This window comes from Streptomyces sp. NPDC088707, from assembly GCF_044752725.1.
GTDB lineage: Bacteria > Actinomycetota > Actinomycetes > Streptomycetales > Streptomycetaceae > Streptomyces.
Window position 1 is genome coordinate 342,686 of the sequence record NZ_JBIVLV010000008.1, and the last position, 55,136, is coordinate 397,821.

Annotated in this window: 54 protein-coding genes, 2 tRNA genes and 1 riboswitch (1 of these 57 cut by a window edge); of the genes, 31 read left to right on the forward strand and 25 right to left on the reverse strand. The window is 72.4% G+C overall.

Features of this window, described 5'->3' with window-relative positions; genetic code table 11:
• The 19 genes from ACIP84_RS25090 to ACIP84_RS25180 all read left to right on the forward strand — a co-directional run.
• Window positions 1–253, forward strand: partial view of a GntR family transcriptional regulator gene (locus tag ACIP84_RS25090; RefSeq protein WP_030320859.1) — the 3' portion only. It extends 512 nt beyond the left edge of the window; 253 of the gene's 765 nt are visible here — the last part of the coding sequence; its start codon lies beyond the left edge, outside the window; its stop codon occupies window positions 251–253.
• A 426-nt stretch (window positions 254–679) separates the two neighbouring features.
• Complete coding sequence (locus ACIP84_RS25095; RefSeq protein ID WP_401800430.1) at window positions 680–925, forward strand: hypothetical protein; 246 nt, start codon at window positions 680–682, stop codon at window positions 923–925.
• Between the two features lie 26 nt (window positions 926–951).
• Window positions 952–1,230 carry a hypothetical protein gene (locus ACIP84_RS25100; RefSeq protein WP_030320857.1) on the forward strand — a complete coding sequence of 93 codons (279 nt, stop codon included), beginning with the start codon at window positions 952–954 and terminating at the stop codon, window positions 1,228–1,230.
• A gap of 48 nt (window positions 1,231–1,278) precedes the next feature.
• Window positions 1,279–2,364, forward strand: a complete 1,086-nt coding sequence (locus ACIP84_RS25105) for a glycosyltransferase family 2 protein (protein WP_401800432.1) — start codon at window positions 1,279–1,281, stop codon at window positions 2,362–2,364.
• A gap of 43 nt (window positions 2,365–2,407) precedes the next feature.
• Window positions 2,408–3,370, forward strand: a complete 963-nt coding sequence (locus ACIP84_RS25110; RefSeq protein WP_355962547.1) for a UbiA prenyltransferase family protein — start codon at window positions 2,408–2,410, stop codon at window positions 3,368–3,370.
• Window positions 3,371–3,378: 8 nt separating this feature from the next.
• Window positions 3,379–4,374: a lysylphosphatidylglycerol synthase domain-containing protein gene (locus ACIP84_RS25115; RefSeq protein WP_401800435.1), complete on the forward strand. Its 996-nt coding sequence runs from the start codon at window positions 3,379–3,381 to the stop codon at window positions 4,372–4,374.
• 2 nt (window positions 4,375–4,376) lie between these two features.
• Window positions 4,377–5,807: an aspartate aminotransferase family protein gene (locus tag ACIP84_RS25120; protein ID WP_401800438.1), complete on the forward strand. Its 1,431-nt coding sequence runs from the start codon at window positions 4,377–4,379 to the stop codon at window positions 5,805–5,807.
• Complete coding sequence (locus ACIP84_RS25125) at window positions 5,801–6,868, forward strand: NAD-dependent epimerase/dehydratase family protein (protein WP_401800441.1); 1,068 nt, start codon at window positions 5,801–5,803, stop codon at window positions 6,866–6,868. The genes ACIP84_RS25120 and ACIP84_RS25125 overlap by 7 nt, the downstream gene beginning before the upstream one ends.
• A gap of 12 nt (window positions 6,869–6,880) precedes the next feature.
• Window positions 6,881–7,936, forward strand: a complete 1,056-nt coding sequence (locus ACIP84_RS25130) for a glycosyltransferase family 2 protein (protein WP_401800444.1) — start codon at window positions 6,881–6,883, stop codon at window positions 7,934–7,936.
• Window positions 7,929–9,065, forward strand: a complete 1,137-nt coding sequence (locus tag ACIP84_RS25135; protein ID WP_355962535.1) for an endonuclease/exonuclease/phosphatase family protein — start codon at window positions 7,929–7,931, stop codon at window positions 9,063–9,065. The genes ACIP84_RS25130 and ACIP84_RS25135 overlap by 8 nt, the downstream gene beginning before the upstream one ends.
• A complete protein-coding gene (locus ACIP84_RS25140) occupies window positions 9,062–10,042 on the forward strand; it encodes an endonuclease/exonuclease/phosphatase family protein (RefSeq protein ID WP_401800446.1) in 981 nt (326 codons plus the stop codon). The genes ACIP84_RS25135 and ACIP84_RS25140 overlap by 4 nt, the downstream gene beginning before the upstream one ends.
• A 17-nt stretch (window positions 10,043–10,059) precedes the next feature.
• Window positions 10,060–11,025, forward strand: coding sequence for an aldo/keto reductase (locus tag ACIP84_RS25145; RefSeq protein WP_355962531.1), 966 nt, complete (start codon window positions 10,060–10,062; stop codon window positions 11,023–11,025).
• Between the two features lie 25 nt (window positions 11,026–11,050).
• Window positions 11,051–13,024, forward strand: a complete 1,974-nt coding sequence (locus ACIP84_RS25150) for an MMPL family transporter (RefSeq protein WP_401800449.1) — start codon at window positions 11,051–11,053, stop codon at window positions 13,022–13,024.
• 91 nt (window positions 13,025–13,115) lie between these two features.
• Complete coding sequence (locus tag ACIP84_RS25155) at window positions 13,116–14,099, forward strand: LuxR C-terminal-related transcriptional regulator (protein ID WP_401800452.1); 984 nt, start codon at window positions 13,116–13,118, stop codon at window positions 14,097–14,099.
• A 140-nt stretch (window positions 14,100–14,239) separates the two neighbouring features.
• A complete protein-coding gene (locus ACIP84_RS25160; RefSeq protein WP_401800454.1) occupies window positions 14,240–14,494 on the forward strand; it encodes a DUF3311 domain-containing protein in 255 nt (84 codons plus the stop codon).
• Window positions 14,491–16,116, forward strand: coding sequence for a monocarboxylate uptake permease MctP (mctP, locus tag ACIP84_RS25165; protein WP_355962525.1), 1,626 nt, complete (start codon window positions 14,491–14,493; stop codon window positions 16,114–16,116). The genes ACIP84_RS25160 and mctP overlap by 4 nt, the downstream gene beginning before the upstream one ends.
• A 113-nt stretch (window positions 16,117–16,229) precedes the next feature.
• Window positions 16,230–16,730: a GNAT family N-acetyltransferase gene (locus tag ACIP84_RS25170; protein ID WP_401800457.1), complete on the forward strand. Its 501-nt coding sequence runs from the start codon at window positions 16,230–16,232 to the stop codon at window positions 16,728–16,730.
• Between the two features lie 79 nt (window positions 16,731–16,809).
• Window positions 16,810–16,895: riboswitch (cobalamin riboswitch) on the forward strand.
• Window positions 16,896–17,049: 154 nt separating this feature from the next.
• Complete coding sequence (locus ACIP84_RS25175) at window positions 17,050–19,428, forward strand: ribonucleoside-diphosphate reductase subunit alpha (protein ID WP_401800460.1); 2,379 nt, start codon at window positions 17,050–17,052, stop codon at window positions 19,426–19,428.
• Window positions 19,428–20,444, forward strand: coding sequence for a ribonucleotide-diphosphate reductase subunit beta (locus ACIP84_RS25180; RefSeq protein ID WP_319309946.1), 1,017 nt, complete (start codon window positions 19,428–19,430; stop codon window positions 20,442–20,444). The genes ACIP84_RS25175 and ACIP84_RS25180 overlap by 1 nt, the downstream gene beginning before the upstream one ends.
• Window positions 20,445–20,513: 69 nt before the next feature.
• On the opposite strand, the gene def is transcribed toward ACIP84_RS25180, so the two are convergent.
• From def to ACIP84_RS25220, 8 genes are all read right to left on the reverse strand, one after another.
• On the reverse strand, window positions 20,514–21,146 hold the full coding sequence (gene def, locus ACIP84_RS25185) for a peptide deformylase (RefSeq protein WP_319309947.1): 633 nt from the start codon (window positions 21,144–21,146) through the stop codon (window positions 20,514–20,516).
• 67 nt (window positions 21,147–21,213) lie between these two features.
• Entirely contained in the window at window positions 21,214–22,194 is a 981-nt protein-coding gene (locus ACIP84_RS25190) for a hypothetical protein (protein ID WP_055600922.1), read from the reverse strand.
• Between the two features lie 79 nt (window positions 22,195–22,273).
• On the reverse strand, window positions 22,274–23,566 hold the full coding sequence (locus ACIP84_RS25195) for an HD domain-containing protein (protein ID WP_355962518.1): 1,293 nt from the start codon (window positions 23,564–23,566) through the stop codon (window positions 22,274–22,276).
• A complete protein-coding gene (locus ACIP84_RS25200) occupies window positions 23,563–24,969 on the reverse strand; it encodes an HD-GYP domain-containing protein (protein WP_401800541.1) in 1,407 nt (468 codons plus the stop codon). Before ACIP84_RS25200 ends, ACIP84_RS25195 begins: the two co-directional genes overlap by 4 nt.
• Window positions 24,970–25,118: 149 nt before the next feature.
• Complete coding sequence (gene rsrA, locus ACIP84_RS25205; protein ID WP_030320825.1) at window positions 25,119–25,436, reverse strand: mycothiol system anti-sigma-R factor; 318 nt, start codon at window positions 25,434–25,436, stop codon at window positions 25,119–25,121.
• Complete coding sequence (locus ACIP84_RS25210) at window positions 25,433–26,089, reverse strand: sigma-70 family RNA polymerase sigma factor (protein WP_030207302.1); 657 nt, start codon at window positions 26,087–26,089, stop codon at window positions 25,433–25,435. The genes rsrA and ACIP84_RS25210 overlap by 4 nt, the downstream gene beginning before the upstream one ends.
• A gap of 241 nt (window positions 26,090–26,330) precedes the next feature.
• A complete protein-coding gene (locus ACIP84_RS25215) occupies window positions 26,331–26,972 on the reverse strand; it encodes an alpha/beta family hydrolase (protein ID WP_401800545.1) in 642 nt (213 codons plus the stop codon).
• Between the two features lie 77 nt (window positions 26,973–27,049).
• Window positions 27,050–27,865, reverse strand: coding sequence for an SOS response-associated peptidase (locus ACIP84_RS25220; RefSeq protein WP_401800466.1), 816 nt, complete (start codon window positions 27,863–27,865; stop codon window positions 27,050–27,052).
• 50 nt (window positions 27,866–27,915) lie between these two features.
• On the opposite strand from ACIP84_RS25220, the gene ACIP84_RS25225 reads away from it, so the two are divergent.
• The 4 genes from ACIP84_RS25225 (at window position 27,916) to ACIP84_RS25240 (ending at window position 31,477) form a co-directional block, all read left to right on the forward strand.
• A complete protein-coding gene (locus tag ACIP84_RS25225; protein ID WP_401800469.1) occupies window positions 27,916–28,602 on the forward strand; it encodes a M50 family metallopeptidase in 687 nt (228 codons plus the stop codon).
• Between the two features lie 20 nt (window positions 28,603–28,622).
• Window positions 28,623–29,954, forward strand: a complete 1,332-nt coding sequence (gene aroA / locus ACIP84_RS25230) for a 3-phosphoshikimate 1-carboxyvinyltransferase (RefSeq protein WP_355962506.1) — start codon at window positions 28,623–28,625, stop codon at window positions 29,952–29,954.
• A gap of 3 nt (window positions 29,955–29,957) precedes the next feature.
• A complete protein-coding gene (rsgA, locus tag ACIP84_RS25235; protein WP_355962504.1) occupies window positions 29,958–30,971 on the forward strand; it encodes a ribosome small subunit-dependent GTPase A in 1,014 nt (337 codons plus the stop codon).
• 182 nt (window positions 30,972–31,153) lie between these two features.
• Window positions 31,154–31,477, forward strand: a complete 324-nt coding sequence (locus ACIP84_RS25240) for a multidrug efflux SMR transporter (protein WP_209496723.1) — start codon at window positions 31,154–31,156, stop codon at window positions 31,475–31,477.
• Here the strand turns inward: ACIP84_RS25240 and ACIP84_RS25245 are convergent.
• Window positions 31,369–32,022 carry a TetR/AcrR family transcriptional regulator gene (locus ACIP84_RS25245; RefSeq protein ID WP_401800473.1) on the reverse strand — a complete coding sequence of 218 codons (654 nt, stop codon included), beginning with the start codon at window positions 32,020–32,022 and terminating at the stop codon, window positions 31,369–31,371. The genes ACIP84_RS25240 and ACIP84_RS25245 overlap by 109 nt on opposite strands.
• A 121-nt stretch (window positions 32,023–32,143) precedes the next feature.
• On the opposite strand from ACIP84_RS25245, the gene hisN reads away from it, so the two are divergent.
• Both hisN and ACIP84_RS25255 read left to right on the forward strand, forming a co-directional pair.
• Window positions 32,144–32,953, forward strand: a complete 810-nt coding sequence (gene hisN, locus ACIP84_RS25250; RefSeq protein WP_030320808.1) for a histidinol-phosphatase — start codon at window positions 32,144–32,146, stop codon at window positions 32,951–32,953.
• 183 nt (window positions 32,954–33,136) lie between these two features.
• Window positions 33,137–33,523, forward strand: coding sequence for a CBS domain-containing protein (locus ACIP84_RS25255; protein WP_355962496.1), 387 nt, complete (start codon window positions 33,137–33,139; stop codon window positions 33,521–33,523).
• Window positions 33,524–33,584: 61 nt separating this feature from the next.
• Here ACIP84_RS25255 and ACIP84_RS25260 read toward each other — a convergent pair whose 3' ends face one another.
• Window positions 33,585–35,051, reverse strand: a complete 1,467-nt coding sequence (locus ACIP84_RS25260) for a catalase (protein ID WP_401800476.1) — start codon at window positions 35,049–35,051, stop codon at window positions 33,585–33,587.
• A gap of 111 nt (window positions 35,052–35,162) precedes the next feature.
• Here ACIP84_RS25260 and ACIP84_RS25265 point away from each other — a divergent pair, with 111 nt between their 5' ends.
• Window positions 35,163–35,582: a Fur family transcriptional regulator gene (locus ACIP84_RS25265; protein ID WP_073912157.1), complete on the forward strand. Its 420-nt coding sequence runs from the start codon at window positions 35,163–35,165 to the stop codon at window positions 35,580–35,582.
• A gap of 105 nt (window positions 35,583–35,687) precedes the next feature.
• Here the strand turns inward: ACIP84_RS25265 and ACIP84_RS25270 are convergent.
• From ACIP84_RS25270 to ACIP84_RS25285, 4 genes are all read right to left on the reverse strand, one after another.
• Window positions 35,688–35,761: transfer RNA gene (locus ACIP84_RS25270), tRNA-Met, on the reverse strand.
• A gap of 72 nt (window positions 35,762–35,833) precedes the next feature.
• Window positions 35,834–37,813 (reverse strand): tetratricopeptide repeat protein, encoded by a 1,980-nt coding sequence (locus ACIP84_RS25275; RefSeq protein ID WP_401800479.1) that lies wholly within the window; start codon window positions 37,811–37,813, stop codon window positions 35,834–35,836.
• Window positions 37,814–38,017: 204 nt separating this feature from the next.
• A tRNA-Met gene (locus ACIP84_RS25280) sits at window positions 38,018–38,091 on the reverse strand.
• Window positions 38,092–38,136: 45 nt separating this feature from the next.
• The gene (locus tag ACIP84_RS25285) at window positions 38,137–41,040 is read right to left on the reverse strand and encodes a UPF0182 family protein (protein ID WP_401800547.1); all 2,904 of its coding nucleotides are present in this window, start codon (window positions 41,038–41,040) and stop codon (window positions 38,137–38,139) included.
• 135 nt (window positions 41,041–41,175) lie between these two features.
• Here ACIP84_RS25285 and ACIP84_RS25290 point away from each other — a divergent pair, with 135 nt between their 5' ends.
• A complete protein-coding gene (locus ACIP84_RS25290) occupies window positions 41,176–41,727 on the forward strand; it encodes a PPA1309 family protein (protein ID WP_030320796.1) in 552 nt (183 codons plus the stop codon).
• Window positions 41,728–41,844: 117 nt separating this feature from the next.
• Here ACIP84_RS25290 and ACIP84_RS25295 read toward each other — a convergent pair whose 3' ends face one another.
• The 4 genes from ACIP84_RS25295 to ACIP84_RS25310 all read right to left on the reverse strand — a co-directional run bounded on the left by ACIP84_RS25295 (window position 41,845) and on the right by ACIP84_RS25310 (window position 45,104).
• Window positions 41,845–42,933 (reverse strand): PDZ domain-containing protein, encoded by a 1,089-nt coding sequence (locus tag ACIP84_RS25295; RefSeq protein WP_355962486.1) that lies wholly within the window; start codon window positions 42,931–42,933, stop codon window positions 41,845–41,847.
• A gap of 66 nt (window positions 42,934–42,999) precedes the next feature.
• Window positions 43,000–43,230 carry a hypothetical protein gene (locus tag ACIP84_RS25300; protein WP_355962484.1) on the reverse strand — a complete coding sequence of 77 codons (231 nt, stop codon included), beginning with the start codon at window positions 43,228–43,230 and terminating at the stop codon, window positions 43,000–43,002.
• A 195-nt stretch (window positions 43,231–43,425) separates the two neighbouring features.
• Entirely contained in the window at window positions 43,426–43,890 is a 465-nt protein-coding gene (locus ACIP84_RS25305) for a molybdenum cofactor biosynthesis protein MoaE (protein WP_401800481.1), read from the reverse strand.
• 104 nt (window positions 43,891–43,994) lie between these two features.
• Window positions 43,995–45,104, reverse strand: coding sequence for an SDR family oxidoreductase (locus tag ACIP84_RS25310; protein WP_355962479.1), 1,110 nt, complete (start codon window positions 45,102–45,104; stop codon window positions 43,995–43,997).
• 214 nt (window positions 45,105–45,318) lie between these two features.
• Here ACIP84_RS25310 and ACIP84_RS25315 point away from each other — a divergent pair, with 214 nt between their 5' ends.
• Both ACIP84_RS25315 and ACIP84_RS25320 read left to right on the forward strand, forming a co-directional pair.
• Entirely contained in the window at window positions 45,319–46,761 is a 1,443-nt protein-coding gene (locus ACIP84_RS25315; protein ID WP_355962478.1) for a zinc-dependent metalloprotease, read from the forward strand.
• Window positions 46,758–47,282, forward strand: a complete 525-nt coding sequence (locus ACIP84_RS25320) for an NUDIX hydrolase (protein ID WP_355962476.1) — start codon at window positions 46,758–46,760, stop codon at window positions 47,280–47,282. The genes ACIP84_RS25315 and ACIP84_RS25320 overlap by 4 nt, the downstream gene beginning before the upstream one ends.
• Window positions 47,283–47,340: 58 nt before the next feature.
• Here ACIP84_RS25320 and ACIP84_RS25325 read toward each other — a convergent pair whose 3' ends face one another.
• The 4 genes from ACIP84_RS25325 to ACIP84_RS25340 form a co-directional block, all read right to left on the reverse strand.
• Window positions 47,341–48,096, reverse strand: coding sequence for an AIM24 family protein (locus ACIP84_RS25325; RefSeq protein WP_355962473.1), 756 nt, complete (start codon window positions 48,094–48,096; stop codon window positions 47,341–47,343).
• Window positions 48,097–48,115: 19 nt separating this feature from the next.
• Window positions 48,116–48,796: an AIM24 family protein gene (locus tag ACIP84_RS25330; RefSeq protein WP_355962471.1), complete on the reverse strand. Its 681-nt coding sequence runs from the start codon at window positions 48,794–48,796 to the stop codon at window positions 48,116–48,118.
• 14 nt (window positions 48,797–48,810) lie between these two features.
• Window positions 48,811–50,478, reverse strand: coding sequence for a TerD family protein (locus tag ACIP84_RS25335; RefSeq protein WP_401800485.1), 1,668 nt, complete (start codon window positions 50,476–50,478; stop codon window positions 48,811–48,813).
• Between the two features lie 179 nt (window positions 50,479–50,657).
• On the reverse strand, window positions 50,658–51,233 hold the full coding sequence (locus ACIP84_RS25340) for a M48 family metallopeptidase (RefSeq protein ID WP_187622408.1): 576 nt from the start codon (window positions 51,231–51,233) through the stop codon (window positions 50,658–50,660).
• 213 nt (window positions 51,234–51,446) lie between these two features.
• Between ACIP84_RS25340 and ACIP84_RS25345 the strand changes: the two genes are divergently transcribed.
• Window positions 51,447–52,586, forward strand: a complete 1,140-nt coding sequence (locus ACIP84_RS25345; RefSeq protein WP_355962466.1) for a TOMM precursor leader peptide-binding protein — start codon at window positions 51,447–51,449, stop codon at window positions 52,584–52,586.
• 68 nt (window positions 52,587–52,654) lie between these two features.
• Complete coding sequence (locus ACIP84_RS25350) at window positions 52,655–54,004, forward strand: ABC1 kinase family protein (RefSeq protein ID WP_401800488.1); 1,350 nt, start codon at window positions 52,655–52,657, stop codon at window positions 54,002–54,004.
• A gap of 5 nt (window positions 54,005–54,009) precedes the next feature.
• Here ACIP84_RS25350 and ACIP84_RS25355 read toward each other — a convergent pair whose 3' ends face one another.
• The 3 genes from ACIP84_RS25355 to ACIP84_RS25365 form a co-directional block, all read right to left on the reverse strand.
• Complete coding sequence (locus ACIP84_RS25355) at window positions 54,010–54,192, reverse strand: hypothetical protein (RefSeq protein WP_055600984.1); 183 nt, start codon at window positions 54,190–54,192, stop codon at window positions 54,010–54,012.
• A 123-nt stretch (window positions 54,193–54,315) separates the two neighbouring features.
• The gene (locus tag ACIP84_RS25360; RefSeq protein WP_355962459.1) at window positions 54,316–54,639 is read right to left on the reverse strand and encodes a hypothetical protein; all 324 of its coding nucleotides are present in this window, start codon (window positions 54,637–54,639) and stop codon (window positions 54,316–54,318) included.
• Window positions 54,636–55,007, reverse strand: coding sequence for a WhiB family transcriptional regulator (locus tag ACIP84_RS25365; protein WP_030320770.1), 372 nt, complete (start codon window positions 55,005–55,007; stop codon window positions 54,636–54,638). The genes ACIP84_RS25360 and ACIP84_RS25365 overlap by 4 nt, the downstream gene beginning before the upstream one ends.
• Window positions 55,008–55,136 lie beyond the last annotated feature (129 nt).

The following is a 55,136-nucleotide window of genomic DNA, read 5'->3' on the forward strand; positions in this document are numbered from 1 at the left end:
GAAGTACACCTCCTTGTACACCGCCCTCGCCGAGGTGTACGACGTGCACCTCGCGGAGGCCGAGGAGACCATCGAGACCTCCCTCGCCACCCCGCGCGAGGCCGGCCTGCTCGGTACGGACGTGGGCCTGCCGATGCTGATGCTCTCCCGGCACTCGCTGGACGCCGAGGGCGAGCCGGTCGAGTGGGTGCGGTCGGTCTACCGCGGCGACCGGTACAAGTTCGTGGCGCGCCTCAAGCGCCCCAACGGCTGAGCGACGACGCCACCTCCGCACGCACGGACGGCCGCACCCCACCGGGGTGCGGCCGTCCGGCGTTTCCGGGGCCGCACGAAGGGATTCCGAGGCCCGTACGAAGGGATTCCGGGGCCGTACGAGGAGATTCCGGGGGCGTACGAAGGGATTCCGGGGCCGTACGAGGAGATGACGGCCGCCCGGCACCTTCCGCCTGGCAGGAACGTGACGCCTCCCGGAAACCCCCAGATCAGCGGCGTGCGGCGGCCGTGCGCACGGGCTGGCTCCTAACGGCCACGCACTTGGCGCCAGCCGTTCTCCGGTGACAGGGCGCCCCCCGGCGGGCCAGTCTTGGACCTGTCGGAGCCGCCCGGAAGAGCCCGGGAGCGGCGCCGGGAGACCCGCCCCGACATTCCTCGTCCGCACCGCAAGGAAGGCAGTACCACCATGCCCAGCAGCGCCCGTTTCGCCGCTTTCGCCCGTGTTCAGGTCCGGCCCGCCCTCGCCCTGCTCGTCCCCGCCGCGGCCGCGCTGACCCTCGTCCTCGCGGCGACGGAGCCGGCGTCCGCGGGAGCTCCGGCGGTCGCCGACGGCGTACCGGCCGCGACCGCCACCACCACCACCGCGACCACCGCCACCGCCACCGCCACCGCTCAGACGAACGACAGCGACGACGGCTTCTCCTGGGGCTGATCGTCATCTACCTCGTCGGCATCTCGATGAGGGCATCGGACGACGACCCCGCCCCGGACACCGACCCCCCACCGGCCCCGTCCGCCGCACTCCTCGTCGAGACGCTGCACCGCGTCGCCCGTCCGCAGGACCGTTTCGAGTCCGCACGGGCGCTGGTTCTCGACCGGACGATCCGCCTGGCCCTCTACATCCGGGGCCCCGACGAGATCGAAGCCGTCGGCCACGCGCTGCTGCTCTGCCGGCGCCTCCTCGGCCACTCCCCCGAGCTCTCCCACCACCGCATCGCGGACTTCCGGCTGCTCTGAAGCCCCCCACACGCCGCCATCCCCCGACCGCCCTCCCGAGGAACCCCCATGTCCAGGGCTCGTCCCAGCGTGTCCGTCGTCATCCCCAACTACAACTACGAGAAGACCCTCCACGCCTGTCTGACCTCGGTCTTCGCCCAGACCCACGCCCCGCTCGACGTCATCGTCGTCGACGACGCCAGCACCGACAGGTCCCGGGACATCGCCCGGGAGTTCGACGTCGTCCTGATCGCCAACCCCCACAACAGCGGGGTGTCCGCCGCCCGGAACCTCGGGGCCGCCGCCGCCCGCGGCGAGATCCTGTTCTTCCTCGACTCGGACACCGCCCTCCACCCGGAGGCCCTCGCCAACGCCGCCGACCTGCTCCGAGACGATCCCGGTCTCGGCTGTGTCCACGGAGTGCTCGACCCCGAACCGCTCTTCGACGACGGGCCCGTGGAGCGCTACCACGCCCTGCACGCCCACTTCTGGCGCCGCCGCGCCGTCGGCGAGGTCCGCACCGCGTTCTTCGCCCTCGGCGCGATCCGCAAGGAGGTCTTCCAGGCCACCGGGCCCTTCGACGAGAACCTCCGGGACTCGGAGGACGTCGAGTACAGCGGCCGGCTCGTCCGCACCCACCGGATCGTGATGACGGAGGCGATCCGCGGCCGGCACGACGACGTCGACCGGCTCGGGGCGATGCTCCGGGAGCAGTACCGGCGTTCACAGCTGCTCATCGCGGCGCTCGGGCAGTTGCGGGAGGGCGGTCTCACCGCCAACCGGCCGCTCGGTGTCCTCGCCGCCGCGCTCACCCTCCCCACGCTCCTCCTCGGTCTGCTCACCCCGTGGCTGCTGCTCGTCCCCGCCCTGTGCGCGCTGGTCTTCGCCTGCGCCGATCCGGGCCTGAGCAGGTTCGCGCTGCGGACCCGCGGTCCCGGCTTCCTCCTCTACTTCACCGCCGTCCACTTCGTGCTGCACCAGGCGATCGTGCTCGGCGCGGCCCGGGGCGCCGTCCGCTGGCTCACCGAGCCGGACTTCGGGCCCAGCGTGCGCCGCCGCGGAAAGGCCCTCCCGGCGGACCGCCCCGAAGCCACCGCCACGGCCACCACCGCCGCCGCCACCGCCGCCACCACCGCCTCCCCCTTCACCGGATGACCGCCGCCCCTCCCCGTACGCCCCTCCCCCCAGGAGTCCGTTCATGGCCACGCCCACGCTCACCGGCCGAGAGGCGCCGACGGCCCGCCCGCCGGCCTCCCGCCCTCCCAGTCGGCTCGCCGACCTCGCCTCCCTCGTCCGGCCCCACCAGTGGACGAAGAACCTGGTCGTCGTCCCCCTCGGTCTGCTCGGCGCGCCCCACCTCGACGGTGCCGCGCTCGGCGGAGCCCTCGCCGCGATCGGTGTCTTCACCCTCGCGTCCGCTCTGATCTACCTGGTCAACGACCTCGGGGACCGGGACAGGGACCGCCGCCACCCGGAGAAGCGGCACCGGCCGATCGCCGCCGGCCGGATCGGCGTCGCGACCGCCGTCTCCTTCGCCGCCGCCCTCGCCTTCCTCCTCGCGGCGACCGTCGGTCTCACGGTGTTCACCGGGACGGCCTCGCTCCTCGACTGGTGGCCGGTCGCCGCGTACGTGGTCCTGAACGCCGCGTACAGCAAGGGGCTCAAGCACGTCCCGCTGCTCGACGTCTTCATCGTCGCCCTCGGCTTCGTGCTGCGGCTCGCCCAGGGCTGCCTGGCCTCGGGCAACCCCGTGCCGAGCTGGCTCACCCTCTGTGTCTTCTCCCTCTGCCTGCTGCTGATCCTGGGCAAGCGACGCCACGAGATGGCGGTCGGCGGGGTGCTGCACCGGCCCGCGCTGCGCGGCTACACCCTCGGCTTCCTCGACCAGCTGCTCGCCTTCACCGCGGTGCTCACGGCGGTCAGCTACGTCCTGCAGGTGCAGGGCAGCCCGGTCTTCGGCCCGCACGGACCGCTGGTCGCGGTGGTCACGGCCCCGTTCGCGCTCTTCGGCCTGGCCCGCTACCTGCAGCTGCTCGTGGTCGACGCGGGTGGCGGCAATCCCTCGCGGGCGCTGTTCAGCGACCGGATGACCGTCTCCAACGCGCTGCTCTGGTCGGCGCTGCTGGCCGGCGCGTGGCCGCTGAGCCACCTCGGGTCCTGAGGCCGGGCATGACCACCACCGCACCTGACGCCCCACCGCTCACGGGGCCCGACACCGAGCCCGAGCGCCCGCGCGGCCGCCTCCGCCGCGCTCTCCCCGTCCTCTTCCCGGTCGCCGTCGTCACCGGCATCGGCTTCGCGCTGTACGGCCGGGCCGGCGAGCTCGCCGCCCTCGTCCTGCGCCCCGACTCCGTGCCATACCTCCTCGCGGCCCTGGCCGCCAACGCCCTCGCCGTCCTCCTCTCCATGGCCACCTGGCGGACCCTCCTCGCCGACCTGGGCCCCGGGGTGCCTGGCAGTACCGCGACCCGCATCTACTTCACCTCGTACCTCGGCAAGTACGTGCCGGGGGCCGTCTGGGGCGTCCTCGCCCAGCTGCGGATGGGCGGTGCGGCGGGGGTGCCCGCGCCGGTCGTGCTCGCCGTCTTCCTGTTGAACCTGATCGTGGCCGTCCTCACCGGCCTCGCCGTCGGCCCGATCGCCGCTCCCTGGACGATCGGCGCCGAGGCCTGGTGGCTGGTCCTGCCGGGCGCGGTCACCGTCGCCTGGGCGGTACGGCCCGGGCTGTTGCACCGCCTGGCGGCGTTCGCCGCCCGGCTCGCCCGCCGGCCGGCGCCCGCCACGCGGGCGAGCGACCGGGGCATGCGGCGGGCCCTCGCCTCGGCCACCGCCTCCTGGGCGGTCGGCGGGCTGCACCTGTGGGCCCTCGCCGTGATGCTCGGCGCCCCGCCGCTGACCGCGCTGCCGGTCTGCGTGGGCGGCTTCGCCCTGGCCACCGCCGCCGCAAGCCTCGTGGTGGTGCTGCCGGACGGCTGGGGTGCCCGGGAGGCCCTGCTGCTCCTGGCACTGACCGCCGTACTGCCCTGGCAGGAGGCGACCGCCGTCGCCGTCGCCAGCCGGGTGGTCTGCACCCTCAGCGAGGTCCTCGTCGGAGGCGCCGCCCTCCTCCTGACCCTCCCCCGTCGTTCCGCTCCCCCCACCCATCCGATCCCCGCGAAGGACTGACCATGCCCCCGCTGTACTCCGTCGACGACTGCGAGTCGCTGACGACGAAGCAGGTCCACGGCCTGTACAAGGACCACGTCAACAAGAGCCAGGTCTCCCTGATGACCTCCTTCGGCTTCGGCCAGGAGCTCGTCGAGAGCGCCGAGGGCGTCTGGATCACCCAGCGCGACGGCCGCCGCGTGCTCGACTTCACCGGTGGCGTCGGCGTCCTCAACCACGGCCACAACCACCCCCGGATCCTCGCCGCCCGGCAGCGCTTCCAGGAGCGGAAGAGCATGGAGGTCCACAAGACCTACTTCTCGCCTTACGTCGCGGCCCTGGGCCACAACCTCGCGGAGCTGCTGCCCGGCGACCTCGACATGTCGTTCTTCCCCAACTCCGGTGCGGAGGCGGTCGAGGGCGCGGTCAAGCTGGCGTACAAGTACCACGGCGGCCGCCGCTCCCGGGTGCTGCGGGCCGACATCTCCTTCCACGGCAAGCTGCTCGGCTCGGGCAGCCTGACCGGCCAGAACCAGTCCGGGTTCCAGTTCCCCGGCATCCCCGGCGTGGGGATCTTCCGGTACGGGGACCTGGACTCGGTCCGGAAGCTCGTCGCCGAACTCCGCACCGACCAGGGCGAGTCGGACGTGTACGCGATCCTCATCGAGCCGCTGTCGGCGTCGACGATGAACGAGTGCTCGGAGGATTTCCTGCGCGGTCTGCGGGAGTTGTGCACGGCCGAGAACATCGTGCTGCTCTTCGACGAGATCTACACCGGGTGGGGCAAGACGGGCACCCTCTTCCACTTCATGCGGTACGAGGGTCTGGTCCCGGACATCCTCACCACCTCGAAGTCCTTCGGCGGGGGCAAGTCCTCCATCTCCGCCTTCGTGGCCCGCGAGCCGGTCTTCCGCAAGGCCTACGACAACCTCACGGACGCCCTCCTCCAGTCGACGTCCACCACCTACTACGGCTTCGGCGAGGAGGCGGTCACCGCCATCGAGGCCGTCAACGTGGCCGTCGAGGACGACTATCCGGCGCGCGCCCGGGACATCGAGCGCATCCTCGCCCCCGGTCTCGCGCGGATCGCCAAGGAGTACCCGGACGTGGTGGCCGAGGTCCGCGGCCACGGCGCGCTCCACGGGGTGTTCCTGCACAAGGGGCCGAAGATCCTGGAGCTGGTCACGAAGCTGGTGCCCGGCGCGATGACGAAGGACCCGCGCTTCCGCACCAAGCTCATCACCTCGTCGGTGGTCAACGCCCTCTACCGGGACCACGGCATCTACACGTACTACACGCTCAACGGCGAGAACCCGCTGATGGTCGCCCCCTCGCTGGTCGCCGAGCCGCACGAGGTCGAGTTCTTCCTGGACTGCCTCGACAAGACCCTCGCCCAGGGTCTGCCCCGTCTGCTCACCCGTTTCGTCAAGGAGAAGGTGTCGTCGCTGTGGTAGAGCGCATTGTGGTGACCGGCGGTGCCGGCATGCTCGGTTCGACCCTGATCGACCGGCTGCTCGGCGACGGCCGCCAGGTGCACTGCGTGGACCTGCGGGGCCCGCGCACGGAGCACGAGAACCTGACGCACACCGTCTCGGACGTCCGGGACGCGGTGACGATGAAGCGGGTCACGGCGGACGCGGACGTGGTGGTGCACTGCGCCGCCGCCCTGCCCAGCTACCCGGCCGACATGATCCGCTCGGTGATCGTCGGCGGGACCGAGGCGGTCCTGACGGCCGCCGAGGCGAACGCCGTGCCCCGGGTCGTGCACATCTCCTCGACCGCCGTGTACGGCCTGCCGAAGGTGGTGCCCACGCCGGAGGAGTACCCGCGCGAGCCCGTCGACACGTACAGCGCCGCCAAGGCGGAGGCGGAGGAGGTCGCCGAGCGGTTCCGCGGCCGGGAGATGTGCGTACCGATCCTGCGGCCCAAGACCTTCCTCGGGCCGGGCCGGATGGGGCTGTTCGCGATGCTCTTCGAGTGGGCCGAGGAGGGCCGGAACTTCCCGGTCCTGGGCCGGGGCGACGTCCGCATCCAGATGTTCGACGTGGACGACCTCGTCGACGCGGTCGTGACCGCGATGGACGCGCCGGCCGCGACGGCCGACGACACGTTCAACCTGGGCGCGACCTCGTTCGGCACGATCCGCGAGGACTTCCAGGCCGTCCTGGACGCCGCCGGGCACGGCAAGCGGGTCCGGTCCATGCCCGCGAAGCCGGCGCTCGCCGCGCTCAGCCTGCTCCAGCGCTCCGGGCTCTCCCCGGTCTACGGACGCCTGCTGCACAAGCTCCTCGACGACAGCTTCGTCTCCACCGACAAGGCCCGGGACGTCCTCGGCTTCCGGCCGAAGCACTCCAACCGGGACGCGATCCTGCGCACCTTCGCCTGGTGGCGCGAGCAGCGGCTGACCACCGCCGCGCTCCCCGCCGGCACCCGCCCCGCGAAGAAGGGCGAGGGCGTCACCAGTGTCGAACCGTGGCGGCAGGGAGCCCTCTCCCTCGCCAAGGTCCTTTTCTAGGAGAACCCGATCATGTCCGTTCCGCTGGTCTCCGTCATCGTCCCCAACTACAACTACGGCCGCTCGATCGGCCTGTGCGTCGAGGCCGCCCTCGCGCAGACGTACCCGAACGTCGAGGTCCTCGTCGTCGACGACTGCTCCACCGACGACTCGGCCGCGATCGCCGCCGCGGCCGGCGCCCGGGTGGTCTCCACCGGGGTGAACAGCGGGGTCGCGGTCGCCCGCAACCTCGGCGCCGAACTGTCCTCGGGCGAGATCCTGGTCTTCCTCGACTCCGACGTCGCCATGCACCCCGACGCCGTCGCCAAGTCCGTCGAACTGCTCGGCTCCGGACAGGGGTACGGGGCGATCTGCGGCACCTACGAGCCGGAGCCGCTCATCCGCGACAGCCTGATCGAGGAGTACCGCTCGCTCCAGCAGTACTACCTGCTGCTGAGGTCCGAGGGGGTCATCGACACCGTCCACACCGCGATCCTGGCGATCCCCAGGCGGGTCTTCGACGAGGTGGGACCGTTCAACCCGATCCTGCGGCACACCGAGGACCAGGACTACGGGCGCCGCATCTCGGAGCGGTACACGGTGCTCAGCTCGCTGGAGGTGCGCGGCCGGCACGACCACGACGACACCGTGCGGATCGTCCTCGACAAGGTCTTCGCGCGGGCCCGGCTCGCCGTCCCGCTCATCCTCGGCCGACGGCACCTCCAGGGCGGCTTCGTCACCGGCCCGCGCGCCGGGGCCAGCCTCGCCGCGCCCCTGACGGTGGCCGCGCTCGCCGCGCCGGCGCTGTGGGGAGCGGTGTGGGCGCTGCTGCCGCTCGCCCTGTTCGTGCTCGGCGTGTGGGGCGATCTGGACATGTACCGGGAGGTCCGGCGGCATCGGGGGCGGCTGTTCCTCGGGTACTTCGTGGCCGTCAACTTCCTGGTGAACCTGACGGTGTTCGCGGCGATCGGGGTCGCGGGCGTGCAGTGGCTGTGCTCGAAGCGGTTCCGGCACCTGTACGACCCGCAGCCCCGGCCGGACCTCCCGGCGGCGTCGGCAGGGGCGGCCGCGGGGGCCTCCCGTGGCTGACACGCTCGCGCCGACGAAGGCCCCGGCGGGCGGGCCGGGGGCGGCCGTACGGGTCGCTCCGGCCCGGCGGCGTCTGAACCGGCTCGTCCTCGGCGCGGCCCTCGCCTGGCTCGTCCTCCTCCTCGTCGAGTGGGCGGCGGACGGCCGGATCTGGCTCGGGCATCTGGTGGGCATCGTCCCGCCGGCCGCCTTCGCCCTGGTCCCGCTGCTGCTCGCCGTGCTCGCCCCGCTCGCCCGGGGCGCCGCACGGTGGCGGAGCCTCGCGGCCGCCGCGCTGGCCCTGGTCGTGGGCTTCGGGCAGTCGGGCTTCGACCCGGCGGCGCTGTGGCGGTCGGAGCCGGGGCCCGGGCCGGACTCCGTGCGGGTCTTCGCCTGGAACACCAACTCGTGGAACCAGCTCCTCGGCACCCAGGACCACTTCTACGCCTTCCTGAAGGCGAAGGACGCGGACGTCTATCTGCTGCACGAGTACCAGCACGTGACCGCCGACCGTAAGGGCAGGCTGCCCGTCGACGACCTGGCGCGGCTGCGCCGGGAGTTCCCCGGCTACGAGGTCGCGGTCCGGGGCGAGCTGGTGACGCTCTCCCGCTTCCCGATCCTGCGGCAGCCGGCCGTGGGCCCGGCCGGCGACCTGCCGCCGGGCGCGGACTGGCAGGCGCAGTACCGGGAGAACAAGGTGCTGCGGACGGACGTGCGGGTCAGGGGCCGGACGGTGTCGTTCTACAACGTGCACATGCCGGTGTGGAACAGCATGCCGGACGGGCTGCTGTCCGCCGCGTTCTACCGCCACATGCGGGAACGGTTCACCCCGCGCCGGGCGCAGTACGCGGGCCTGGAGGCCGATCTCGCGGCCAACCGCAACCCGGTCGTGGTGGCCGGTGACTTCAACGCGACGGCGGCGATGTCGGACCTCGACCCGCTGCGGGACCGCCTCGACGACGCGGCGGACGTGAGCACTGACCCGTACCCGACGAGCTGGGAGGAGGGCGGCTGGAAGCCCTTCTGGCGGACCGACTGGGCGTTCACGGGCAACGGGGCGAAGGCCGAGCGTTACGAGTTCAACGAGCCCGAGAAGCTCTCCGACCACGCGGTGCAGGACCTGTGGGTGTCCCTGCCGGGGAACGGGTGACCGACGTGCTGCTGTGCTGCGCCCTGGTCTGGGCGGTGTTCCTCGCCCTGCACCTCGCGCTGGCCGGGCGCTGGTGGCCCTGGCTCGCGGTCTCCCTGCTGCCGCCGCTCGCCTTCGCCGCCGTCCCGCTCGCCCTGCTCGCGGCCGCCGCGGTCACCGGCGGGCGGGCGGCGGGGGCGCTCGCCGCGGGCTGCCTGCTCGCGGGCTGGACGCAGAGCGGCGTCAACCTGCGGGCGCTGAGCCGTCGTTCGGAGAGCGCGGAGGGGCTGCGGCTCGTCTCCTGGAACACTCAGCACTGGAACCAGGGCGGCGACCCCGAGCGCTTCTACGCCTTCCTGCGCTCCCTCTCGGCGGACGTCTACGTCCTCCAGGAGTACCTGAACGGCTTCGAGGGCGGCGAGGTCTGGGACATCGACGACGAGGAGCGGATCCGGGCCGCGTTCCCCGAGCACCACCTGGCCGTCGACAACAACTCCGTGACGCTGTCGCGGTTCCCGCCCGCCGGGCCGCCGGTGCCGGTCGGCGCCTGCTCGCTCCGGGTGGACCTGCGGGTCGGGGAGGGTGTCCTGTCGACGTACAACGTGCACATCCCGGTGCAGCTCACGGTGATGAACCCGCTGCGGCCCGCCTTCCTCCGGGACATGCGGCGCCGGGCCGCCGCCCGCGACCGGGAGTACGCGGCGCTCGTCGCAGACCTTCGGGGCAACCCGCACCCGGTCCTGGTGACCGGGGACTTCAACACGAGCGCCGCCATCGGCGACATCCGCCGGCTGCCGCGCTCGCTGCGCGACGCGATCGGTGCCTGCCGTTCGGTCCTCCCGGCCAGCTGGAACGCCCGCTCGCGGCTGCGGCTGTGGCGGATCGACTGGGCGTTCACCGGCGGCGGCGCCCGGGTCGGCTCGTACCGCTTCCGCGCCGCGGAGGGCCTCTCGGACCACCTGGTCCAGGAGCTGACCGTCACCACCCCCCACAGATGAGAGAGAGGGAAGAACCGATGGAGTACACCCACCTGGGCGGCCCCGAGGGCCCCCGTGTGAGCACCCTGTGCCTGGGCACCCTGCCGTTCGGCACCCGGATCGACGAGGCCGCCGCCTTCGCCGTCCTCGACCGCTTCCACGAGGCCGGCGGCACCTTCATCGACACCGCCAACACCTACGCCTTCTGGGAGCCGGGCGCGACCGGCGCCGAGAGCGAGCTGCTGATCGGCCGCTGGCTGCGCAGCCGGGGCGTCCGGGACGAGATGGTGCTGGCCACCAAGGTCGGCGCGCTGCCGGACCCCCCCGGTTCGGCCTGGCCCGAGTGCGCGGAGGGGCTCTCGGCCCCGGTGCTGCGCCGGCAGGTGGAGGAGAGCCTGCGGAACCTGGGCACGGACCGGATCGATCTCTACTACGCGCACATCGACGACCGGCGGACGCCGGTCGCCGAGACCATGGGCGCCTTCGGCGAGCTGGAGGACACGGGGAAGATCGGCCGGGCCGGCTGCTCGAACTTCGCGGCCTGGCGGATCGAGGAGTCGCGGGGCGCGGCGGTGGCCGCCGGGGTGCCGGACTACGCGGCCGTGCAGCAGCGGTACACCTATCTGCGGCCGCGTCCCGGCGCGGAGTTCGGGGTGAACCCGCACGCCTCGGAGGAGCTGCTCGACTATCTGGGGACCCGTCCGGAGCTGACGTTCACGGCGTACACGACCCAGCTGACGGGGGCGTACACCGACGCGGGCAAGGAGGTGCCGGAGCAGTACCGGCACGAGGGTTCGGAGCGGCGCCTCAAGGTGCTGGCGGAGGTCGCGGCGGAGCTGGGCGTGACCGCCAACCAGGTGGTCCTGGCCTGGGCGTTGGGCGGTGAGCTGCCCGTACTCCCGGTGATCGGGGCGAGTTCGACGGCGCAGCTGGACGAGACCCTGGGCGCGGTGGGGCTCCGCCTGGACGACGAGCTGAGGAAGCGGCTCGACGATGTCGACTGAACAGGCCGTAAGGACAGGGGATCTCGTGCTCCGACACCGGGTGTCCTTCGGCGTGGCGTGGCTGCTGGTGCTGCTGCTCGGCGGCGCGGCGGCGGTGGCCGGGCTCGGCCGCCTGGACCAGTCGTTCACCGCCTCCGGCGGGCCGGGTCACCGCGCGAACCAGGCGATCCAGGAGCGGTACGGGAACGGGGCGGCCGTCGCCCCGCTGGTCGCGGTCGCGAGCTGGCCGGCGGCCACCGACGTACGGACGGCTGAGACGGCCGGGCGGTTCGCGGACGCCGTCCGGCGGGCGGCGGGCCCGGGCGCGCGGACGGTCTCGTTCGCGGGGACGGGCGACGAGGGGTTCCTCGGCGCGGACGGCCGCACGGTGTACGCGCTGGTGTACCCGGCTGCCGGAAAGCCGGACCTCGCGGGGCTCGCGGCCGTCGAGGCGGCGGCGGGCACCCTGCGTGCGGGGCTGCGGTCGGCGCTGCCGGCGGCCCGGGTCGAGGTGACGGGCGTGCTCCCGCTCCAGCACGACAGCGCGGTGGCGGGGCCGGGCCCTGCGATCCTCGCCATGAAGGCGGGGTGTGCGCTCGGGCTGCTCGTGCTGCTGGTCCTGGCGTTCCGCTCGCCGCTCGGGGTCCTGGCACCGCTGCTGCTCGCCGGGGTGACCTCGGTGGGGGCGCTGGTCCTGGTGGAGGCGGTGGCCGCGTTCACCGAGATCAGCTTCATCGTGGTCTACCTAGTGCCGGTCACGGCTCTGGTGCTCGCGGTGCACCGCTGGGCGCAGCCGCCGGAGACCGCCGCCCGGTCCGCGGTGGCGGCCGGTGCGGCGGGGGCGGCGGCCTGCGCGGTCCTCGCGCTCTTCCCGGCGGCGTTCCTCCGCTCGGTCGGGGTCGCGGGTCTTGCGGTGGCGGCGGTGGGCACGGCGGCGACCCTGACCCTGGCACCGGTGCTCCGCTCGGCGGCGACGCGGACGACGCGGAGGACGCCGACGACGCGGACGAAGCGGGCGACCCCGGCGACGCGGACGTCGCGGGCGCCAGGGACGACTCGGGCCGCACGTACGCCACGCACGGCGCGTACGGCGCCCTTGCGCGCCGGGCGGTGGCCCCGCTCGGTCCCGGCGGCGGTCGGTCTCGCCCTCCTCGTGCTGCTCGCCGGCGCGGCCACGCAGCTCCGGGTGGGCAATCCGGAGGCGCACGCCCTGGTGGCCGCCGGCCCGGCCCGCGACGGTCTCGACCGGCTCACGGCGGCCGGGGTGCCGTCGGGCGCCCTGAACCCGCTGGAGGTGCTGGTCCCCTCGGGCGCGGACGCGGAGGCCGTGGCGGCGCGTGCGGCCCGGGTCCCGGGGGTGCGGCTCGCGGCGGCACCGGCCGCGGCCGAGTGGCGCCGCGACGGTTCGGCCGTGGTCGTGGTCGTACCGGAGGAGGAACCGATGACGGCGGCGGGCGCGGCGACGGTGACGGCCCTGCGGTCGGCGCTTTCGGGCGGGGCGCCCGCCACGCAGGTCGGCGGCTCGGGCGTGGTCGACCGCGATCTCGTGGACGGCGTCTACCGGCTCCTGCCCTACGCGGTCCCGGCGGCCGCCCTCGCCGCCTTCCTCGCTCTCGCCGCCCTCACCTCGGCGGGCACGGCGACCCGCGCCGTGTCCGGTGCCCTCCTCGCCTCCGCCGCCTCGGCGGGTGCGCTCACCGTCCTGTGGCAGTGGGGTCCGGCCGGCACCGGGGCGGTCACCGGCTGGGTCCCCCTCGTCGTCGGCGCCTTCGCCTTCTGCGTGTCACTCGACCGCTCGGTGGCATCGGCGGCGGGCGGGCCCTCGTGGGCGGGGCCCGTGGCGGCCGGGGCGGGCGCGCTCGCGGTGCTCGCGGTCGGGATCGGCCCGCAGGTCGAACTGGCCATGCTCGTCTCGGGGTTCGCGATGGCGGTGCTGTCCGACGCGCTGGCCGGCCGGCACCGCACCCCGCCCGTGTCCCCCGCGCGTCCCACATACCGGAGTTCATTCCAATTGGTCTAGACCTAGAGGGCTCCTCCCACTTAGCATCGACGACCGCGATCACGATTGCGGGGCGGTCGCGGTACGGAACGTGACGAGGGGGAGTCAGGGGATGTTGGAGGCGCTCGGCATAAAGGAGTCGACGGAGGCCGTCTACCGTTTGCTCCTGGAGCGGCCCGAGTTCGACGTGACGGAGATGGCGGCCCATCTGGGCCGCCCCGAGTCCGAGGTCCGCGAGGCGCTCGCCTGTCTCGCGGACCTCAAGCTCGTGCTGATGGACGACTCCTCGGGCGAGGTCGAGACCTTCAACCCGGATGTCGGCTTCTCCTTCCTGCTCTCCCGCGCCGAGGCCGAGCTGAGCAAGCGGAAACGCCAGGTCGAGCGGGCGGGGCGGGCCGTGGCCGGCATCCTCGCCTCGTACGCGGACCACTCCGAACCCGGCGTCCGGCACGACCTGGTGGACCGCATCACCGGCCTCGACAACGTCCGGGAACGCCTGGAGGACCTGGCCGCGAACGCCCGCACCGAGTGCCTCTCGCTGCTCCCGGGCGGCGCGCAGCTCCCCGACACCATGGACGCGAGCCAGCCGCTCGACCAACTCGCCCTGGAACGCGGCGTGAAGATCCGGTCGATCTACCAGGAGAGCTTCCGCAACGACCCGCCGACCGTCGAATACGTGCGCTGGTACTGCGACCTCGGCGGCGAGGCGCGGACCGTGCCCGTGGTGCCGATGCTCATGGTGATCGTCGACCGGGAGGCCGCGCTCGTCCCCGTCGACCCGGAGGACGGCCGCGCCGGCGCCCTGGAGGTCCGCAGCCCCGGTCTGGTGCACGCGCTCGTGGTGCTCTTCGACCGGTTGTGGGAGGCGGGCACCCCGTTCGGCGAGAGCCCGCGCCGCGACGAGCACGATCTCTCCCCGCAGGAGCGGGAGTTGCTCATGCTGCTCGGCATCGGCTGCACGGACGACATCGCCGCCAGGCGGCTCGGGATCTCGCTGCGGACCGTGCGCCGGATGAGCTCGGAGCTGATGAACCGGCTGGGCGCGCGCAGCCGGTTCGAGGCGGGGGTGCGGGCCGCGAAGGAGGGCTGGCTCTGAGCGCCACGCCGAGGGACCGCTCCCACGACCGCAGCTGACGTAGTCCCATCCGTTATGCGGACAGGGGTTCCATGGAGCGGAACAGTCCCCTAGATTTCCCCAGCATTACCGAGGTGATCAGTGAGGGGACCGGAATCGCCATGCCAGAAGCGACACAAGGGAAACAACCCACCATCACGCCGCTGAGAGTGGTGATCGCGCTCTGTCTGTTCGCTCCGTTCGTGGCGATGCTCTGGGTGAGCTCGTACGCGAAGGTCGAACCGCTCTTCGCGGGCATCCCGTTCTTCTACTGGTACCAGATGCTCTGGGTGCTGGTCTCCACCGCGCTCACCATGGCCGCGTACAAGCTGTGGCAGCTGGACCAGCGTGCCCGCAAGGGGGGTGACGAGCGATGAAGGACGGCGTGAACGGCGTCGCACTCGCCGTCTTCATCTTCTTCTTCCTGGCCGTCACGGTCATGGGCTTCCTCGCCTCGCGCTGGCGCAGGGCAGAGAACGAGAACAGCCTCGACGAATGGGGTCTGGGCGGCCGGTCGTTCGGCACCTGGGTGACCTGGTTCCTGCTCGGCGGCGACCTCTACACCGCGTACACCTTCGTCGCCGTCCCGGCGGCCATCTACGCGGCCGGCGCGGCCGGCTTCTTCGCCGTGCCGTACACGATCCTGGTCTACCCGCTGATCTTCACCTTCCTGCCGCGCCTCTGGTCGGTCTCGCACAAGCACGGGTACGTCACCACCTCGGACTTCGTGCGCGGCCGCTGGGACTCCAAGGGCCTCTCCCTCGCGGTGGCGGTCACCGGCATCCTCGCCACCATGCCGTACATCGCGCTCCAGCTCGTCGGCATCCAGGCCGTCCTGGACGTGATGGGCGTCGGCGGCGGCGAGACCACCCACTGGTTCATCAAGGACCTGCCGCTGCTCATCGCCTTCGGTGTCCTCGCGGCGTACACGTACTCCTCGGGTCTGCGCGCCCCCGCGCTCATCGCCTTCGTCAAGGACACCCTGATCTACATCGTCATCGCGGTGGCGATCATCTACATCCCGATCAAGCTGGGCGGCTTCGACGAGATCTTCGCCAAGGCGGGCGAGGCGTACGCGCAGACCAACCCGGCGACCGGCAAGCCGCGCGGCGCGCTCGTCCCCGGCGACGCGGGCCAGTGGACGTACGCGACGCTGGCGCTCGGCTCGGCCCTCGCGCTCTTCATGTACCCGCACTCCATCACGGCGACCCTGTCGTCCCGGAGCCGTGAGGTCATCCGCCGCAACACGACGATCCTGCCGCTGTACTCGCTGATGCTGGGCCTGCTCGCGCTGCTCGGCTTCATGGCGATCGCCGCCGGGATCCAGGTGAAGAACGGCCAGCTCGCCATCCCGCAGCTCTTCGAGACGATGTTCCCGGACTGGTTCGCGGGCGTCGCGTTCGCCGCGATCGGCATCGGAGCGCTCGTGCCGGCCGCGATCATGTCGATCGCCGCGGCCAACCTCTTCACCCGCAACATCTACAAGGACTTCATCAAACCGGACGCCACCCCGGCCCAGGAGACCAAGGTCTCCAAGCTGGTCTCGCTGCTCGTGAAGGTCGGCGCGCTCGCCTTCGTCCTCACCATGGACAAGACGGTCGCGATCAACTTCCAGCTGCTCGGTGGCATCTGGATCCTGCAGACCTTCCCGGCCCTCGTCGGCGGTCTCTTCACCCGCTGGTTCCACCGCTGGGCGCTGCTCGCCGGCTGGGCCGTCGGCATGATCTACGGCACGGTCGCCGCGTACGGGGTGGCCAGCCCGACCCAGAAGCACTTCGGCGGCTCCTCCGCGGAGATCCCGGGCATCGGCGAGATCGGCTACATCGGTCTCACCGCCTTCCTCCTCAACGTCCTCGTCACGGTCGTCCTGACCTTCGTCCTCAAGGCCGTCAAGGCCCCCGAGGGCACCGACGAGACCTCTCCCGAGGACTACACGGCCGACGCGGGCGACCGCGGGGTCGACCCGAAGCTCCCGAAGGTCGGCGCCGAGACCCACTGATCCACCGGACCCGACGCGGGCCGCCCCGCCTCCCACCGGAGGCAGGGCGGCCTTCGCCGTCCCCGGGCGGAACCCGCTGGGGTCCTCAGGGCTGCCGCAGGCACACTGCCCTCATGGACTTCACGATCAGGGCGGTACGGCCCGAGGACTACGAGGCGCTCGGTGAGCTCACCGCGGGGACCTATCTGAGCGACGGGCTGCTGAAGTACGGGGCGGAGGACTCGTATCTGCACGTGCTCCGGGACACGGCCCGGCGGGCGCGCGAGAGCGAGGTGCTCGTCGCCGAGGACGGCGACGGACGGCTGCTCGGCGGGGTGACCTTCGCCACCGGCTCCACCCCGTGGGCGGACATCGCGATCGAGGGCGAGGCGGAGTTCCGGATGCTCGTGGTCTCCCGGGAGGCCCGTGGCCGGGGCGTCGGAGAGGCCCTCGTACGGGCCTGCATCGATCGCGCACGGGCCCTCCCCGGGTGCCGCCGCATCGTGCTCTCCACGGACGCCACGATGGTCTCCGCGCACCGGATCTACGGGCGTCTGGGCTTCCTCCGCACCCCGGACCGGGACTGGGAGCCGATCCCCGACCACCGCCTGCGCACCTACTCCTTGGAGTTCTGAGCCGGGGGGCGACACAACATGTGGGGGGTGCCGCACGGGGCGCCCCCCACATGTATGCTCATCCTCGCTGTCGACGCAGGGGAATCCGGCGCGAATCCGGAACTGTCCCGCAACGGTGTGCTTCGTACGGATACGACATATTCGGGCGAGGTGAGTCCGAAGGCCTGCCCACAGCGCATCCGGTCCGTCCGTTCCGGGTGCCAATGACGTCCGGGCCTCGCGGAGTGGGCCGGTGGAAGCGTCGCGTCCGGAGTTACGGATGCCCGTCTGCCCGCCTTCCCCCGCCGCGGCCCCGAGCCGAGCGAGGGAGAGCCCCCACGTGACCATCGCGCCCGCCGATCCGGCATCCGCCGAGGCTTCCGCGGTCGAGAGCGACGGCCCCGGGACCGTGCTGCTGCGGACCCTGACCGACCTCACCGCCGATCTCCCCGACACCGACCCCGGCAAGGTCGCCGCCGCCGCGCTCCGCGGCCGCAGCGCCGTGGCGGACGAGGCGGAACTGCGCGAGCTGGCCACCGAGTCGGCCGCCGGTCTGATCGCCGAGGACCCGGCGTACTCCCGGCTCGCCGCCCGGCTCCTGACGATCACGATCGCCGACGAGGCGGCCGGCCAGGGCTCGTTCTCCTTCTCGGCCTCCGTCGCCGTCGGTCACCGCGAGGGTCTGATCGCCGACCGCACCGCCGAGTTCGTGGCGCTGCACGCGGACCGGCTCGACGCGACGATCGACGCGGCCGCGGACGACCGCTTCGGCTACTTCGGCCTGCGCACCCTCTACTCGCGCTACCTGCTGCGCCACCCGATCACCCGCAAGGTCATCGAGACCCCGCAGCACTTCATGCTCCGCGTGGCCTGCGGCCTCGCCGAGGACGACAGCGTCCGCGCGCTCGACGAGGTCGCCGCCCTCTACCGCCTGATGAGCCGGCTCGACTACCTGCCGTCCTCCCCCACGCTCTTCAACTCCGGCACCCGCCACCCGCAGATGTCCTCCTGCTACCTCCTGGACTCCCCCCAGGACGAGCTGGACTCCATCTACGACCGCTACCACCAGGTGGCGCGCCTCTCGAAGCACGCGGGCGGCATCGGCCTCTCCTACTCCCGCATCCGCGCCCGCGGTTCGCTGATCCGCGGCACCAACGGGCACTCCAACGGCATCGTGCCGTTCCTGAAGACCCTCGACGCCTCCGTCGCCGCGGTGAACCAGGGCGGCCGCCGCAAGGGCGCCGCCGCCGTCTACCTGGAGACCTGGCACGCGGACATCGAGGAGTTCCTGGAGCTCCGCGACAACACGGGCGAGGACCAGCGCCGTACGCACAACCTGAACCTGGCGCACTGGATCCCGGACGAGTTCATGCGCCGGGTCAACGCCGACGCCGACTGGTCGCTGTTCTCCCCGGCGGACGTGCCCGAGCTGGTCGACCTGTGGGGCGAGGAGTTCGACGCCGCCTACCGCAAGGCCGAGGCGGCGGGCCTGGCCCGCAAGACGATGCCGGCCCGCGACCTGTACGGCCGGATGATGCGGACCCTGGCCCAGACCGGCAACGGCTGGATGACCTTCAAGGACGCCTCGAACCGGACGGCCAACCAGACCGCCGAGCCCGGCCACACCGTCCACTCCTCCAACCTCTGCACGGAGATCCTGGAGGTCACCGACGACGGTGAGACCGCGGTCTGCAACCTGGGCTCGGTCAACCTCGGCGCCTTCGTCGTCGACGGCGACATCGACTGGGAGCGCCTCGACTCCACCGTCCGCACGGCCGTCACCTTCCTCGACCGGGTCGTCGACATCAACTTCTACCCGACCGAGCAGGCGGGCCGCTCCAACGCCCGCTGGCGGCCGGTCGGCCTGGGCGCGATGGGCCTCCAGGACGTCTTCTTCCAGCTGAAGATGCCGTTCGACTCCGCCGAGGCGCGCGCGCTGTCCACCCGTATCGCCGAGCGCATCATGCTCGCCGCGTACGAGGCCTCCACCGACCTCGCCGAGCGCAGCGGTCCGGTCCCCGCCTGGGACAAGACCCGCGCGGCCCGCGGTGTGCTGCACCCGGATCACTACGACGTCGAGCTGAACTGGCCGGAGCGCTGGGCCGCGCTGCGCGAGCGGATCGCCGCCGTCGGCATGCGCAACAGCCTCCTCCTCGCCATCGCGCCGACCGCGACGATCGCCTCGATCGCGGGCGTCTACGAGTGCATCGAGCCGCAGGTCTCCAACCTGTTCAAGCGCGAGACGCTCTCCGGCGAGTTCCTCCAGGTCAACTCGTACCTGGTCGACGAGCTGAAGGCGCTCGGCGTGTGGGACGCGCAGACCCGTGAGGCGCTGCGCGAGTCCAACGGCTCGGTGGCCGGCTTCACCTGGGTCCCGGCCGAGGTGCGCGAGCTGTACCGCACGGCGTGGGAGATCCCGCAGCGCGGGCTGATCGACATGGCCGCCGCCCGGACGCCGTTCCTGGACCAGTCGCAGTCGCTGAACCTGTTCCTGGAGACGCCGACGATCGGCAAGCTGTCGTCGATGTACGCGTACGCCTGGAAGCAGGGGCTGAAGACCACGTACTACCTGCGCTCCCGTCCGGCGACCCGGATCGCCCGCGCCGCCCAGGCCGCGGCGCCCACCGCCGCCACCATCCCCGTCCAGCAGGCGGCCCCCGACGCGGACGCCCTCGCCTGCTCCCTTGAGAACCCCGAGTCCTGCGAGGCCTGCCAGTAATGAGCACCAACGAGAAGAAGAACCTCCTCGACCCGGGCTTCGAGCTGACCCTCCGTCCGATGCGCTACCCGGACTTCTACGAGCGCTACCGGGACGCGATCAAGAACACCTGGACCGTGGAGGAGGTCGACCTCCACTCGGACGTCGCCGACCTCGCCAAGCTGACGCCGGCCGAGCAGCACATGATCGGCCGTCTGGTCGCGTTCTTCGCGACGGGCGACTCGATCGTCTCCAACAACCTGGTGCTGACGCTCTACAAGCACATCAACTCCCCGGAGGCGCGCCTGTACCTGTCGCGCCAGCTGTTCGAGGAGGCCGTGCACGTCCAGTTCTATCTGACGCTGCTCGACACCTACCTGCCCGACCCGGACGACCGCGCCGCCGCGTTCGACGCGGTCGAGGAGATCCCCTCCATCCGCGAGAAGGCGCAGTTCTGCTTCAAGTGGATGGACTCGGTCGAGAAGATCGAGCGCCTGGAGACGGCCGCCGACCGCCGCCGCTTCCTGCTGAACCTGATCTGCTTCGCCGCGTGCATCGAGGGCCTGTTCTTCTACGGCGCCTTCGCGTACGTGTACTGGTTCCGGTCCCGCGGTCTGCTGCACGGCCTCGCGACCGGCACCAACTGGGTGTTCCGTGACGAGACGATGCACATGAACTTCGCCTTCGAGGTCGTGGACACCGTCCGCAAGGAGGAGCCGGAGCTCTTCGACGACGCGCTCCAGCAGCAGGTCACGGACATGCTGAGGGAGGCCGTCGAGGCGGAGCTGCAGTTCGGCCGCGACCTGTGCGGCGACGGTCTGCCGGGCATGAACACCGAGTCGATGCGCGAGTACCTCCAGTGCGTCGCCGACCAGCGCCTCCAGCGCCTCGGCTTCGCCCCGGTGTACGGCTCCGAGAACCCGTTCTCGTTCATGGAGCTCCAGGGCGTGCAGGAGCTCACGAACTTCTTCGAGCGCCGTCCGTCCGCCTACCAGGTGGCGGTCGAGGGCTCGGTGGACCTGGACGAGGACTTCTAGGACCCCGCCGTACGAGAGGGGCCCCGCACTCGGCCGAGTGCGGGGCCCCTCTTCTGCGCGTACCGGCGATCAGGCGTTCGGCACCGTCTCGTAGCGCGGGGTGCCCTCCTCCATCTGGCGCAGGGCGTCCTTGCGGTCCCGCTTGGAGAGGCGGTCGATGTACAGGTAGCCGTACAGGTGGTCCGTCTCGTGCTGGAGGCAGCGGGCGAAGTAGCCGGTGCCGCGCACCTTGATCGGGTTGCCCTGGGCGTCCTGGCCGTGGACCTCGGCGTAGTCGGGGCGGGCCAGCTCGGCGTAGGCGGTCGGCACGGAGAGGCAGCCCTCGTTGGACTCGTCGAGGACGCGCAGCTCGGCCGGGAGCTCTTGGAGGACCGGGTTGATCACGACACCGGTGTGCCGGACGCCCTCGTCGTCGGGGCAGTCGTAGACGAAGACCTTGAGGTCCACACCGATCTGGTTCGCGGCGAGGCCGACACCCTCGGCGGCCTTCTGGCTCGCGAACATGTCGTCGATGAGCGCCGCGAGCGAGTCGTCGAACTCGGTGACGTCCTTGCACTCCTTGTGGAGCACCGGGTTGCCGACCACCGTGATCGGGCGGGCCGTGCCGCGCTCACGGTGGGCGAGCTCGCGTGCCTCGCAGTCCTCCGTGTCCACGACGAACCCGTCGTTGATGGCCTGCTCGTCCGTCTCCTGCTGCGCCATGTCCGGCCGCGCCTTCCTGAAAACCCGATTCCGTCGGAGGACAGCCTACGGGCCCGCGCGTGAAGCCTCAGCAGACCTCTTCGAGATCGCGCCACTCACGGCTGTCGGGGCTGTCCGCCACCCAGCCGTCGAGGAGCCCGCGCACCAGGCCCGCCGGGGCCGCGATGCCGCACTCCCGCTCCGGGACCCACAGCTCGCCCGGCGAGCGGTGCCCGAGCGGCCCGGGGTGCCCCGGCTCGCTGTGGTCGTGCGGGTCGGAATGCTCGCCCTCGCCCTCGGCGCTCGGCATGGTCGACTCGGAGCAGGCACGACAGAGCAGCCGCACGGAGGACGACCAGTCCTCGGCGGCGAAACCCGCTTCCGCTGCGAGCTGCTCCAGGGCGTCCCGGTCGGCCTCGGTGGCCGCCTCCAGGAGGACCACCCAGGTGGGGACGGGCGAGGGGGCCCACAGCTCGATCTCGTCGAAGACCGGGTAGGAGGGGCCCGCGGTGGTGGTGCGTTCGCCGTTCGGCACGCCGTCGTGGAGGACGACCTCGCCCCAGCGGCGCCCGGAGGACGGCAGCGGAATGGAGAGGACCTCGATCCGGGCCGGGTCGAGCCGGCGGCCCCACACGACCTCGGCCTCGCCCTCGGGCGACAGCCGGACGGCGGCGCTGCCCAGCTCCATCCCGGCGGGCTCGCCGGTGCCCGCGGCGGCGCCGGGGACCTTCAGCCCGTAGGCCTGCCAGGCGCGGCGGGCCAGCGGCCAGTCCTGGAGCGCGGTCGCGGCGATGCCCACGTTCCACCAGTCGGGGGCGCCGCTCTCCTTGTCGAGCAGCGCGACGGCGCGGAGCCCGGCGGCACGCGCCTGCTCCCAGTCGTGCCGGAACTTGTGCAGCAGCGCCAGGTTGAACCAGGACTCCGAGAGCCAGGGCTCCAGATCCGCCGCACGCGTCAGGAGTGCCCCCGCGTCCTCGTACCGGCCGTCGCCGATCAGCGTGAACGCGCGGTCGGTGGCCTGCCGCCATGAGGCGGAGGGCCGATGCCGTACCTTCCCGAAGATCTTCACGATTCCCGCCTGCCGGTCGCTTCACCCTCTTGTTCGCATCCAACCATGCCCGGTCGGACGCGCGCTCATTACCCATGGGTTACCCAGTCGCGACGGAGGTCACCCCAGCCGCTCCGCCCCGCGCCAGGACCCTGGCCAGGCATTCGACGACATCCGGGTGATGATCGCGGGCGGTGCCGAGCCTGAGCCGCTCCAGGGCGTCGAGGGCGGCGCCCGCGCCCTCGCCTCCTGCGAGGTCGTCGTAGGCGTTCACGGTCCGGACGATCCGGGCCGGCAGGGGCTGCTCGCGGTACGGGTCCGCCTGGCGCTCCACGACGACGGCGACGGCCTCGGGGACACCGGTCATGCGGACGACCTCGCCGCCGAGGAGGGCGATCCGGCGCTGCTCCTCGGCGGGCAGCAGGGCGGTGGCGCCGCCGGCGACGGGGTCGACGAGGGAGAGCTGACCGATGTCGTGCATGAGCGCCGCGTGCTCCAGGACGGCCAGTTCGGCGCCGGAGAGGCCCAGCTCCCGTCCGACGGCGGCGCTGAGGGCGGCGACCCGGCGGGTGTGGCCGGGCGGGGTGCAGCCGGCGATCTCGGTGGCGCGGGCGAGGGAGGCGATGGTCTGCCGGTTGACCGTGCGGACGGCGGCGTACCGCCGGAAGGAGACCTGGGTGAGCAGCAGCGGCACGGCGAGCACGGGCAGTGCCCAGAGTCCGGCGGCGGCCACGCCGAGCGCCATGACGGTGCCGGTGGCGCCGACGGCGGAGCCGATGCCGAGGAGGGCGCGCAGTTCGTCGCGGAGGAGGGGGCCGTACGGGAATCCGGTGCGGGCGCGGAGCACGAGGGCGGCGAGGACCGCGTCGCACAGGGCGGTCAGGACGAGCAGCAGGACGAGGAAGAGGGCGTACGCCGGGCCCTGCCCGAGGTGCTCGACGAGGGCCCCCGAGTTGTAGAGGGGCTGGAAGCAGAGCGCGGCGAAGCCGACGGTGAGGACACGGCGGGCGAGGTGGTCGAGGCCCGACCCGTGGCCCCGGGCGATGTGGGGGACGATCCCGGCGAGGCCGGCGGCGACGACGACGGCGACGATCTGGAGGACGCCGTGGGTGGTGGCGGTCCCGGCGCTCGCCCCGAGCAGGGCGTAGGCGAGGGCTCCGGCGGCGGCGAGCGGCGCGGGCTCCCTTCCGCCCGGCGCTTCGTGGACGGGAGGTGCGCCCGTGCCGGGTGCGGCGCCCCAGCGGGCGAGCTCGCCGAGGACGATGAGGGCGCCGAAGGCGAGGGCGTTGCCGGGTTCGTCGACGCCGTACCAGAGGGTGGAGGCGAATCCGGCGAGGCCGAGCAGGAGCGCGGCCCCGTGCACGGCGCCGACGGTGACGGCGCCGGGCCTCATGCGCGCTCCTTGGGCCTGGTCCCGGGTGCCTCCGGTCGCCGTGCGGCCCCGGCCTCGCGGGGCGGCGGTACGTTCCCGCCGGTCGGGCCCGCGGGTGCGCTCTCGTCGGCGGTGACGGCGGGCTGCCAGCCGTGCCGGTCCAGGGCGCGGACGAGGGCGGCGACCATCCGGGCGTCGAACTGGCTTCCGGCGCACCGCTCCAGTTCGGCGACGGCGGTCGGCACCGGGCGGGCCCGGCTGTAGGACCGGGTGGAGGTCATGGCGTCGAAGGCGTCGGCGACGGCCACCACCCGGGCGAACTCGGGGATCTCGTCGCCGTGCAGCCCGTACGGGTAGCCGCTGCCGTCCATGCGTTCGTGGTGGTGGAGGATCGCGGCCCGCGCCTCGCCGAGGAAGCCGATGCCGCGGACCATCTCGTGTCCGTACTCCGGGTGCAGTTCGATGACCCGGCGCTCCTCGGGGGTGAGGGGGCCGTCCTTGCGGAGGACCCGGGTGGGCACGCCCAGTTTGCCGACGTCGTGGAGGATGCCGGCGAACCGTACGACGTCGAGCCGCTCCTCGGCCATGCCCAGCTCGCGGGCGATGAGGACGGAGGCGTGGCCGACGCGTTCGCTGTGGCCCCGGGTGTAGCGGTCCTTGATGTCGACGGCCTGGACGAGGGCGCGGATGGTGGCCTGGTGGGCGGCGCGCTCGCGGTGGTACTGGGCGAAGACCCAGCAGGAGATGTACATCGGGAGGAGCACGAAGAGGGCCGACACGGGTCCGTAGGTGCTGCGCCAGAGGACGGCCATCATCAGTCCGGCGAGGCCGTGGACCGCGTGCGGGGCGAGTGCCCGGCCGAGGAGGCCGCGCCAGGCGGCCCGCGGGGGGACTCCGTCGGCCGTCGCCCGGATGCCGCCGTCGAGGGCGGTCAGGACCAGGCAGAAGGTGAGCGCCGCGGCGCCCGCCGGCAGGAGCGCGTAGGGGAAGTCGGGGCTGTCGTGACCGTGTCCGAGGGCGCGGGCGCAGCTGAGGGCCTCGGTCACCTGGGCGGCGGCCCAGGTGGCGAGGGCGGTGGCGGCGGCCCGCCAGGCGCGGCGGGGCGTGGCCGGGGGTTCGTCGACGCGGGCGAGGAGGCTGCCGGGCAGGGCGGTGAGCGCGGCGGCGGCGGGCGGCAGGAGGAGGGCGGCAGCCAGGAGGACGGGGAAGAAGGAGCCGGTGCCCATGGGGACGGAGCCGCCGACCGCGCGGCCGAGGAGGCGGCAGCGGGCGGGCAGTTCGCAGAGTGCGTACAGGGCGGCGAGGAGCGCGACCGTGGCCCAGGGGGTGGCCGCGCCGGGGCGCAGGGCGGGCAGGACGGACGCCCCGGCGCCCAGCAGGGCGCAGCAGATGTACACGCGGGCCGCGCGCGGAATGACCTTCACGCCCATCATCCCCGTCACGGTAGCGAGTTGGGCGGCCCGTGACGGCACGGTGGAGCGGATTCGCACCATCGGGTGATACAAGCTGATATACGCAGGAGGCCGCCGCGAGCATCTCGCGACGGCCTTCCTCTCCCACTACGGAAGGGGAGTCACTCCTGGGGTGCCGGCGTCGTCGGCACGATGGGCGCGATCTCCTGCTCGGGCACCAGGTGCCCGGAGCGGATCAGGTCGATCCGGCCCATGACCTTGGACCGCAGGTCGGTGGGGACGTCGTCACTGCCGCAGCAGCGCTTGACGAGCTTCTTCACCGCCTGCTCCAGGCCGTACTTCTCCAGGCAGGGGGAGCACTCCTCGAAGTGCACCTCGAACTTCGTGCAGTCACTGTCGGGCATCTCGTTGTCGAGGAACTCGTACAGATGATCCAGGACTTCCGAGCAATCCGTCTCGTGCGGCTCTCCGCAGCTCATGAGCCCGAGCCTTTCAGATCGTTCGACGACTCTCCGGCGCCCGCGGGAACCAGCCCGCGGTCGCGAGCGTAGTCCTCGAGCATGCCGCGCAGCTGGCGGCGGCCCCGGTGCAGCCGGGACATCACCGTACCGATGGGTGTCCCCATGATGTCCGCGATCTCCTTGTACGCAAAGCCCTCGACATCCGCGAGATAGACGGCGATGCGGAACTCCTCGGGAATCGCCTGGAGCGCTTCCTTCACGTCGGAGTCCGGAAGGTGGTCGAGCGCCTGCGACTCGGCGGAGCGCAGACCGGTCGACATGTGCGACTCGGCACGCGCGAGCTGCCAGTCCTCGATCTCCTCGGCCGCGCTGCGCTGGGGTTCGCGCTGCTTCTTGCGGTACGAGTTGATGAACGTGTTCGTGAGAATGCGGTACAGCCAGGCCTTGAGGTTCGTACCCTCGCGGAACTGGTGGAAGGATCCGTACGCCTTGGCGTAGGTCTCCTGCACCAGGTCCTCCGCGTCCGCGGGGTTGCGCGTCATCCGCAGCGCGGCCGAGTACATCTGGTCGAGGTAGCCGAGGGCGTCCCGCTCGAAGCGCGCGTTGCGCTCCTCGGTCGTCTCCTCGGGGCCGTCGTCGGTCCCTGTGTCGGTCCCAGTGACCGGACCCACCTCCTCCAGCGCGGCGGCGAGCCCGAGGGCGGACCCGCTCGTTTCGGAGGATAGACGAGGAACCGCTCCGCCCGCCGCCCGAATCCGGGCCCCCTTGGGGGCGGGCAGCACTGTCCAGTCGAGGTCAGCGGCCTGCGCACGCTCCGGGCAGATGGTCGAACCCATGCGACGGACTCCCTCTTCTCGCTCTCACACCGACGCACGGAACAACAGTGGTCCCCCACTCGACATTCCCGGTCCGTCAGCGGAGGGAGAGGATCCATTCGGCGACCCCGTCCACCAGGAGCGCCATCGCCTCGTCCGGCCCGAGCGGGGCCCGTTTGGGCAGGGCGAAGCCGTGTTCCCCGTCCGGGATCTCGACGAGGCGGTACGGGCCTTCCGGGAACTCAGCGGGCCGCCCGAAGGGGTCGTTGCCGCCCTGGACGACGAGCGTCGGCAGCCCGCTGCCGAGGAGTTCGCCGGCCCGGGACTTCTCCGGCCTGCCCGGCGGGTGCAGGGGGAAGCTCAGCGCGAGGACGGCGAGCGCGCCGAGCTCCCGCCCGGTGCGGCAGGCGACCCGGGCGCCGGCGCTGCGGCCGCCCGCGATCACCGGGAGCCCTGGCCGGGCGAGGGCGGGCCAGAGGCCGCGCCAGCCGGTGTCCAGGGTCTTGGGCGCGGGCGCGACCTTCTTGCCCGCCACCCGCCAGGGCTGCTCGACGAGGGCGACGGTCACGCCCCGGGCGGGCAGCGCCGCGGCCAGGGCCTGGAGGTCACGGGCCTCGATGCCGCCCCCGGCGCCGTGGCCGAGGGCGAGGACGGCGCGCGGCCTCGCGCCCGCGGGCCCCTCGTACCAGGCGACGCGGGCGTCGCCGGCGTCGGTGGGGACGGTCTCGTACTGTGTCACGTCGGTCACGCTCCCATCCTGCCGTCCGAAGGCGCCCGGGACGGTCCGGAACGAAGCGCTCTTCGGCCAGGCGGGGCTCAGAAGAGCGTGCCGACCTCCGGGCCCTCCAGCTCCGTCAGGAGCTCGGGCCCGTTGTTGCGGACGTTGCTGACGGCGGTCGCCACCGGGTAGGCCCGCATCAGGCCCTCCGGCGGCGCGGCGAGCAGCCCGCGCAGCTCCTCCGGCCGGGCGGTCGCCGGGTCGAGCCAGGCGTCCCAGCGGTCCTCGGTGAGCATCAGCGGCATCCTGGGGTGGATGTCGGCGAGCGACTGGGGGCCCTCGGCCGGAGCCACGCCCAGCGGACCGGTCTCCGCCTCCGTGGTGATCACCGAGCAGGTCACCCACCAGGCCAGGGGGTCGCCGTCGCGCAGGGTCCGGTCGCGCCAGAACTCGTAGAGCCCCGCCATCGCGAAGACCGAGCCGTCCGCCGGGGTCACGAAGTACGGCTGCTTCCGGGGCCGCTTCCTCTTCCCCTCGACCTCCAGGTCCCGCTCCCCCGCGCCGGTCACCCACTCGTAGTAGCCGTCGGCCGGCAGGATGCACCGGCGGGCCGAGAAGGCCCGCTTGAAGGAGGGCTTCTCGTCCAGGGTCTCCGCACGCGCGTTGATCATCCGGGCGGCGCCCTCGGGGGACTTCGACCAGGACGGCACCAGGCCCCACTTCAGCGCGCGCAGCTGGCGAACCGGACGCGGGGATCCTGCGTCTTTCAGAGGACGTTCCAGAACGGCCCAGACCTCCTTGGTGGGGGCCACGTTCCAGTCCGGGGCCAGGCTCTCCTCCGGCTCCCACTTCTCGACACCGAAGAGTCCGACGAGGTCCTCGGGCCGCCGGCTCGCTGCATACCTTCCGCACATACGTGCCACACTGCCACGATCCCGAACCCGACCGAGGAGCCGTCCGAGAAATGACAGAGATCCTCGGCACCCAGCCCGCTCCCGAGGAGTGGATCGTCTACCTCACCGGTGCCTGCGCTGTGAGCCTCGTCGTCTTCCGCACCCTCTGGCTGCCGGCCCGCAACGCGATCACCATCGCCCACGAGGGCGGCCACGGTCTCGTCGCCCTCGCCACCGGCCGCCGCCTCGAAGCGATCCGGCTGCACTCGGACACCAGCGGACTGACCGTGAGCCGCGGCCGCCCGACCGGCCTCGGCGTGGTCCTCACCCTGGCCGCCGGCTATCCCGCGGCCCCGCTGCTCGGCCTGGGCGGTGCCGCCCTGCTCGGCACCCATCGGGTGACCCTGCTGCTGTGGGCGGCGACGGCCCTGCTGCTCGCGATGCTCGTGATGGTCCGCAACGCCTACGGGGTCCTCACCGTCCTCCTCGCCGGCGCCGCCTTCCTCCTCGTCTCCTGGCTGACCTCCCCCGAGGTCCAGTCGGTCTTCGCGTACGCCGTGGTCTGGTTCCTGCTGCTCGGCGGCGTCCGCCCGGCCTTCGAGCTCCAGGCCAAGCGACGCCACGGCGGCGCCCCCGACTCGGACGCGGACCAGCTCTCCCGGCTCACCCATGTGCCCGCAGGAGTGTGGCTGTTCTTCTTCCACGCCGTCGCGATCTCCGCCCTGATCGGCGGCGGGCGCTGGCTCCTGGGCATCTGACTCCCCCGTACAGTGATTCCATGACCGCAGCCACCACCGCGCACATCGACCCGCCCACCGACCTCTGGCCCGCCCCGTATGCCCGCGGCGCCGTCGACGCGACCGTCACCGTGCCCGGATCGAAGTCGGTCACCAACCGCGCCCTGGTCCTCGCCGCCCTCGCGTCCGAGCCGGGCTGGCTGCGCCGCCCGCTGCGCTCCCGCGACACGCTCCTGATGGCCGAGGCGCTCCGTACCCTCGGCGTGAAGATCGAGGAGGGCGTCGGCCCCGACGGCTCCGGCGAGGCCTGGCGGATCATCCCCTCCCCGCTGCACGGCCCCGCGACCGTCGACGTCGGCAACGCCGGCACGGTCATGCGCTTCCTGCCCCCGGTCGCGGCGCTCGCCGACGGCCCGGTGCGCTTCGACGGCGACCCCCGCTCCCACGAGCGCCCGCTGCACGGCGTGATCGACGCGCTGCGCGCGCTCGGCGCCCGGATCGACGACGAGGGCCGCGGCGCCCTCCCCATGACGGTGCACGGCGCCGGCGGTCTGGACGGCGGCACCGTCGAGATCGACGCCTCCTCGTCCTCCCAGTTCGTGAGCGCCCTGCTGCTCTCCGCGCCCCGCTTCAACCAGGGCGTCGAGGTACGGCACGTGGGGTCGCGGCTGCCCTCGCTGCCGCACATCCGGATGACGGTCGACATGCTGCGCGCGGTCGGCGCCCAGGTCGACGAGCCGGAGCACGGCGGCGCCCCCGACGTGTGGCGGGTGGCCCCCTCCGCGCTGCGCGGCCGGGACCTGGTCGTCGAGCCCGACCTGTCGAACGCGCAGCCGTTCCTGGCGGCGGCCCTGATCACCGGCGGCCGTGTGACGGTCCCGGACTGGCCGGCGCGAACCACCCAGCCCGGTGACGCGCTGCGGGAGATCTTCACCGAGATGGGTGGCTCCTGCGAGCTGACCGAGGCGGGCCTGACCTTCACCGGTACGGGCCGGATCCACGGCATCGACGTGGACCTCGGCGAGGTCGGCGAGCTGACGCCCGGCATCGCGGCGGTCGCGGCCCTCGCGGACTCCCCTTCGACCCTGCGCGGGGTCGCCCACCTCCGGCTGCACGAGACGGACCGGCTGGCGGCGCTCACCAAGGAGATCAACGAGCTGGGCGGCGACGTGACCGAGACCGAGGACGGTCTCCACATCCGCCCGCGCCCGCTCCACGGCGGCGTCTTCCACACGTACCACGACCACCGCATGGCGACGGCGGGCGCGATCATCGGCCTCGCGGTCGAGGGCGTGGAGATCGAGGACGTGGCCACGACGGCGAAGACCTTGCCCGACTTCCCCAGGATGTGGACCGAAATGCTCGGGGCCTGAACCATGCGGCGTTACGGCAAGCACACCGACGAGGACGACATCCGCCAGCGGCCCAACCGCAAGGGCACCCGCCCCCGCACCACGATCCGCCCGAAGCACGAGGACGCCGTCGAGGGCATGGTCCTCACCGTCGACCGCGGCCGGCTGACCGTCCTGGTCGACGACCGGGCGGTGACCGCGATGAAGGCGCGCGAGCTGGGCCGCAAGGCCGCCGTGGTCGGTGACCGCGTGTCGCTCGTCGGCGACCTGTCCGGCGAGAAGGACACCCTCGCCCGGATCGTGCGGATCGGTGAGCGCAGCTCGGTGCTGCGCCGCACGGCCGACGACGACGACCCGTACGAGCGGGTCGTCGTCGCCAACGCCGACCAGCTGGCGATCGTCACCGCCCTCGCCGACCCCGAGCCGCGCCCGCGTCTGATCGACCGCTGCCTGGTCGCCGCGTACGACGGCGGCCTCACCCCGCTGCTCGTGCTCACCAAGTCGGACCTGGCGCCGCCGGACGACCTCCTCGACATGTACGGCGCGCTCGGTGTGCCGTACGTGGTGACCACCCGCGACGAGTTCGTGGACGGGGTCGCCGCCGAGCGGGTCCACGAGCACCTCAAGGGCCGGACCACCGCGTTCGTCGGACACTCGGGCGTCGGCAAGACGACCCTGGTCAACGCCCTGGTCCCGCCGGAGCGACGGCGGACCACCGGTGTCGTCAACGCGGTCACGGGCCGCGGCCGGCACACCACCACCTCCGCGCTCGCCCTGCCGCTCAACGACAAGGAGGGCGGCTGGGTCATCGACACCCCGGGCGTCCGCTCCTTCGGCCTGCACCACGTCGACCCCTCCCGGGTGATCCTCGCCTTCCCCGACCTCGTACCGGGTACGGAGAACTGCCCGCGCGCGTGCAGCCACGACGAGCCGGACTGCGCGCTCGACGCGTGGGTGGCGGAGGGGCACGCCGATCCGGCGCGGCTCGTCTCGCTGCGCCGGCTGCTCGCGACCCGGGAGCGGCGCGAGGGCGACTGACTCCCCCGAGCTGCCCTTCCTGAGGCGCAGCCGCTGCCCCGCCCGTCCTGAGCATCCGCCGCTGGGCCGCCCACGTTCGCGGGCTGCCGCGCCGTACACGTTTACGGACGACCACGGCCGGTAAGTGCATAATCGCACCAAGTGCGACGAAGCAGTCACCGACGGCGTGGGAGGCACTGACGATGGCGTGGCTGCTGGTGGTGGTGGCGGGCTTTCTGGAGACGGGGTTCGCGGTCTGCCTGAAGCTCTCGCACGGGTTCACCCGGCTGTGGCCGACGGTGGCGTTCGCGGCCTTCGCCCTGGGCAGCTTCGGCCTCCTCACGCTCGCCCTGCGGAAGCTCGACGTGGGCCCCGCGTACGCGGTGTGGACCGGGATCGGGGCGGCCGGGACGGCGATCTACGGAATGATCTTCCTCGGTGACGTGGTCTCCACGCTCAAGCTCATCTCGATCAGCCTGGTCATCGTCGGCGTGATCGGGCTCCAGCTGTCCGGCTCGGCGCACTGACCGTCCGCCCGCCATCCCTCCAGGGAGGGGATCGTGGGCGCCACGACCTGACTGAGGGCCAGCCGGACGGCGAGTTCGCAGCCCACCGCCCACTGCTCCTCCGCGCAGGCCACGGTCGCCGCCACCAGCTCGCCGGGCGCGGGCGGCCCCTCGTCGGCACGGCGCTGCGCGGGTACGGCCGCGGGGCGCGCGCCGGGCCTGGCGGGCCGGGGCGCGGGCAGGCGCTCGTCCCAGGCACCGGTGAGCAGCGCCCGCAGCACGGGCCGGGAGGCGGCCCGGGTGACGATCCACTCGGCGACGACGACGAGGTTCCGCCCGGGCGGGGCCGGCGCCGCGAGCAGCCGCCGGACGCCCTGGAGATAGGTGTCGGCCTCCCGGCACGCCAGGGCGCGGGCGAGGCCCTCCTTGCTGCCGAACTCGTTGTAGAGGGTCTGCCGGGAGACCCGGGCGGCCACGGCGAGGTCGGCCATGCGGACGGCGGACCACGGCCGGTGCGCGAGCGCGGCGAGCGCGGCGTCGAGCAGGGTCTCGCGGGCAGTCGGCATCGGCGCCTCCCGGACCGGGGAATCGTTTCCGTGCTCAGCGTCGACAGGCGTCCCGGCGCTGTCAAGGGGCGCCGGTGGACGGTTCGCCGCGTGGGGATCACACGGAGATAGAGTGCCGACCATGGCCGATTACCACGATGATCTGCGTCTCGCCCATGTCCTCGCGGATGCCGCCGACGCGGCCACCATGGACCGGTTCCAGGCGCTCGACCTCAAGGTCGAGACGAAGCCGGACATGACTCCGGTGAGCGAGGCCGACAAGGCCGCCGAGGAACTGATCCGGGGGCAGCTCCAGCGTGCCAGGCCGCGCGACGCGATCCTGGGCGAGGAGTACGGCGTGGAGGGCTCGGGCCCGCGCCGCTGGGTGATCGACCCGATCGACGGCACGAAGAACTACGTGCGCGGGGTGCCCGTCTGGGCGACGCTGATCGCGCTGATGGAGGCCGGGGACACCGGCTTCCAGCCGGTGGTGGGCGTGGTGTCGGCCCCGGCGCTCGGCCGGCGCTGGTGGGCGGCGAAGGGCCTCGGGGCGTACACCGGGCGCAGCCTCGCCTCGGCGAGCCGGATCGGTGTCTCCAAGGTCGCCTCCCTGGAGGACGCCTCGTTCGCGTACTCCTCGCTGAGCGGCTGGGAGGAGCAGGGCCGCCTCGACGGCTTCCTGGACCTCACGCGCGCGTGCTGGCGGACCCGGGCGTACGGCGACTTCTGGCCGTACATGATGGTCGCCGAGGGCTCGGTGGACATCTGCGCGGAGCCGGAGCTGTCGCTGTGGGACATGGCCGCGGTGGCGGTCGTGGTCCAGGAGGCGGGTGGTACGTACACGGGCCTGGACGGCCGGCACGGTCCGCACAGCGGAAACGCGGCGGCGTCGAACGGTCTGCTCCACGGCGAGCTGCTGAGCTACCTCAACCAGGAGAACGCGGAGGGCTGATCGCCTCGCCGCGCCCGGTCGAACGCCCGCGTTCGAGCGCCCTCGGCACTCCCCGGGGGCGCCTCGCGCGCCCCCTTGTCGGGCCCCTCCCCCGGTGCCACTCTGAGAGTCCCCCCACTTGTGAACTTGTGAATCGGTTCTCGTTGAAAGCGGGAACGTTTCACCAAGGAGGTGGCTCCGCCCATGCTCGTCCGCGACGCCATGAGCACCGTGGTCCTCACCATCGGCCCCGCACACACCCTCCGACAGGCCGCCCGGCTGATGGCGGCGCGCCGCGTCGGCGCGGCCGTCGTCCTGGACGGGGACGCCGGGCTCGGCATCCTCACCGAGCGGGACATCCTCAAGTCCCTGGCCCGCGACCAGAATCCCGACACCGAGACCGCCGACGCCCACACCACCCACGAGGTCGTCTTCGCCGCCCCCACCTGGACCCTGGAGGAGGCGGCCGGGGCCATGACGCACGGCGGGTTCCGCCATCTCGTGGTCCTCGACGACCACGGTCCCGTCGGCATCGTCTCCGTCCGGGACATCATCCGCTGCTGGGTCCCGCTGCACAGCGTCGCGCGATGACGCGGGAGCGGGCCGGAATCCGTACGGAAATCCGGCCCGCTCCCTCTTTCGGCAGGCGCCCTCAGCCGCGCAGGGCCTGGATCGCGGCCTCCAGCCGCTTGCCGAAGTCTTCGTCCGCCCGGCGGAAGTTGCCGATCGCCCGCTCGGCGATGTCGTCGCGCGAGACCTTGGCGATGAAGCCGGCCAGGTTGTCGACCAGTCGGCCCTTCTCGCCCTCCGACATCAGCCGGTAGAGGTCGCCCGCCTGCCTGAAGTCGTCGTCCTCGGCGTGGACGGCGGCGGCGTGGTTTCCGGTGACACCGGTGACCGGGGCCGGCTGCCACAGCGGCCGGTCCGTCTGGGACGGGCCGCCGAAGGAGTTCGGCTCGTAGTTCTTCGCACCCTTGTGGCGGCCGTCGTAGAGGAAGCCGTCACGGGAGTGGGTCCGCGCCTCGGTGGCGTGCGGGCGGTTCACCGGCAGGTGGTCGGCGTTGATGCCGACGCGGTAGCGGTGGGCGTCGCCGTAGGCGAAGAGGCGGCCCTGGAGCATCTTGTCCGGGGACGGGCCGATGCCGGGCACGAAGTGCGCCGGGCTGAAGACGGACTGCTCGACCTCCGCGAAGATGTTCTCCGGGTTGCGGTTGAGCTCCAGCGTGCCGATCTCGATCGGCGGGTAGTCCGCGTGCGGCCACACCTTGGTGAGGTCGAAGGGGTTGAAGCGGTACTGCGCGGCGTCGGCCGCGGGCATGATCTGGACCTGCACGGTCCAGGTCGGGAAGTCGCCGCGCTCGATGGCCTCGCGCAGGTCGCGCTGGTGCGAGTCCGGGTCCTCGCCGGCGAGGCGGTTGGCCTCGTCCTGGGTGAGGTTCTTGATGCCCTGGTCGGTCTTGAAGTGGTACTTGACCCAGAAGACCTCGCCGGCCTCGTTGTTCCACTGGTAGGTGTGCGAGCCGTAGCCGTTCATGTGGCGGTACGAGGCGGGGATGCCCCGGTCGCCGAAGAGCCAGGTGACCTGGTGGGTCGACTCCGGGGAGAGGCCCCAGAAGTCCCAGACGTTGTCCGCCTCCTGAGAGCCCGAGTACGGGTCGCGCTTCTGGGTGTGGATGAAGTCGGGGAACTTGATGGCGTCCCTGATGAAGAACACCGGGGTGTTGTTGCCGACGAGGTCGTAGTTGCCCTCCTCGGTGTAGAACTTCAGCGCCCAGCCGCGCGGGTCGCGCACCGCGTCGGCCGCACCCAGATTGCCCGCGACCGTGGAGAAGCGCAGGAACGTCTCCGTCTGCTTGCCGACCTCGGACAGGAACGCGGCCCGGGTCCACCGCGAGACGTCGCGGGTGAGTGTGAAGGTGCCGTAGGCGCCCGCACCGCGCGCGTGGACCACGCGCTCCGGGATGCGCTCACGGTTGAAGTGGGCGAGCTTCTCGAACAGGAGCTGGTCCTGGAGCAGGACCGGACCACCGACGCCCGCCGTCTCGCTGTTCTGGTTGTCGGCGACCGGCGCGCCGGCCTCCGTGGTGAGCGGTCCCTGCGTCACGTGCGCCTCCTGCATCCTGTCCTGTCTGCCGTACCAGATCCTACAATAGACATTGTCTAAGTCAAGTGCCCATCCAAAGTCACACCTGTTCGGGAACCCGAGGCCGCGACTGTTACCCTGGCCCCCATGAGTGACCTGTTGGAACGACTGCGCGGACGCGGCTGGCGGATGACCGCCCAGCGACGCGTCGTGGCCGAGGTCCTCGACGGGGATCATGTGCACCTGACCGCCGACGAGGTCCACGCACGCGCCGTGGCGCGACTTCCCGAGATCTCGCGCGCGACCGTCTACAACACGCTGGGCGAGATGGTCACCCTCGGCGAGGTCCTCGAGGTCGCGACCGACGGCCGCGCCAAGCGCTACGACCCCAACGCCCACCGGCCGCACCAGCACCTGGTCTGCGGCCGCTGCGGCGCGATCCGGGACGTCCACCCGGCCGGCGACCCGCTGGCGGACCTGCCGGACGCCGAGCGCTTCGGCTTCACCATCTCGAACGTCGAGGTCACGTACCGCGGCATCTGCCCGAGCTGCGCGACGACTGCCTGACGCGCGAGGAAGGCCCCCGCTCCGGCGGGGGCCTTCCTCGCGCAGCCACGGGAACGACGAAGGCCCGGATCCAGTGACTGGATCCGGGCCTTCGTTGCTACTGAGTAGCGGGGACAGGATTTGAACCTGCGACCTCTGGGTTATGAGCCCAGCGAGCTACCGAGCTGCTCCACCCCGCGTCGGTAGACTCGACTCTACGGGACGCCGCTCGACCAGCGCAAATCCATAAGGACGCGGCCCTCAGGCCGCCGTCACGCGGTCAGCTCCTGATGCAGTGCCTCGCTCAGCCGCGCCGCCCGCTCCGCGACCTCCGCCGGACCCAGCTCCACCGCGCGGGCGCACCAGCGGCGCCCCTCGGTCAGCTCCCCGCGGCGTGCCGCGAGCAGCGCGAGCCGGAGCGCGGCGCGCCCGTGGCCGGCCCGGGCGGCCCTGGTCCACCACAGGGCGGCCTCGCGCTCGCTGCCCTCGCGGGCGAGCAGCAGCCCGAGGTTGAAGGCGCCGTTGCGGCTGCCGGCCTCGGCCGCCTCGCGGTACCAGCGGTCGGCCTCGGCCAGGTCGCCGCGCCCGGCGGCGAGCATGCCGACCCGCACCTGGGCACGCCGGTGGCCCTGCTGGGCCGCCCGCTCGTACCACTCCTCGCACTCGGTCTTCTCTTCCCGGGGCGCGCCGAGGACGGCCGGACCCGGGTCGGGGCGACGCGCGTCGAGCACCGAGGCGAGCCGGAAGGCGGCCTCGGCGCTGCCGCCACCGGCCGCGCAGCGCAGGTGCCGCTCGGCGGTGCGCTCGTCGCCGTCCCTGAGGGCGGCGATGCCGACCTGGAGGGCGGCCTCGGTGTGCCCGGCGGCGGCCGCCCGCTCGTACCAGACGAGGGCCGTACGGTCGTCGTCGCGGCCCGCGTGGAGGATGCCGAGGTTGAACGCGGCGTCGACGCTGCCGGCCTCGGCGGCCTTGGAGAACCAGGGCTCGGCGCCGTTGGCGTCGCCGGCCTGGAGGAGCAGCACGGCGAGCGCGTTGGCGGCCTCGCGGTGGCCCGCGTAGGCGGCCCTGCGGTACCACTGCTCGGCCTGCGGGATGCGGTCCTGGGCGGCGCAGAGCAGCCCGAGGTTGTAGGCGCCGTTCACGTCGCCCGCGTCCATGGCGGCCCGGTACCAGCGCTCGGCGGTCTGCTGCTCGCCCCTGGCCGCGTGCAGCGCGCCCAGGGCGTTGGCGGCGTTGCCGTCGCCGTCCTGGGCCGCGCGCAGCCACCACACGGCGGCGCTCTCCTCGTCGCCCGCGTCGCGGAGCAGGAAGCCGAGCGCGCAGGCGGCCTTGGCCTCGCCCTCCTTGGCGGAGCTGAGGTACCAGCGGCCGGCCTCCTTGAGCTCGCCGCGGTGCTCCAGGATGGCGCCGAGGTGGAGCGCGGCGCGCCGGTGACCGCGCGCGGCTGCCTGCCGGAACCACTGCTCGGCCTCGGTGGGCTCGCCCCCGGGCTCGCCGACGGCCCGGCCGGCCGCGGCGTCGGTGCCCGTGGCGGCCGGGGCGGTGGTGGGCGCACCGGTGGGCACGAGCGCGCCGGTGCCGGGCACCCGGAGCCGGGTGCCGGTGTCGTGCGGGCCGCGGGTGGTCTCGGTGGCGCGGCGCTCCAGGGCGAGGGCGAGCCGGTACGCGGCCTCGCGGTGGCCCTGTTCGGCGGCGGCGCGCAGCCAGCGCTCGGCGCCGACGTCGCTGCGGTGCTCCAGGAGGTCGGCGAGGGCGTACGCGCCGAGAGCGTGGCCCTGCTCGGCGGCCTGGCGCAGCCAGTACTCGGCGGCCGGCTCGTCGCCGCGCTCGCGGTGGTGGCGGCCGAGGGCGTGGGCGGCGGGCGCGGAGCCGGCGACGGCGGCGACCCGCCACCAGCCGGCGGCCTCTTCGGCGTAGCCGCGCTGGTGCAGCAGGACCCCGAGGTTGTTGGCGGCGGCCCGGTCGCCCTCGGCGGTGGCGCCGCGCAGGTAGGGCTCGGCGCCGTCGAGGTCGCCGCGGCGCAGCAGGAGCGCGCCGAGCGCGCTCATCGAGGCGAGGTCGCCGCGCTCGGCGGCACGCCGGTGGCGGGCCTCGGTCTCGGTCTCGTTCTCGGTGTCGGTCTCGGCGGTGGTGTCGGCGGCCGCATCGACGGCCCCTGCTGCCTCGATGATCTCGTCCGCGGCGTTCCTGGCATGCCGCTGCACAAACCGCCCTGTCTCCAACAGAGTTGCCCTGTCCCCCATAAATACCATCGTCGCACCACCCGCAACCCGAGCACACCTGGTATACCGCAGCCAGTGAGGTCACTCAGCGTTTTGTCGACATGCCCACAGAGAGACAAGTCAAACACGACTCACGCCAACTCGCCCCTTCCCTACCGCTCTTCGGGCCCCCCGCGCACGCCGACACACGACGAGGGCCCGGATCCTTATGGATCCGGGCCCTCGTCCTCTGAGTAGCGGGGACAGGATTTGAACCTGCGACCTCTGGGTTATGAGCCCAGCGAGCTACCGAGCTGCTCCACCCCGCGTCGGTAAACCAACCGTACCACGGTCGCGAGGTGGAAAACCTCAGGTCAGCCGCTTGATCCCGGCGTCTTGAGCTTCGCCCCGGCCTCGGCGGCGCGCTGGAGCGCCGCCTGGAGGTCCTCCTGGGCCTTGCCGTACGCCGTCCAGTCGCCCTTCGCCAGAGCCGCCTCGCCCGCGTCGTACGCCTTCTGGGCGTCCGAGATCGCCTGCTTGAGCGCGGCGTCGTTGGACGCCGGCGGCGGGTTGGTGGTGCCCGGCGGGGTCGTCGGCGAGGTGGGCGGCGGCGTGGTCGGCGCGTCCACCCCGAAGACCGCGTTGAGCGCCTTGGTGAGGTTGTCCTCGAACACCGTGGTGTCCTTGGTCGTGTCACCCTCCGGCTGGTCCGCGTCGACGTACGACACCGCGACCTTCTTCAGGAGCGGGTAGAGCGCGTTGCGTCCCTGGGCGTACACCGGCTCCACGTACAGGAACCCGCCGTCGAGCGGGACGGTCAGCAGGTTGCCGTACTGGATGTCGGAGTCGGCGCCCTTCATGTCCCGGACGAAGGTGGCGACCGAGGGCAGACCGTTGAGCTTGCTCTGCACCTGCGCGGGGCCCGGCACGTCCTCGGTGACCCGCAGCAGTCTCAGCTGCCCGTACTCCTTGCTGGTGGCGTCGGCGTCGACCGCCATGAAGCCGCCCAGGTTGGGCCGCCCGTTCGGCGTGAACGTCGTCGTCAGCGAGAAGCGCTGCGCCGTGTCCCCGGGCATCTTCATGCTCAGGTAGTACGGCGGGACCGCGTTGCCGTCCTTGTTGGTCGGGTCGTCCGGCACCTGCCAGGCGTCCGAGCCGCTGTAGAACTGCGCGGGGTCGGTGACGTGGTAGCGGGTCAGCAGCTCACGCTGGACCTTGAACATGTCCTGCGGGTACCGCAGGTGCTTCATCAGGTCGCCGCCGATCTCGGACTTGGCCTTGACCGTGCCCGGGAACGCCTTCATCCAGGTCTTCAGGACCGGGTCCTGGGTGTCCCACTGGTAGAGGTTCACCGTGCCGTCGTAGGCGTCGACGGTGGCCTTCACCGAGTTGCGGATGTAGTTGACCTGGTTCTGCTGGGCGACGACCGCGCGCTGCTGGTTCCCGACGGTCAGCGAGTCGGCCGTGGTGTCGCCGAGCGTGGTGCGCGAGGCGTACGGGTAGCCGTTGGTCGTCGTGTACGCGTCGATGACCCACTGGATGCGGCCGTCGACGACCACCGGGTAGGCGTCGCCGTCGATGGTCAGCCAGGGCGCGACGGCCTCGACGCGCTCCTTGGGCGTGCGGTTGTAGAGGATCCGCGAGCCTTCGCCGATGGCCCCCGAGTAGAGGATCTGCGGCTCGCTGAACGCGACCGCGTAGGCCGCGCGGTTGAAGGTGTTGGAGAGGTTGACCCCGCTCTTGCCCTCGTAGCTGGTGGTCTTCTCGCCGTTCTCCTCGTAGTCCAGCTCCTTCTGCGGGCCGCCGACGATCGAGTACTGGTCGGTCTTCTCGCCGTAGTAGATCCGCTGCTGGTACGAGCCGAGCATCCCCGTGGTCGGCAGTCCGGCCTCGGTGAAGATCGGGGAGCCGTTGGCGTCCGTCTGCGTGCCCGACGCCATGATCGCGCCGTAGCCGTGGGTGTAGGTGAAGTGGTCGTTGATCCAGTTCCGCTTCGGGATGCCCTTGATGTTGAGCTCACGGAGACCGACGACGGTGTCCTTGCCCGTGTACCGGTCCACGTCCAGGGTGGTCGGGAACTGGTAGTACTTCCGCTTCTGCTCCAGCTGCTGGAACGTCGGCGACACGATGTTCGGGTCGAGGACGCGGTAGCTGGCCGCCGAGTCGGCGTTGCTGCGCAGCTGGTCCTTGGCCTTCACCGTCGACTTGCCCGAGTAGTTCTCGAGCTTCGTCCCGTCGATCGCGTACGCCTTGCGGGTCGCGTCGATGTTCTTCTGGATGTACTGCGCTTCCTTGGCCTGCTCGTTCGGCTGGACCTGGAACTTCTGCACGATGGCCGGGTACAGGCCGCCGATCAGGATCGCGGAGAGCACCATCAGACCGAAGCCGATCACCGGCAGCTGCCAGGTGCGGCGCCAGAGCGTGGCGAAGAACAGCACGGCGCAGATCGCGGCGATGCAGAACAGGATGGTCTTCGCCGGCAGGTAGGCGTTGGCGTCGACGTACCGCAGGCCCGTCCAGTTTCCGGTGGCCTTGAAGTCGCTGGACTTCACCGCCAGGCCGTACCGGTCGAGCCAGTACGCCACGGCCTTCAGCGCCACGAAGACGCCGAGCAGCACCGACAGGTGGCCGGTGGCCGCGGCGGTGGCCCGCGCGCCCGGGCTGGTGATCCGCAGCCCGCCGTACAGGTAGTGGGTGAGCGCGGCGGCGATCAGCGACAGGACGACGGCGGCGAAGCCGAAGGCGAGCAGGAACCGGTACCAGGGCAGGTCGAACGCGTAGAACGACACGTCGAGCCCGAACTGCGGATCCTTCTCGCCGAACTTCACGCCGTTGACCCACATCAGCCAGGTGCGCCACTGGCCCGAGGCGGAGGCGCCGGCGATCAGCGCCACCAGGGCGGTGACCGCGAGCAGCACCCACTTCTTGAACGGGGCGAGTCCCATCCGGTACCGGTCGAGGCTCTGCTGCTCCAGCGACATCGCGCTGAGCGGCGGCCGCAGCCGGTACGCCAGCCAGATGTTCAGGCCGACGGCGAGCCCCATCAGCAGACCGAAGACGGCGAAGAGGCCGATCTTGGTCCACAGCGTGGTCGTGAACACGGACGAGTACTTGACCGAGCGGTACCAGAGCCAGTCCGTCCAGAACCCGGCGAACATCACGAACGCCATGGCCAGAACGGCCAGCACCCCGAGTGTCATGAGCAGGGTACGGGCCCGCCGGGACGGCCGGCCGACTCTCATCCTTGGCCCGGACGGGCTACCGCCGCGGTCCGGCATCTGGAAAGCCAACGTGCGCCCCTCGATGTTGATGCGTCTGAAAGCAGGCCCAGCGATCGTAGAGCCCAATGGTGCAACTTACTGAGGCTTTACCTAGTTCCCGTGTTCAGGGGAAGAGGAGGCAGGATATTGGTCATGTCCAACGTTTCCCCCTCCGGCCCGGCAATGGCCGCGAGCCCCCTCACCCGCGCGGTGCTCGAGATCGACGAGTACGCGGCGGGCCTCGGCTGGGACCAGCCGGCCCGTCTGTTCGCCCTGGTCGACACCGCACGGCTGCGCGCCAAGGAACCCGCGCTCGCCTCCCAGCTGGGCCTGGGTGACGATGCCACCGCCTACACCCCGATCGAGCAGGACAAGCTGCCGCGCGGGAAGCCCCTCGACGAATTCCTCGGCACGATCGCCTGGCCGGCCGGCGTGGCCGGCTGCGCCATGACGGTGGAGCGGCTCATGCTGCCCCCGTCGGCGGAGGCCCAGGTCCCGCAGGGCCTGAACGAGAAGCAGCTCGCCAAGTGGGTGGCCGCCCACCCGGACCGCCAGGAGGTACGGATGACCGTGGCCGTGCTGCGCGGCGGCGCCCGCGAGGCGGCGATCCGGCTCCGCGAGAAGGACACCGCGACCGAGGTCCTGACCGGCCCCGACCTGGTGCCGGGCCTCGCCGAGGCGCTGGCGGCGACCTTCGAGAGCTGACCTCCGCGCCACAGCGCGGCCTCCGCACCACAGCGGAAAGGGGCGTCCGGTCGGTGACCGGACGCCCCTTCTCACGTACCGACGCGCCTCACGTACGGACGCGTCTCCCATACGCGCTCAGCTCTTCGAGCAGCTCGGCAGGGACTTCGTGTCGCCCGCGCGGAGCTTCTCCAGGGACTTCGTGGCGTCGTCGATGGTGTCCACCCTGACGAGGGTGAGCCCGTCGGGAGTGTCCCTCGCGGCGTTCTCGCAGTTGTCGGCCGGGGTGAGGAAGTACCGGGCGCCGGCGTTGCGCGCGCCGACCAGCTTCATCTCGATACCGCCGATCGGGCCGACCTTGCCCGCGTCGTCGATGGTGCCGGTGCCGGCGATGAAGCGGCCGCCGGTGAGGCTCTCGGGGGTGAGCTTGTCGACGATGCCGAGCGCGAACATCAGCCCGGCGCTGGGGCCGCCGACATCGGCCAGGTTGATGTCGATCGTGAACGGGAAGACGTGGTCGGTGCCGGCCTGGATGCCGACGACGGCCCGGTCGCCCTCCTCGGAGGTGGTGGTCGTGATGACCACCTTCCTCGTGACGGTGGGCTCCTTGCGGGCCTTCTCGGCGGCGGCCGCCTCCTTGGCCGGGACGATCGTGAACTCGACGTCCTGGCCGGGCTTCCGCTTCACGACCTGCTTGGCGACATCGGCCTGCGCGGCGATCGCCACCCCGTCGACGGCCTTGATCACGTCACCGGCGTGCAGCTTGCCCTCGGAGGGCGATCCCTTGATCACGGAGCCGACGACGACACGGGAGACGACCGGGATGTTCAGTTCCTTGAGGGCGGCCACCTTGGCGCTCTCCTGGGACTGGCTGAACTCCTCGGCGTTCTCCTGGCTCGACTCCTCCTCGGTCTTCCCGTCCGGGTAGAGCGTGTCGTGGGGCACCACCACGTTGTCGTGGGCCAGCCAGCCGTACACGGCCTCGACGGCGTTCATCTTGTAGTCCGCGCTCGTGACGCGGACCGTCGTCATGTTGAGGTGCCCGTCGGTCGGGTAGGTCTTCCGTCCCTCGATGTGCAGGACGGGCTCTCCCCTGGCCTCGCCGAGGGTGTTGACCGTGGGGCCCGGGCTCATCTCCGCGTACGGCACCGGGATCAGGACGCCCGCGATGAGCAGACAGATCAGGACCAGGGTGGAGGCGAGCATCGTCGCGGTGCGGCGTGGCATGGAACGACAGTACGGGACTCGCCTGTGGGTGCACCCCTGGGGCGGTCCGTACGGGGCGGGCCGGCGTCAGCTCGAAGGCGAGGTGGCGGCGCCGCCCGTGGCGGCGGCCGGTTCGCGCTCGGCACGAGCGGAATCGGGGGTCGTGGTGTGGGCGCGTTCCATCGCGTCCCGGAAGCGTGCGTACCCGGCGAGTTCGGCCACGTCACCTATCGTCTTGTTCCTCGAAGCCCAGCTTCCCCATATCGCCGCGCCGACGACTGCGAAAAGCGGAATCAGCAACCAGGCCAGCGCTGCCATCCCGACCTCCCATCCCCAGTGAGTTGATCAGCAGACTCTGTCATCTGTGGGGTCAACGCTCGCGCCTGGGGGGCGGTTACGCAAATCGGGCGTCCGGCTACACCCTGTCGGCGCGTCGGCTTGCCCGGTCAGCGGGCGCCGGCCCTCCCCCACCCTCCGGCCGGGGGACCCCCGGACCAGGGGTGACGGGCTTCCTCAGCAGGCCCCGACCCACTCCTCGGTGCCGTCCGAGAAGGTCTGGTGCTTCCAGATGGGGACCTCGTGCTTGAGGTCGTCGATGAGCTTGCGGCAGGCCTCGAAGGCCTCACCGCGGTGCGGGCAGGAGACGGCCACGATCACCGCGATGTCGCCCACGACCAGGTCACCCACACGGTGCACGGCGGCCAGCGCGCGCACCGGGTGGTTGGCGGCGACCTTCTCCGCCACCCGGCGCAGCTCCGCCTCGGCGGTGGGGTGGCAGGAGTAGCCCAGCCCGTCGACGTCGGCGCCGCCGTCGTGGTTGCGCACGGTGCCCACGAAGAGCGTGGTGCCGCCGGAGGCGTCGTCCCCGACCGCCCGGAAGACCTCGTCGAGGGAGAGCGGGGTCTCCCGGATCGCGAGGAGCTTGATCGGATCGGCGGCGGCCTGCTCGCCGGGGTGGTCAAACGACGTCGGTGCCATGCGTCCATCGTGCCGTACGCGCGCGGGATCCCGGAATAGCGGTTTCGACCGGTCGTCGGCGGCCGCCGTAGGAGGGTCCTACAGACCGCCGTGCCCCGCCCCGGTCAGATCCCCCGCCGCTTCCGCATCTGCCGGACGAGCGCCGCCGTACCGAGCAGGGCCACCGTCGCACCGGCCGCGCCCGCCGCCGTGGCGTCCTTGCGGCCCAGTCGGCGGCCGGCGACCGTGTGACGGCCCTCGACCTCCTCCAGGAGCGCCGCGAGGACCTCCTCGTTCGTCCACTTCGGCCGCCATCCGGCGTCGTGCAGGCGTCCGACGCTGACCACCCACGGGTGCATCGTGTACGCGAGGTCGCCCGCCGGGGACGGGGTGAGGCCGATCCGGTGGAGCCGGGCCGCCGCGCCGAGGGCGACGGCGGAGGGCAGCTCCATGCGCCGGATCCCGGAGAGCTCCTCGATCTCCTCCTGCTCCAGCCAGCCCTCGCAGCCGACCGCGAACTCCCCTTCGACCTTCTCCAGGGCCGCGTACTCCAGGGCGCTGACCAGGTCCTCCACGTGGCAGAACTGCCACGTGGGCCGGGAGCCTGCGACGACGAGCAGCCGGGGCGACTCGAAGTAGCGGGTCAGCGCGGTGTCCGTACCGCCGACGAGGACGGCCGGGCGGACCACGGTGACGTGGAGGCCGGGGTGCGCGCGCGGGGCCCGGCGGCCGAGGCGCTCGATCTCCAGCATGTCGCCCACGCCGGTGGCCTCCGCCGTGGCCCTGAGCTCGGCGTCCTCGGAGAGCGGGATGTCGTTGTCGGGCAGCGCGCCGTAGACCATCGCGGAGGTGCACAGCACCACCCGGTGGACCCCGGCGGCGGCCGCGGCGGTCAGCACGGTCTGCGTACCGCGCACGTTGTAGGCCGTCCGGGCGGCGGGGTCGGTCTCCAGGTCGAGATCGACGGCGAGGTGCACGACGACGTCCGCGCCGCGCAGCTTCTCGGCGATGGCCGGGTCGCGCACGTCGAGGATGTGCCACTGCGCCTCGGCGACCTCGCCCCTGCGCTCGTCGATGGCGACGACCTTCTTGATCTCGTCGGACGCGGCGAGGCGCCTGGTCAGCAGGTCGCCGACGCCGGAAGCGGCACCGGTGACCGCGACGACGGGGCCGCGCGCGGCGGACCGGGTTGAGAGGTTTCGCGCTCCGCGAACCTGTGGATCTGGGGAACTCACCGGGCGTCTCCAGCGGTTGTCTTCAGTACGTACACGGATGACGCGTACGGACCAGGTGGCGTCCATCCTGCCGCAGGGCACGGCCCGGCGGAGCACCGAGCCCATTTCCGGCCCGGATGTCTACGCTGGTGGTGTGCGGGGCCTGTCTGGACAGGCCCTGGTCGGGCAGTCGCCGTCGGCAGGAGGCCGGCGGCCCTACGAGCCGAGGAAACCTGTGAGTGACACCCCATTCGGATTCGGCCTTCCGCCGGAGGAGCCGGAGGACGGCGACGAGGGCAGGAAGAAGGACCCCGCCGGAGGTGGCCAGGGGTCCGGGGGCCAGGGCGGCGGCAATCCGTTCGGCGCGAACCCGTTCGGCTTCGGCGGGCTGCCCGGCATGGGCGGGCTGGGCGGTCAGAGCGGCGCGGACAATCCGTTCGCGGCGATGTTCGGCTCGCTGAACCCCAACGATCTCGGTGCGGCCTTCCAGCAGCTCGGCCAGATGCTGAGCTACGAGGGCGGTCCCGTGAACTGGGACATGGCCAAGCAGATCGCGCGCCAGGTGGTGGCCCAGGGCACCGCGGACGGCACCAAGGACGCCAGCGTGGGCCCGGCGGAGAAGGCCGCGGTCCAGGAGGCCGTGCGCCTCGCCGACCTGTGGCTGGACGGTGTGACCTCGCTGCCCTCGGGCGCGAGCACGGCCGTGGCGTGGAGCCGCGCGGAGTGGGTCGAGGCGACGCTGCCGGCGTGGCAGCAGCTCGTGGACCCGGTCGCCGAGCGGGTCGGCTCGGCGATGGGCGACGTCCTGCCGGAGGAGATGCAGGCCATGGCGGGCCCGCTGATCGGCATGATGCGCTCCATGGGCGGCGCCATGTTCGGCCAGCAGATCGGGCAGGCCGTCGGTGCACTCGCCGGTGAGGTCGTCGGCTCGACCGATATCGGTCTGCCGCTCGGGCCCGCGGGCCGGGCCGCGCTGCTGCCGCTGAACATCGAGGCCTTCGGCAAGGACCTGGGCGTGCCCTCCGACGAGGTGCGGCTCTACCTGGCGCTGCGCGAGGCGGCGCACCAGCGCCTCTTCGCCCACGTGCCGTGGCTGCGCGCGCATCTGTTCGGCGCGGTCGAGGGGTACGCGCGGGGGATCAAGGTCGACACCTCGAAGCTGGAGGAGGCGGTGGGCCAGCTCGACCCGACCCACCCGGAGCAGCTTCAGGAGGCCCTCCAGCAGGGCATGTTCCAGCCGGAGGACACGCCGGCGCAGAAGGCGGCACTGGCCCGTCTGGAGACGGCGCTCGCCCTGGTCGAGGGCTGGGTGGACGCGGTGGTCCACGAGGCCGCCAAGTCGCGCCTCACGTCGGCGGACGCGCTGCGCGAGACGCTGCGCCGGCGCCGGGCCTCGGGCGGTCCCGCCGAGCAGACCTTCGCCACGCTGATCGGTCTCGAACTGCGGCCGCGGCGGCTGCGGGACGCGGCGCGCCTGTGGGCGTCGCTGACCGACGCGCGCGGGGTCGACGGCCGCGACGGTCTGTGGGAGCACCCGGACATGCTGCCGACGGCGACCGACCTGGACGACCCGGACGGCTTCGTGCACCGCGAGCACCTCGACTTCTCCGAGATCGACAAGATGCTCGGCGAGGCGGCCAAGGGCGACGCCCCGGAAGACGGGGACGGCAAGGAGTGACTCTGCACGACGACGCGGTCCTCGTCCTCAAGGGGTACGAGGACCAGCCGGAGCTGCGCGACCTGTATCTGGCGCACCTGGACGCGCATCCGGACGGCATGTACAAGCCCTGCGGGGCGGGGCACCTGACCTCCAGCGCGCTGGTGGTCGACCCGGCGCGCGGGCGGGTGCTGCTGACCCTGCACAAGAAGCTGGGCATGTGGCTGCAGATGGGTGGTCACTGCGAGGCGGGTGACGCGACGGTCGAGGCGGCCGCGCTGCGGGAGGCCGCCGAGGAGTCGGGGATCACGGGGCTGACCCTGCTGCCGGGCGGCCCGGTGCGGCTCGACCGGCATCCGATCCCGGCGCCCTGCCACTGGCACCTGGACGTGCAGTACGCCGCGCTGGCCCCGGCGGGTGCGGTGGAGCAGATCAGCGAGGAGTCGCTGGACCTGCGCTGGTTCTCGTACGAGGAGGTGGCGGGCGTGGCGGACACGTCGGTGGTCCGTCTCCTGGAGAGCACGCTGGCGCGGCTCGCGTAGGGCACGCGCGCGTGAGGGGCGGTCGGCATGCCGACCGCCCCTCACGTCCGTCCGGTGCCTAGTTCCAGGCGTTGTTCTGGTTCTGGGCGTGGGAGCCGTGCTGTCCGGCGCCGAACTGGGCGGCGATGCCCTGGCCGATGGCCACGTTCTGCGGGGGCATGACCTCGCTGGGCTGGACGAGCGCGAAGCCCTGGCCGAGGAAGCTGAGTTCCCAGCCCTCGCCGGTGTTGCCGCGGCGGGTGCGGACGCTGGAGCTGTGCGTCTGCGCCTGCATCTGGACGCGCAGCCCGGTGGACCAGGCGACGATGGCGTCCGCGTCGACGCTCACGTACTTCTCGGGCGTGACCTGCATCATCAGCGGCTGTCCCGAGGTCATCAGGGCGACCTTGCCGCGGCCGGAGATGTTGAGCTGGTACTTGCCGGTGCCGGAGACGCCGTACTGGCTGTCGACGGCGATGACCTCGGTGTGGAGGGTCGAGTCGAGCGCCAGGACGTAGGCGCTGTCGACGGTCAGGCCCTCCTGCTCGACGTCCACGACGTGGACGTACTGGGCGAGGTTGGCGAAGTAGACCGTGCCCTGGCCGGAGCAGCGCATCAGGTCGAGGCCCTCACCGGTGCGGGCCTGGGCCCGGCGCTGGCCGGGGGTCTTGTACTCGCCGTCGAAGTCGACGAGTCCCTGGTACGCGACCATGGCGCCCTTGCGGGCGAGGACGTCGTCCTGCCCGGTGAGGCTGACCCGCAGGAGCTGCGGGTTCTGGATGACGTACCGCTCCTGGCTCTGCTGTTCGGCGTGGTTGAAAAGCGGGCTCTGCATGGTGTGTTCTCGCTCCCCCTCAGCCCCGGGCCCGCAGGCGGTCGGTGCTGTCCTCGCTCGGCTGTACGACGACGATGCCCTGGCCCGAGAAGGCCATCTGGAATGCCTCGCCGCTGCCCCGCCCGATGAGGGAGGACGCCTTGAAGCTGCGCTTGCCCTTGACCTTGAGCGACGGCGACCAGGCGACGAGCGCGTCGGGGTCGACGTACGTCTCGTCGTCGCCGCGGCCGCAGTCGACGACGATCGGGGTGCCGCGCGAGGTCAGGGCGACCCAGCCGGTGCCGGCGATCTCGACGTTGAACAGGCCCTGCCCGGCGAACTTGGCGAGTCCCTTGACCCGCTCGACGCCCCACTGGAGGTGCGCGTCGAAGGCGAGCAGGTTGGTGCCGTTGACCGAGATCGAGTCGTTCTGCAGGTTGATCACGACGACGTCGGCGCCGTAGTCGGCGAGGTAGAGCAGTCCGTCGCCGGAGCACTTCATGAGGGGCGCGCCCTCGCCGGTGATCCACTGCTGGGCGACCTGGCGTGCGGCGGGCGGGTTCGGCTCGTAGGTGATGTAGCCCTCGTAGGAGACCATCGAGCCGGTCCGGGCGTAGAGGTCCTGGCCGGAGGCCATGGCCACCTGGAGCATGGCGCGGCCGTGGTTCTGCATCCGGGCCGCGACGGGGGTCGGGGCGTAGCCCGCGAATTGCTGGTTCATGACTTCGGGCTCCCTCAGACCTCGTAGGGCTGGACGACGATGAAGTTGCCGGGGGCGCCCCGGAACTGGAGGTTCACGGTCTCTCCGCTGTGGCCGGGGTAGGCGTTGCGGCGGAGCCGCACCTGGCTGGAGAGGATGACCTGGGACGCGGAGGACCACGCCACGACCGCGTTGCAGTCGGCGAAGGTGGTCGGCGTGACGGGCAGCACCACGGGCACGCCGTGGGTCTTCACGACGACGGTGCCGGTGCCCTGGAACTGCATGGTGAACAGGGCGCCGCCGGGGATGCCGTGGCCTTCGATGCGCCGCACCTCGTACTGCAGGGACTCGTCGAATGCGAGGACGTTCTCCGCGGAGACGCAGATGCCGTCGCCCTGGAGCTCGATCGGGTGCAGGTGGGCACCCTCCTCGGCGAGGAAGAGCTGGCCGCGGCCGGTGCAGCGCATCAGCTGCATCTCCTGGCCGGTGGCGTTGCCGACGATCCGGCCGGTGAAGCCGGCGCCCTTGTGGGAGAAGTCGACCTTGCCCTGGTACATGACCATGGAGCCCTGCCGGGCGAGGACGGGCATGCCGCCCATGGCCAGGTCGACCCGCATGAGCTGCTGGTTCTGCGGGGTCCAGCGGGCGCCGGTGGGGGTCTCCTTGTACGGCGCCAGCGCGGCGGCGAGGCCCGCTCCGGTCGCCGGGACGCCCTGCGGGACGCCGGGCTGCTGGCCGTACGACGGCTGCTGACCGTACGGGGCGGGGGCGGCCTGGCCGTATCCGGGCGCCGGCGGCTGCTGACCGGGGTACGGGCCGGGCGCCTGCGGCGGCACCTGGCCGGGGTACTGGCCCGGAGGCTGTCCCGGGACCTGGCCGTAGCCGGGAGGCTGTTGCCCGTAGGGGGCGGGGGCCGGTGCGGGCGGCGGGACCGGGGCGGGCGCCATCGGCGCCACCATGGTCGGCTGGGTGTGCACCGGCTGCGCGGGCGGCACGGGCGCGGGCGGCGCCGGAGGCGCGCCGAAGGCGGGCGCGGGAGCAGGTGCGGGTGCCGGAGGCGCGCCGAAGGCGGGCGCGGGCGCCGGGGCCGCGGGGGCGCCGAACGCCGGGGGCGCCGTCGCCTGCGGCGGCGGGGCGAAGCCGGGCGCGGCCTGCTGCGGGGCGGCGGGCTCCTCCTCGGCGACCTCGCCGCCGAAGTTCCGCAGGAGCGCGTCGAGGCCACCGTCGAAGCCCTGGCCGACGGCGGCGAAGCGCCACACGTCCTTGAGGTAGAAGTCGCCGAGCATCACCGCGCGCTCGGTGCTGAACTCCGCGCCGGTGAAGGCGTACCGGGCGACCTCTTCGCCGCCCGCCACGATCCGCAGGTGGCCGGGGCCGATCTGCGACATCTGGCCGGCGCCGTCGATGGTCGCGGTGAACGACAGCTTGTGGATGGTGGCGGGGATGCGGTCGAGAGTCACGCGGAAGGACTCGGTGTCACCGGACTGCGCCCCGAGCAGCTGGACGGACTCCTCGGGCGTCTTCGGCTGGTTGAAGAAGACGAAGTAGCGGTCGTCGGAGAGACGCTCGTCCGCGTCGAGTCCGAAACAGCTGATGTCGAAGGTCAGTCCGGGCGCCGCGATCTGCACACCGATGTACAGATCGGTACCCGCGGTGAGATCACTGATCTTGGCCTTGTGGCCGCGTTGGAATTCCCTGGCCATGCGTAACGACCGTCCCCCATCCCGAATGGCGAATGCTCGCGCCAGGCTAGCCGCTGAGTGCGACATTGAGACAGCGCAGGTCGTTTTCGGTACCGAATCGGGAAACCCCGGTCACGCGCGCGTGCCGCCGGGGTCACTCCCCGCGAGCGGACGACGGGACTCCAGGCAAGCGGACGGGGTCACTCCTCGCGAGCGCCCGGGAGGTGCGGCAGGCGCTCGGCGGCGACCACGCCCTCCAGGTAGCCGCGGGCCCGCTCGGTGCGGGGGTACGCCTCCAGGAGCCGCCAGAACCCGGGGCCGTGCCCGGGGACGAGCAGATGGGCCAGCTCGTGCAGGAGGACGTAGTCGACGACGTACTCGGGCATGCCCTGGAGCCGGTGGGAGAGGCGGATGCTGCCCTCGGAGGGCGTGCAGGAGCCCCAGCGGGTGTTCTGGTTGGTGACCCAGCGCACGGAGCTGGGGCGGGCCCGGCCGCCGAAGTACTGCTCGGACAGCCGCAGCGACCGCTCGGTCAGCTCGCGGTCCCCGAGGACGCTGCGGCTCTCCTGCGCGGCGAGTTTGTCCAGCATCACGCCGACCCAGCGGCGCTCCTCGGCCTCGGACATCCGGGCCGGGATCAGCACCACGGTCCGGTCGCCCTCGCGGTAGGCCGAGACGGTTCTGCTCCGTCGTGGGCTTCTGCGGACCTCGACCGCACTCGTCCCCGCACCGCGGTGCGGCTTGTCGGTCACGCTGCGCTGTGGGTCGGCGGGCACGGCCCCGACGTTACCCGCTGTCAGCGGGGGAAGTCCCGCCTCCGGAGTGGTTTCGGCAACGATCCGCTCACACCTCACACGATTCGAATGACTAATCCCCTCGCCTGTGGACAACTTTCGGCGGCCGTCACGGCGGAGGGGCATTCTCGACTCGGACGGCGAAAGGCCGTTGTCGATCATGAAGCTGTCGATCATGAATGGGGGGCGGGGGAAATGCATCCGATGGTGAAACCGGCGCTGCGGCGCGCCTGGCGGAGTCTTCGCAGCGTGCAGTTCGGGGTCACCCCCGCGCACGCGGTGGTGCTCGATCCGGTCGACCGGGCGACGGGCACCCTGCTCGGGCTGCTCGACGGCACCCGCGGCACCGAGCTGCTCCGGGCCGAGGCGAGGACCCTGGGCCTGCCGTCCGGACGCCTCGACGCACTGCTCGGGCGGCTCGAGTCGGCGGGACTCCTCGCCGACGCCTCGACCGGCCGGCCGGGGAGGCCCGGGCCGACGGCCGGCGCGGTGGACAGCGCCCTCGATCCGCTCCGCGCCGATCTCGCCTCCCTCTCCGTCGTCCACCCCGAGCCGGACCGGGCGGTCCGGACCCTGGCGGCCCGGCGCGCCGTGCGCGTCCAGGTCCGGGGCGCGGGGCGGGTGGGGGCGATGGTGGCGGTGCTGCTCGCGGCGGCGGGCGTGGGCGGGGTCGAGGTCGTCGACTCGGGCCGGGTCGAGCCCTGGGAGACGGCCCCGGGCGGGCTGCCGGCCGAGGCGGTCGGCGAGCGCCGGGCGACGGCGGTCCGCCGGCTGGTCGGCCGGTGGCGGAGGTCACGCGTCCCGGGCGGGCCGGGTGAGGGCTCCGGCGGGGTCGGGCTGTCACTCGTCGTGGTGACGCCGCGGGACGGTCTCGGCGCGTACGTCCCCGATCCGATTCCGGCTCAGCGGTGGGTCACCACGGGGACCCCTCATCTGTACGCCGGGGTCATCGAGGCGACGGGAGTCGTCGGGCCGCTCGTCCTGCCGGGCGGCACGGCGTGCGCGCGGTGTCTTCAGGAGGAGCGGACGGACCGGGACTCGGACTGGCCGCGGCTGCTCGCCCAGTGGCGCTCCGGCGCCCGGCATCCCCTGCCCGCCTGCGACCTGGGGCTCGCGACGGCGGTGGCCGGTCTCGCCGCCGCGCACGCGCTGGCCTTCCTCGACGGAGACCTCCCGGCGAGCACCGGCACCCGCTGGGAGACGTCGCTGCCGCTGCTGGAGTGGCGGGCGGAGCGGCTGAGACCCCATCCGGCCTGCCCCTGCGGGGCGGCGCGTGGCGGAGAGGGGGAGCGCGCCTCGGCAGCGGGAGGCGCGCAGGACACAATGGCGGGGTAACGGCCCTGCGCGGCACGGCAGGGGTAACCGACCTGCGCGGCACGGCAGTCTGGGTTTTGGAGGGGCGTATGTCTGATCTTCCCCGGAAGGCGGTCACCCGGACCGCCAAGTTGGCGGCGCTGCCGCTCGGCTTCGCGGGCCGGGCCACCTGGGGCCTGGGCAAGCGGATCGGCGGGAGATCGGCGGAGCTCGTCGCCCGCGAGCTCCAGCAGCGCACGGCCGAGCAGCTGTTCAAGGTGCTCGGTGAGCTCAAGGGCGGGGCGATGAAGTTCGGGCAGGCGCTGTCCGTCTTCGAGTCGGCCCTTCCCGAGGAGGTGGCCGGGCCCTACCGGGCGGCCCTGACGAAGCTTCAGGACGCGGCGCCGCCGATGCCGACGCGCACCGTGCACGCCGTCCTCGAAGAGCGGCTGGGCGAGGAGTGGCGGGAGCTGTTCCTGGAGTTCGAGGACAAGCCGGCGGCGGCCGCGTCGATCGGGCAGGTGCACCGGGCCGTGTGGCACGACGGGCGCGAGGTCGCCGTGAAGGTGCAGTACCCGGGCGCCGGTGAGGCACTGCTCGCGGACCTGACGCAGCTGAGCCGCTTCGCCAGGCTGCTCGGCCCGCTGATTCCCGGCATGGACATCAAGCCGCTGATCACCGAGATGCGGGACCGGGTCTCGGAGGAGCTGGACTACGCCCTGGAGGCGGCGGCCCAGCAGGCGCACGCGGAGGAGTTCGCCGACGACCCCGACGTGCTGGTGCCGGCGGTGGTGCACCGGTCGGACCAGGTCCTGGTGACCGAGTGGATGGACGGCATCCCGCTCGCGGAGGTGATCGCGGACGGTACGGAGGAGCAGCGCGACCGGGCGGGCCAGCTCCTGGCCCGCTTCCTCTTCTCGGGCCCCGCGCGCACCGGTCTGCTGCACGCCGATCCGCACCCGGGGAACTTCCGGCTGCTTCCGGGCGCCGACGAGGCCGAGGGCCCGGAGGGATGGCGGCTCGGGGTGCTCGACTTCGGCACGGTGGACCGGCTGCCGGGCGGGCTGCCGGAGACGATCGGCACCTGTCTGCGGATGACGCTGGAAGGTGAGGCCGAGACCGTCTACGAGCTGCTGCGGGAGGACGGCTTCGTCAAGAAGTCCGTCGCGCTCGACCCCGACGCGGTCCTGGAGTACCTGCTGCCGATCATCGAACCGGCGGAGGCGGAGTCCTTCCTCTTCACCCGCGGCTGGATGCGCACCCAGGCGGCCCGCATCGCCGACCCGCGCTCCCCCGCCCACCAGTTGGGCAAGCAGCTCAACCTGCCGCCCTCGTACCTGCTGATACACCGGGTGACGCTGAGCACCATCGGGGTGCTGTGCCAGCTGAACGCGACGGTGCGCCTGCGGGCCGAGCTGGAGGAGTGGCTGCCGGGCTTCGTGGCGGCCGCCTCGGACTGACGGGGTCACCACCAGGAGGAGTCGAGGCGGCCTTCGATCGCACGGATGTTGGCGCGGGCGCAGTCCTCGCAGAAGTAGCTGCGCCGGCCGTTCTCCACCGAACAGGTCCAGGTCAGCGGCAGGGTGTCGGCCGTCTTGCCGCAGCGCGCGCAGACGAGGGGCCCCTCGGGGGTACGGGCGTCGTTCACCCTCGTGACGATAACCCGACGAAGCGCCGGGGACCCGACAACGCACCGCGGGGGCCGGTCCGTTCGGACCGGCCCCCGTGGGGGCGCCCCTGGGGGCGCGGTGTGATCACCGCATGGCGTTCGTCAGTGCATGACGGCCATGGCCAGCGCGCGGCGGGCGCGCAGCGAGACGCGCTCGGCGCGGCGCTGCATGCGTCGGGCGGCGACCAGGCGCACGGCCTGGCGTTCCGCGTCGGCCTCGCGGTGGCGCTCGTGCATATGGGCACGGGCGAGGGCTTCTGGGGCGAGTTGCATTTCACGGGTCCTGTTCTGACGCGCGGTGGGCGCGGCGGAGGGGAAGAAGACTGGGGTCGCGGAGCCGGCGGGCTCGCTGCTGGAAGAGGTCATCGGGGCCTGCTTCTGGGGATCGTGCGTGAGGGGGCGGTCGATGGTTCCGGTGGCGCTCATGCCGCGACCGGGTTCTTGCGCGGACGGCCACGGGGCCGCTTGCGGGCGACGACCACGCCCTGGACGAAGAGCTCGCCACCCCAGACGCCCCACGGCTCGCGCCGCTCCTGGGCGCCGGCGAGGCAGGCGGCCACGAGGGGGCAGGTCCGGCAGAGGGACTTCGCGTACTCGACGTCGGCCGGGGACTCCGCGAAGAAGACCTCGGGGTCGTAGGCGCGACAGGGGACGGGGACGCCGAGGTTCTCGATGGCGTCGTCAAGCGCGGTGAGCGTGCTGAGGGGGGTCAAAGTGGGGTCCTCCGTGGGGCGGCCGGGCTGGGCGATCGATTCGGAAGGCGGTACGGACGGGGCGTGCGCTTCGAGTTGCACGGTGGTCTTTCCTCGTCTGGTCGTTCCGGCCTGTTGACCGGGGTTTCGGCTGGTACCGGGGTGCGTCTGTCCCGAGGCGTCCTCGTGTCGTCGTCCCCGTTCGGGGACAAACAAAAGGGCCGCGGATCC

What these genes read in the sequence shown, in the direction of transcription:
- ACIP84_RS25240 (WP_209496723.1), top strand. Translation starts at nt 31,154, where the DNA reads ATGGCGTGGCTGCTGGTGGTGGTGGCGGGCTTTCTGGAGACGGGGTTC.
- hisN (WP_030320808.1), top strand. Translation starts at nt 32,144, where the DNA reads ATGGCCGATTACCACGATGATCTGCGTCTCGCCCATGTCCTCGCGGAT.
- rsrA (WP_030320825.1), bottom strand. Translation starts at nt 25,436, where the DNA reads ATGAGCTGCGGAGAGCCGCACGAGACGGATTGCTCGGAAGTCCTGGAT.
- ACIP84_RS25220 (WP_401800466.1), bottom strand. Translation starts at nt 27,865, where the DNA reads ATGTGCGGAAGGTATGCAGCGAGCCGGCGGCCCGAGGACCTCGTCGGA.
- ACIP84_RS25305 (WP_401800481.1), bottom strand. Translation starts at nt 43,890, where the DNA reads ATGGCACCGACGTCGTTTGACCACCCCGGCGAGCAGGCCGCCGCCGAT.
- ACIP84_RS25285 (WP_401800547.1), bottom strand. Translation starts at nt 41,040, where the DNA reads ATGCCGGACCGCGGCGGTAGCCCGTCCGGGCCAAGGATGAGAGTCGGC.
- ACIP84_RS25260 (WP_401800476.1), bottom strand. Translation starts at nt 35,051, where the DNA reads ATGCAGGAGGCGCACGTGACGCAGGGACCGCTCACCACGGAGGCCGGC.
- ACIP84_RS25170 (WP_401800457.1), top strand. Translation starts at nt 16,230, where the DNA reads ATGGACTTCACGATCAGGGCGGTACGGCCCGAGGACTACGAGGCGCTC.
- ACIP84_RS25345 (WP_355962466.1), top strand. Translation starts at nt 51,447, where the DNA reads ATGCATCCGATGGTGAAACCGGCGCTGCGGCGCGCCTGGCGGAGTCTT.
- ACIP84_RS25115 (WP_401800435.1), top strand. Translation starts at nt 3,379, where the DNA reads ATGACCACCACCGCACCTGACGCCCCACCGCTCACGGGGCCCGACACC.
- ACIP84_RS25105 (WP_401800432.1), top strand. Translation starts at nt 1,279, where the DNA reads ATGTCCAGGGCTCGTCCCAGCGTGTCCGTCGTCATCCCCAACTACAAC.
- ACIP84_RS25180 (WP_319309946.1), top strand. Translation starts at nt 19,428, where the DNA reads ATGAGCACCAACGAGAAGAAGAACCTCCTCGACCCGGGCTTCGAGCTG.
- aroA (WP_355962506.1), top strand. Translation starts at nt 28,623, where the DNA reads ATGACCGCAGCCACCACCGCGCACATCGACCCGCCCACCGACCTCTGG.
- ACIP84_RS25160 (WP_401800454.1), top strand. Translation starts at nt 14,240, where the DNA reads ATGCCAGAAGCGACACAAGGGAAACAACCCACCATCACGCCGCTGAGA.
- ACIP84_RS25335 (WP_401800485.1), bottom strand. Translation starts at nt 50,478, where the DNA reads ATGGCCAGGGAATTCCAACGCGGCCACAAGGCCAAGATCAGTGATCTC.
- ACIP84_RS25245 (WP_401800473.1), bottom strand. Translation starts at nt 32,022, where the DNA reads ATGCCGACTGCCCGCGAGACCCTGCTCGACGCCGCGCTCGCCGCGCTC.
- ACIP84_RS25265 (WP_073912157.1), top strand. Translation starts at nt 35,163, where the DNA reads ATGAGTGACCTGTTGGAACGACTGCGCGGACGCGGCTGGCGGATGACC.
- ACIP84_RS25295 (WP_355962486.1), bottom strand. Translation starts at nt 42,933, where the DNA reads ATGCCACGCCGCACCGCGACGATGCTCGCCTCCACCCTGGTCCTGATC.
- mctP (WP_355962525.1), top strand. Translation starts at nt 14,491, where the DNA reads ATGAAGGACGGCGTGAACGGCGTCGCACTCGCCGTCTTCATCTTCTTC.
- ACIP84_RS25290 (WP_030320796.1), top strand. Translation starts at nt 41,176, where the DNA reads ATGTCCAACGTTTCCCCCTCCGGCCCGGCAATGGCCGCGAGCCCCCTC.
- ACIP84_RS25120 (WP_401800438.1), top strand. Translation starts at nt 4,377, where the DNA reads ATGCCCCCGCTGTACTCCGTCGACGACTGCGAGTCGCTGACGACGAAG.
- ACIP84_RS25325 (WP_355962473.1), bottom strand. Translation starts at nt 48,096, where the DNA reads ATGCAGAGCCCGCTTTTCAACCACGCCGAACAGCAGAGCCAGGAGCGG.
- rsgA (WP_355962504.1), top strand. Translation starts at nt 29,958, where the DNA reads ATGCGGCGTTACGGCAAGCACACCGACGAGGACGACATCCGCCAGCGG.
- ACIP84_RS25100 (WP_030320857.1), top strand. Translation starts at nt 952, where the DNA reads ATGAGGGCATCGGACGACGACCCCGCCCCGGACACCGACCCCCCACCG.
- ACIP84_RS25145 (WP_355962531.1), top strand. Translation starts at nt 10,060, where the DNA reads ATGGAGTACACCCACCTGGGCGGCCCCGAGGGCCCCCGTGTGAGCACC.
- ACIP84_RS25110 (WP_355962547.1), top strand. Translation starts at nt 2,408, where the DNA reads ATGGCCACGCCCACGCTCACCGGCCGAGAGGCGCCGACGGCCCGCCCG.
- ACIP84_RS25255 (WP_355962496.1), top strand. Translation starts at nt 33,137, where the DNA reads ATGCTCGTCCGCGACGCCATGAGCACCGTGGTCCTCACCATCGGCCCC.
- ACIP84_RS25225 (WP_401800469.1), top strand. Translation starts at nt 27,916, where the DNA reads ATGACAGAGATCCTCGGCACCCAGCCCGCTCCCGAGGAGTGGATCGTC.
- ACIP84_RS25350 (WP_401800488.1), top strand. Translation starts at nt 52,655, where the DNA reads ATGTCTGATCTTCCCCGGAAGGCGGTCACCCGGACCGCCAAGTTGGCG.
- ACIP84_RS25195 (WP_355962518.1), bottom strand. Translation starts at nt 23,566, where the DNA reads ATGAGGCCCGGCGCCGTCACCGTCGGCGCCGTGCACGGGGCCGCGCTC.
- ACIP84_RS25300 (WP_355962484.1), bottom strand. Translation starts at nt 43,230, where the DNA reads ATGGCAGCGCTGGCCTGGTTGCTGATTCCGCTTTTCGCAGTCGTCGGC.
- ACIP84_RS25095 (WP_401800430.1), top strand. Translation starts at nt 680, where the DNA reads ATGCCCAGCAGCGCCCGTTTCGCCGCTTTCGCCCGTGTTCAGGTCCGG.
- ACIP84_RS25330 (WP_355962471.1), bottom strand. Translation starts at nt 48,796, where the DNA reads ATGAACCAGCAATTCGCGGGCTACGCCCCGACCCCCGTCGCGGCCCGG.
- ACIP84_RS25275 (WP_401800479.1), bottom strand. Translation starts at nt 37,813, where the DNA reads ATGGTATTTATGGGGGACAGGGCAACTCTGTTGGAGACAGGGCGGTTT.
- ACIP84_RS25360 (WP_355962459.1), bottom strand. Translation starts at nt 54,639, where the DNA reads ATGAGCGCCACCGGAACCATCGACCGCCCCCTCACGCACGATCCCCAG.
- ACIP84_RS25155 (WP_401800452.1), top strand. Translation starts at nt 13,116, where the DNA reads ATGTTGGAGGCGCTCGGCATAAAGGAGTCGACGGAGGCCGTCTACCGT.
- ACIP84_RS25130 (WP_401800444.1), top strand. Translation starts at nt 6,881, where the DNA reads ATGTCCGTTCCGCTGGTCTCCGTCATCGTCCCCAACTACAACTACGGC.
- def (WP_319309947.1), bottom strand. Translation starts at nt 21,146, where the DNA reads ATGGCGCAGCAGGAGACGGACGAGCAGGCCATCAACGACGGGTTCGTC.